This window comes from Meridianimarinicoccus zhengii (assembly GCF_003254465.1).
Classification (GTDB): Bacteria; Pseudomonadota; Alphaproteobacteria; order Rhodobacterales; family Rhodobacteraceae; genus Meridianimarinicoccus; species Meridianimarinicoccus zhengii.
The window spans coordinates 1-57,671 of the sequence record NZ_QDFI01000020.1; the positions used below are offsets into that span (position 1 = coordinate 1).

Genomic DNA, 57,671 nt, shown 5'->3' on the forward strand with positions numbered 1-57,671 from the left:
CTCGCCCCGGCATGGCGTGCCCGCGCGATCCTGTCCCGCGCCGCCGCGCAACCGGCGCGCGTCGCCGCCGGCACCCTGCCGGAATCCGAGGCGCGCAAGCGCTGGGGCCTCCTGCTGACCGGGCTCGCGGGCCGGATCTAGCCCGCCGTCAGTCCTGCGGCCGCAGCGCCAGCCAGATCAGCGCGCCGCCCGCCAGTGTCAGGAACGGCACCATGGCGATGTTCACCGCCGACCAGCCCGCCACCGGATCGCCCCCGGTGCAGTTCATCAACCCGCCCGACGCCAGCGACGCAACGGTCACGCAGCCGAACACCAGCATGTCGTTCAATCCCTGCACGCGGCCCCGTTCCTCGGGCGCATGGGCCTGCGACAGCATCGTCGTCGCCCCGATGAAGCCGAAATTCCAGCCCAGCCCCAGCAGGATCAGCGCCACGAAGAAATTCTCCACCGCCACGCCCTGCAACGCCACCACGCCGGCGGCGCCCAGAATGGCCAGCCCCAGCGCCACGATCCGCCGCGCCCCGAACCGCGCGATCAGGTGGCCGGTGAAGAAGGACGGCGCGAACATCGCCAGCACATGGGCGGTCACGATATCCGCCGCCAGCCCCTCGGAAAAGCCGCAGCCCACCACCGCCAGCGGGGTGGAGGTCATGACAAGGTTCATCAGGGCATAGCTCACCATCCCGCAGATGATGGCGACCGCGATCACCGGCTCGCGCAGCAACTGCAACCGGCTCCGCGCGGGCAGGGCGCCCGCATCGGGCGGCGGCGGCTTCGGCACGTCCAGCAGGAAGAACAGCGCCATGCCCAGAATGTTGATCGCGATAACCGTAGCATAGGTGCCCAGGAACGGCACCCCTGTCAGATCCACGGTCACCTTCACAAGCTGCGGGCCGACGATGGCCGACACCAGCCCCCCCGCCATGACATAGGAAATCGCCTTGGGCCGGAACCCGGCGCTCGCCGTGTCGGCGGCAGCGAACCGATAGAACCCCTGCGCCGACATGTAGACGCCGGTCAGGTAGGATCCGCCAAGAAACATCAGGAACGACCCCTGCGACAGCGCCAGCACGCAGACCGCCGACCCGATGGCCCCCCCTGCCGCGCCGATCTGGAACCCCGCGCGCCGCCCATGCATCTGCATGAACCCGCTCAACCACTGCGCGCTGGTCATGGCCCCGAAGACGATCATCGCGATGGGCAGCGTTGCAAGGCAGGCATTGGGCGCCAGCATTTGCCCCGCCAGCCCGCCGATCACGAAGATCATCGGCATCTGCGCGCCCAGAAGCGCCTGCGCTGCCACCAGCACGGCGACATTGCGCTTCGCGCGCCGGTCGTCGGGGGCGGCAGAAGCAGGTTCGTCGGTCTCGTCGGGCGCGGGGATATCTGTGCTCATGCAGGCGACTTACATCGCGCCGCCCGAATACGAAAGGCGGCAGCACCGCACAGACGGACCGCCGTGACCCCACACGGACGCGCAGACCCGGCCCCACGATCTTCCGTCCCGAAATATCCCCGCCGGAGGCCCCGCGCGTCGCAGGCGCGCATGACAACGCGTGCGCCCCAGGCGTGCGGGGCTCAACCGGCCGCCCCGTCGATCACATGGGCGAATGACCCGGCCACGCGGCCCGCGCGCAGCCCCATCGGGGCGCGCGCCACGCCCGCTGCATCCTGCGCGCTGAACAGCGGGTCGCCGGTCTCCAGCAGCGTAGTGGCATAATGGAACTCGTGCGCCCACCAGTCCCCTGCCATCGGGCCATCCACGGCACGCACCCGGCGATAGCCCAGATGCAAGCGCCGCGCGGCAAAGCTCGTCTCCAGCCGCAGCAGCCCCGCCATGGCGTGCCGGGTGCCATCCGCATCGACCAGCCCGTCGCCCAGAACCATGTAGCCGCCGCATTCGCCGTAAACCGGCACGCCCGCCGCCGCCGCCGCGCGCAGGCTGCCCATGAATCGCCCCGCGGCGGCCAGCCGCCCCGCATGCAACTCGGGATAGCCGCCGGGCAGGAACACGAAGCCCGCATCGGCGGGCACCGGGTCATCGGCCAGCGGCGAGAACGGCAGCACCTCGGCCCCCTGCGCGCGCCAGTCGGCCATCATGTGCGGATAGGCGAACCCGAAGGCCACGTCGGACGCCACCGCGATCCGCTGAGCGGGCGGCGCGATGCGCGGGGCCGCTTGCGCCCATGGCAGGGGGGCGGCCGCCAGCGCGACCAGCGCGTCCAGGTCCACCGCCGCCGCCATCGCCGCCGCGGCCCGGTCGAGAAATTCCTCAAGGTCGCCGCATTCCGCAGCCTGCACCAGCCCGAGGTGCCGGGAGGGAGTCGAAAGCCCCACGTCGCGCGGCACGGCCCCCAGAACCGGCAGCCCCAGCGGGTCCAGCGCCGCGCGCAACATCGCCGCATGCCGGTCGCTGCCGACCCGGTTCAGGATCACCCCTGCAATCCGGACGCTTGGATCATGCCGCGCGAATCCCGCCACCAGCGGAGCCACCGATTGCGCCATCTTCGCGGCATCCACCACCAGCACCACGGGCAGCCCCAGCGCACGGGCGAGATCGGCACTCGATCCGCGCCCGTCGGGCGGTGCGCCGTCGAACAGACCCATCGCGCCCTCAACGATCAGCAGCCCTGGCCCGCCCGCCAGCGCCTGCAGCCGTGCCCCGGTCATCGCCAGAGCATCAAGGTTGACGCACTCCGCCCCGCTCGCCGCCGCGTGAAAGCGCGGGTCGATATAGTCGGGCCCGGACTTGGCCCCGCGCACCGCGTGCCCCGCCCGCCGCATGGCCCGCAGAAGGCCCAACGTCACGGTCGTCTTGCCGCTGCCCGAGGCGGGTGCGGCGATCAGCAAACCGCCCCCGGCCGTGCTGGGCTGCTCTGGTGTGGGACCGGTCGATGCCATGTCAGGCGGCCGTGCGGGTCATTGCGGAGTCATACGGGAGTCATATGAAAGTCATACGCGAGTCATACGTCGGCGACCGGCCCACTGGCAGGTCAAGACGCCTCCGCCGGGCGGCCCCGTCCCAGCGGATCGGTATCGCGCGGGACGGCCCCGGCAGCCAATGCCTGCCAGTCCAGAACCTGCCGCATCAGCGCCGCGCGGCCTACGCAGATGATCGCGGGCGGCTCAAGACCCGCCGCCACAACGTCAGCCGAAACCCGGTCCAGCCGCGTCTCCAGCACCCGTTGCGTGGGCAGGCTCGCATCGGTCACCACTGCCACAGGATCGGCCGGATCGCGCCCGCCCGCCATCAGGTCGGCGGCGATTTTTCCTATATGTTTCAGGCCCATGTAGATCACGATGACCTGTGCGGCCTGCGCCAGCGCGGACCAGTTCACCGCCCCCGGCGCCTGCCCGCTCTGGTCGTGCCCGGTGACGAAGGCCACGGTCTGGTTCACGTCCCGGTGCGTGACCGGCACCCCCGCATAGGCCAGCCCGCCAATCCCCGCCGTGATGCCGGGCACGATGCGGATGGGGACACCGTGCTGCACCAGCGTCTGCGCCTCTTCGCCGCCGCGCCCGAAGACGAACGGATCGCCCCCCTTCAGCCGCAGCACGCGCCGCCCCGCGCGGGCCAGCTCCACCAGCCGCAACGAGATATCCCGTTGCAAAGGCGACGGTTTTCCGCCGCGCTTGCCCGCGTGGATGATCTCCACCCCCGGTTGCGCCCAGTCGAGGATCGCCGGGTTGCACAGCGCGTCATGCACGATCACGTCGGCCTGCCGCAGCGCGTTCAGCGCGTGCAGTGTCAGCAGGCCAGGGTCGCCCGGACCCGCGCCGCACAGCCAGACCCAACCGGGTTCGAGCGTCGGCATCGCGTCCGTCGCGGGCAGGTGGGGCAATGGGGTGTTTCCTGTCATCGCTCCCTTATGCCGCGTCGCGGCAGCGGGGAAAAGCGCCCAAGCGTCGCGCTTCGCGCAGTTCGCGACACGACGGGGCCATCTGCGCGCATTGCGGCGCGTCCCGCCCTGCGGCATGGTCGCGTCATGAGCGCCGATACCCCCAAACTGCGCCGTGGCTGGACCACGGGCGCCTGCGCGACCGCGGCCACATGGGGCGCGTTGGAACGGCTCTGGGGCGGGGCGTTTCCCGACACCGTGCAGTTGACCCTGCCGCGCGGCGAGACCCCGGTTTTCACATTGCAGGACAAGGAGATAGGGTCGGACTGGGCCGAATGCGGCGTGCAGAAGGACGCGGGCGACGACCCTGACGTGACCCATGGCGCGGTTATCGTGGCACGCGTGCGCGCAGCGGGGCAGGGAGTGACCTTCCGGGCCGGAGACGGCGTCGGCGTCGTCACCAAGCCCGGCCTGCCGATCCCCGTGGGCGACCCCGCGATCAACCCGGTTCCGCGGCAGATGATGTCCGAGATCGTGGCGGGCCTCGCCCAACGTCACCGCCAGCCCCCGAACGTGGAGATAACGATCAGCGTGCCGGGCGGGGCGGCTTTGGCCCTGAGGACATGGAACCCTCGGCTGGGGATCGAAGGGGGCCTGTCGATCCTCGGCACGACCGGCGTGGTGCGGCCCTATTCCTGCGCGGCCTGGATCGCGTCCATCCACCGGGGCATCGACGTGGCGGTGGCGGCGGGCCTGCCGCATGTGGCGGGCTGTACCGGCGCCACGAGCGAGCGGGTCGTGCAGGCGCTGCACGGACTGCCCGATCACGCGATGCTCGACATGGGCGATTTCGCGGGCGGGCTGCTGAAATACCTTGCCGCGCACCCGGTGCCGCGCATCACCATCGGCGGCGGCATCGGCAAGATCGCCAAGCTGGCGCAGGGCGCGCGCGATCTTCATTCGCGTCGGAGCCAGGTGGATTTCGCGGCCCTCGGCGCGATGGCGCGGGCGGCAGGGCTTGCAGATGTTGCGCAGGCGAATACCGCGCTGGAGGCGGTCGGTATCGCCGGACCGAAGCTTGCGGACCTCGTGGCATGGCGCGCCCGGGACACGGCGCTGGACATCCTGCGCGGCGCACCCGTTGCGGTGGATGTCGTGGTCATCGACCGGGCGGGGACCGTGCTGGCGCGCACGGACAGGCCATGACCGGCCCGGTCCTGCTGCTCGCGGGCACCGCCGAGGCCCGTGCGCTGGCACATGCGCTTGCCGCGATGCCCGGTCTGCCGGTCATCGCTTCGCTCGCCGGGGCCGTGCGCGCGCCTGCTCCGCTGCCCGTGTCCACGCGGGTCGGGGGCTTCGGCGGCGTTGCGGGCTTCGTGACTTGGCTCGCGACGCACCGCCCGCGCATGGTGGTGGACGCGACGCACCCCTTCGCGGCCCGGATCGGCCCCCGCAGCGCTGCCGCCTGCGCAGCGCGGGGTGTGCCCTACCTCCGTCTCCTGCGCCCGCCATGGGTGCCGGGGCCTTGCGACGACTGGACCGAAGTGGCACACGAAGAAGAGGTGGCCAGCATCATCCCGACCGACGCACGGGTATTCCTCGCCACGGGCGGCCAACGGTTGGATCGCTTCGCCGGACTGGCAGGGCGCTATGTGATCTGGCGCGGGATCGACCCGCGGGAGGGCTGCCCGATCCCCGGCGCGGTCTTCGTGCGGGGCCGACCACCTTTCCCTGAACCAGCAGAAAGCGCGCTGATGACCGACCACCGCATCGACTGGCTGGTGACTCGCAACGCGGGCGGAGATATGGGCCGCGCCAAGCTGGACGCGGCGCGGGCGCTTGGGGTGAAGGTGGCGATGATCGCCCGTCCGCCCGCGCCCGATGCGCCGACGGTCGGAACGGTCGATGCCGCATTGGACAGGATCCGCGAGGTCGCATGGACGAACGCATCATAGAAACCGAAGCCTGCATCGCCGAAGGGATGGCGCATCTGGCACGAACCGAGCCGCGTTTCGCCGCCGCCGTCGCGCGCACCGGACCGCCGCCCCTGCGCCGCCGCGACGACGGGTTCGCGGCGCTGCTGTCGGCGATCGTCAGCCAGCAGGTCTCCACCGCCGCCGCGTCCGCCATCTGGGGCCGGATGGAGGGAGCCGGCATGACTACGCCCGACGCGATCCTTGCCGCCGATGACGAGGCCCTGCGCACCTGCGGTCTGTCGCGGCAGAAGGTCCGCTATGCCCGCGCGCTCGCCGCCGCTGGCATCGACTTCGACGCCCTGCGCGCCGCGCCCACGCCCCAAGTCTGCGATACGCTCGTGGCCGTCCCCGGCATCGGCATCTGGACCGCCGAGATCTACGCGATGTTCTCGCTCGGCCGGGCGGATGTGTTCGCGCCCGGCGATCTGGCCTTGCAGGAAGGCGCGCGCATGGTGTTCGACCTGCCCGACCGCCCGCGCCCCGCCGCTTTGCGCGCCATGGCCGAGGCTTGGTCGCCGTGGCGCGCGGTTGCGGCGCGGCTTCTGTGGGCCTACTACGGGCTTGAAAAGCAGCGAGAGGGCATTCGATGACACGCGCACTCGACGCCGGGCGGCGCGCCCCGGCCAGCGGCCGGACGGGGCAGGTGGTGGTGTTCCTGCATGGCTATGGCGCCGACGGCAACGACCTGCTGGGACTGGCCGAGCCTCTCGCGCCGCACATGCCGGACACGGTGTTCCTCGCCCCCAACGCGCCGGAACGCTGCACGGTCAACCCGATGGGCTACCAGTGGTTCCCGATCCCGTGGATCGACGGATCGTCCGAGGAAGAGGCCGCGACGGGAATGCAGGCTGCAGGAGCGGACCTTGATGCATATCTCGACGGTGTGCTGGCGGACGAAGGCATCACCCCGGACCGGCTTACCCTTGTCGGGTTCTCGCAGGGCACGATGATGGCGCTGCATGTGGCGCCGCGCAGGGTGGCGCCCGTGGCGGGGATCGTCGGGTTCTCGGGCCGGCTGATGCAGCCCGACCTGCTGGCGGACGAGGTCGTGAGCCGCCCGCCGGTGCTGTTGCTGCACGGCGATCAGGACGACGTGGTGCCGCCGCAGTCGCTGCCGGAGGCGGCGAATGCGCTGACGGGGGCGGGGTTCGAGGTTTTCGCCCATGTCATGAAGGGCACCGCGCACGGGATCGCACCCGACGGGCTGAGCGTGGCGCTGGCCTTCATGCGCGACCGGCTGGGGCTGGAGGCCGGTTGATCCGTCTCGTGCGCCCGGTCGTCACGCGGGCGTTACACCGGCGGTGTAATCGGAGACTGCACCGCATCTTGCGGGGCTTGCCAGATGGCCGACGCCATATATAGTTACACACAGGATTGGGGCGGGTGTCCCGCCCCTGGGCCCGCAAGGGGCAGACAGGGCAGGGACGTGACACCGATGATCGCCGAGTTTCGAACCAGTTTCGTGAGAGAACCCAACAGCCTGCGGCACCACCCGGCGCTGGTGCTGAACGCGGACTACCGGCCGCTGTCATATTACCCGCTATCGCTGTGGCCATGGCAGGAAGCGGTGAAGGCGGCCTTCCTCGACCGTGTTGATATCATTGCGGAATACGACAAGGTCGTGCGCAGCCCGTCGACCGAGATCCGAATACCGTCGGTGGTTGTTCTTCGGGAGTATGTGAAACCTCAGAAGCGCGTGGCATTCACGCGCTTCAATTTGTTTTTGCGGGACGAATTCTCGTGCCAGTATTGCGGAGCGACGGGGGATCTGACGTTCGACCACGTGGTGCCGCGGGCCCGCGGGGGGATCACCAGCTGGGAGAACGTGGTGGCCGCCTGCGGCAAGTGCAACCTGAGCAAAGGGTCCAAGACCTTGAAACAGGTGGGCTTTTCCCTGCGCAAACCGCCGCGCCAGCCGGGGGCGGAGGAGCTGCGGAACCTTGGCCGCAAGTTCCCGCCGAACCACCTGCACCACACCTGGCTCGATTTCCTGTACTGGGACGCCGAGCTGGATCACTGACCCTTGGGGCCGTGACGGGGCATATGAATCGCATATGACTCCCATATGACTTTCGTATGACTCCTGTCGGAGTGTTGTAAGAGTTCCGTAGGAGTCGGCCGGGCACGCCCGGACCTGCTCCCCGCGCCGTGGCGCCGCTGCGCACCGATCGGCTCAAGATTGGAGTGCCACCACGATTAGCTGATCTGGATAGGAGACAGTGGGGCAGTGCGATGTCCCTCAGTTTCGTGGGCGCTGAGTGCCATGACCATGGAAGTCGAGTAGACTTGATCGTCAGTGATGCTGCCCTCCACCATGTGATCAAACAGCGTTTTGCAATAACGTGTGATTTCGACTACCTATAAGCGAGCAACGATAGCATTGGCGGTCATGAAAATGAAGATAGACAATAACAACTATAGCATTTTGGAGATAATCCAAATGCTCGATCGGCGAGAGCTAATAGTTAATAAGGACTATCAGAGGGGCTCGGGATTATGGCCTGTAGCGGCTAGAGCATTCTTCATTGATACAATAATGGAGAGTTTTCCATTTCCTAAAATTTACATGTATGAATATCTTGATAAACCCTCTCGTGGAATACAGAGAGAGATTGTAGACGGCCAGCAACGAATTAACGCGATTGTTGGATTCTTCCGCGGCGAGTTTCCCTTGCAGGCTGAGGGTCCGAATAAGGGCTTAAAATATAACGATCTGGACGATGAACACCAAGAAAAGTTTCTTTCGTACGCCGTGTCTGTTGACGTAATTAGAAATGCTGGGCGCGCTGATATTCTACAGATGTTCCGAAGAATGAATGCCTATACTATGCCGCTCAATGATGCTGAAAAGCGTCATGCTGGTTTTCACGGCGCCTTTAAATGGTTTGTTAACGAGCTGGCAGATGAGCTAAGCGAGTTCTTTGTTGAGTTTGGGGTTTTTACAACAAAACAAATCACTCGAATGGGTGATGCTAGTTTAATAGCTGACTGGATACTTGCGCTCGAGCGAGGTGTGATTTCCACGAGCGCATCCGATCTTAATGCATTATATAAAAAGTATGACGAGGATTTTGAGAATGCAGCACTATATCGCGAAATTATACTCAGCACAATTGATTATATAACGGAAAATCTTGGCGAGTTGAGGAGGTCACATATGATGAAGCCATATGCTTTACATTCTCTGTTTACGGCACTTGTGCATAATCGATATGGTATCGCTGCAATCGAGAGAGAATGGAAAGTTTGGCCAATTGGAGACTTCGCCGATAGCAACGTTCCTGTTGCATCTGTTCTCGGCGAAATGGCTGCTGCTCATGAAGGCAAAGATACTGAGGGACCCCACAAAAAGTATGTTTGGGGATGCTTGAGTACTACAGACCGCCGCCCTCGACGTACTGCTCGAGTCGCGGCTATCTTAAGGGAGTTAGGCGCAACTGTACCGGAAATTGTGGATGCCGAGCTCGCTTAACAGCATTCGCAATCGATTCCTCAGACGACTTAAGGTGGTCGACAGTGCCTTCGAGCGGCACCTTGTTTCGCCAGTTGTGAAATTTCGCTCGGATCGTTACGCACTGCAAGACGGTTTAGTCTCCCATCTTTGGCAGTACTGGAGTGCTTTTTGCAGGGAAGTTGTAATAGCTTCGGCCCAAGGCGCTATTACTAAATCTGGCGTAATGACAACATCGCCGTTTGCGGAGCTAACGCAAGCTGAGATAGCCTACGTCGCGATGAGGCTTGCCAAGGGTAATTCGATTGGGCGGATACGGGCATTAACTGGTTCGCACCTTGAGCCAACTTGGGGTGACATATCAAAACTAAGTTTGATTGCCGGGGGTATTGATAGTTCAAATCGATCTGCGTTACTTACAGCCTTTGGAGTCGCATCAAGTATTCAAGACTTACAGCTGTGCCGAAATGCTTGTGCGCATGTCAATCTCGAGAGTTACCGAAGGTTCCGTGGTGCAAGAGTTAGGTATATTCCACAAGGGTTTGCACACCCTTCAGAGTTGATGTATTGGGTCGTGCCCTCCACAGGAGACTTTGCTTGGCGCTCGTGGATGGACGAATTGGAGATTATTTCAGATTTTGCGATAGTATAAAAGCAAGCTGTAACCACTTCGTTTTCTGCGGTTCAAGTGAACGATTGCGGAGGATTAAGGAGCGGCCTCGGTCAGAGCACCACGCTCGTTTTGCATCTGTTTTCCTATCTCGTTTATCGATCACCCTGGGTGGGGCGACGTCTTCACCCCTCACCCAAACTCCACCAGTAAATCCTTCGCGTCGATCTGGGCGCCGGGCGTAACGAACACCGCCTTCACCGACCCGTCGCGGTCGGCGTTCAGGGCGGTTTCCATCTTCATCGCCTCGATGGTCATCAGCAGATCGCCCTTGCGGACCGTCGCCCCCGCTTGCACGGCCACGGACGCCACCACGCCGGGCATGGGGGCGCCGAGATGCGCCGGGTTGGCCGGGTCGGCCTTGGGGGTCGCGTCCTTGGCGGCCTTGGCGCTGCGGTCGGGCACGCGGATCACGCGGGGCTGGCCGTTGAGCTCGAAGAACACCCGCACCTCGCCGTCATCATGGGTCTCCCCCATAGTCTGGAGGCGGATTTCCAGCGTCTTGCCCGGGTCGATCTCGGCCGAGATCTCGTCGCCCGGTTCCATCCCGTAGAAGAAGACGCGGGTGGGCAGGGTGCGCACGGGGCCGTAGATCGCGTGGCGTTCGACATAGTCGTCGAAGACCTTGGGATACATGAGCGCGCTGTTGAGATCCTCGTTGTCGATCTCGACCTCGTGGCGGGTTTCGAGATCGGCGCGGATGGATTCGAGATCGGCGGGGGGCAGGAAGGCGCCGGCGCGTTCGGTCAGGGGTTCGGCGCCGCGCAGGACCTTGCGCTGGATCGCCTCGGGGAAGCCTTCGGGCGGCAGGCCGAGATTGCCCTTCATCATGTCCACGACCGAATCGGGGAAGGAGACATCGGTATCGGGGTCCTCCACCTGTGCGCGGGTGAGGCCCTGGGAGACCATCATCAGCGCCATGTCGCCCACGACCTTGGACGACGGCGTGACCTTGACGATGTCGCCGAACATGCGGTTCACGTCGGCATAGGTGCGGGCGACCTCGGGCCAGCGGTCCTCAAGCCCGAGGGAGCGGGCCTGCGCCTTGAGGTTGGTGAACTGGCCGCCCGGCATCTCGTGCAGGTAGACCTCGGAGGTGGGGGCCTGCTGGCCGGTCTCGAAGGCGACGTACTGGGCGCGGACCTCCTCCCAGTAATCCGAGATGGCGCGGATGGCGTCCATCGAGAGGCCCGTGTCGCGGTCGGTGTGGTGGAGCGCCTCGACGATGGAGCCGAGCGTGGGCTGGGAGGTGTTGCCCGAGAGCGCGTCCATGGCGGCGTCGGCGGCGTCCACGCCCGCCTCGGCGGCGGCGAGGATGGTGGCGCCGCCGAGGCCGCTGGTGTCGTGTGTGTGGAAGTGGATGGGCAGGCCGACCTCGTCCTTCAGCGCGCGGATGAGGATGCGGGCGGCGGCGGGTTTCAGGAGGCCCGCCATGTCCTTGAGCCCGAGGATGTGGGCGCCGGCGTCGCGGAGTTCGCGGCCCATGGTGGTGTAATACTTCAGGTCGTACTTGGCGCGGTCGGGGTTCAGGATGTCGCCGGTGTAGCAGATGGTGCCTTCGCAGAGCTTGCCGGATGCGAGGACGGCATCCATGGAGACGCGCATGTTCTCCACCCAGTTGAGGCTGTCGAAGACGCGGAACACGTCGATGCCGGTGTCGGCGGCTTGCGCCACGAAGGCTTGCACGACGTTGTCGGGGTAGGTGGTGTAGCCGACGCCGTTTGCCCCGCGCAGGAGCATCTGGGTCATCAGGTTCGGCATGGCGGCGCGCAGGTCGCGCAGGCGCTGCCAGGGGCATTCCTGCAGGAAGCGGTAGGCGACGTCGAAGGTGGCCCCGCCCCAGCATTCGACGGAGAAGAGACCCGGCAGGTGGGCGGCATAGGCGGGGGCCACGCGGATCATGTCGATGGAGCGCATGCGGGTGGCCAGGAGCGACTGGTGGCCGTCGCGCATGGTGGTGTCGGTGAGCAGGAGGTGCTTCTGCGCGGCCATCCAGTCGGCGACGGCCTGCGGCCCCTCGGCTTCGAGAAGCGTGCGGGTGCCGGGGGTGGGTTCCTGCGTGATCCTGGGCGGGCGCGGCGGGGCGACCTTGGCGGGTACGGCACGGCCCTTGGTTTCCGGGTGCCCGTTCACGGTGATGTCCGCGATGTAGGTGAGGATCTTGGTGGCCCGGTCACGGCGCGCGGCGAAGTCGAAGAGATCCGGCGTCGTGTCGATGAACTTGGTGGTGTATTCGTTGTTCAGGAACGTGGGGTGCTTGAGCAGGTTTTCCACGAAGGCGATGTTGGTGCTGACACCGCGGATGCGGAATTCGCGCAAGGCGCGGTCCATGCGGGCGATGGCCGCTTCGGGCGTCGGCGCCCAGGCGGTGACCTTTTCCAGCAGGCTATCGTAATAGCGGGTGATGACCGCGCCCGAATAGGCGGTGCCGCCATCGAGCCGGATGCCCATGCCCGTGGCCCCGCGATAGGCGGTGATGCGGCCGTAGTCGGGGATGAAGTTGTTCTGCGGGTCTTCGGTCGTGATCCGGCACTGCAGGGCGTGGCCGGACAGGGTGATGTCTTCCTGCCGGTCCATGCCGGTGGCTTCGGCCAGCGTTCTGCCCTCGGTGATGAGGATCTGCGCGCGCACGATGTCGATGCCGGTGACTTCCTCGGTCACGGTATGTTCGACCTGCACGCGGGGATTCACCTCGATGAAATAGAACTGGTCGGTGTCCATATCCATCAGGAACTCGACCGTGCCCGCGCACTGGTAGTTCACATGGGCGCAAATCTTGCGGCCCAGCTCGCACAGTTCCGCGCGCTGTTCGGGGGTGAGGTAGGGCGCGGGGGCGCGCTCCACGACCTTCTGGTTGCGCCGCTGGACGGAGCAGTCCCGTTCGAACAGGTGATAGATCGCGCCGTGCTGGTCGCCGAGGATCTGCACCTCGACGTGCCGGGCGCGCAGGATCATCTTTTCAAGATAGCCTTCGCCGTTGCCGAAGGCCGCTTCGGCCTCGCGCCGGCCGGCCTTGACCTTTTCCTCCAACTCGTCGGCATTCTCGACGGGTCGCATCCCGCGCCCGCCGCCGCCCCAAGACGCCTTAAGCATCAGGGGATAGCCGATCTCGTCAGCCTCGGCGCGGATCGCGTCCCAGTCGTCGGCCAGCACCTCGGTCGCGGGGATGACGGGCACGCCCGCTTCGATCGCCACGCGCCGCGCCGACGCCTTGTCGCCAAGCGCGCGCATGGTTTCCGCCTTCGGCCCGATGAATGCGATGCCGTTGGATTCGCAGGCTTCCACGAAATCGGGGTTTTCGGACAGCAGACCGTATCCGGGGTGGATCGCGTCCGCGCCGCAGGCCTTGGCCACACGGATGATCTCGTCGATGGACAGGTAGGCGGCCACGGGACCCAGCCCTTCGCCGATCTTGTAGGCCTCGTCGGCCTTGAACCGGTGCAGGCAGAGCTTGTCTTCTTCGGCATAGACCGCAACCGTGCGCTTGCCCAGTTCGTTCGCGGCCCGCATCACCCGGATGGCGATTTCCCCGCGATTGGCGATCAGCAGCTTCTTGAAGTTGCGCATGTGTGGCCGGTCCTTCCTGTCATCGTTACGGATTCTGTAAACCGTTCCGAAATCCACCACAACGCGGTCGCGTCCTGCGTGGCACCCCGCGCCGGGTGTTCCGCCTGCGGCCATTGTCCGGTTTGGAAGATCGCCCGGGCCTGCTATGATCACGTCATGTCGGTTGCGGGGCGCACGAAAATGTCGGTGAAAACAGCGATCATGGCCGTGGCGGCATCGGCCCCCGTGGGGGAGGCCGCGGCGTCCGCATGGGCCGCCAGCGCGGAAACCCTGCGGCGGCTCGGGGCCACCAATGACGAAAGGCTGGCTGCCATCTTCGGGCAATGTGCCCATGAATCGGGCGGTTTCCTGCACCGGTTCGAGAACCTGAACTATTCGGCGGCGGCCTTGCGGCGGGTGTTTCGCAAGTATTTCCCCGCGGGCGATTACGATGCCTTCGCCCGCCAGCCCGAGAAGATCGCCAACCGGGTCTATGCCAGCCGGATGGGCAACGGCCCGCCCGCGTCGGGCGATGGCTGGCGGTATCGCGGGCGTGGCTACATCCAGTTGACCGGGAAGGACAATTACACGCGCTTTGGTGCGGCTATCGGGGTGGACCTGGTCCGCGACCCCGACCGGGCGGCGGATCCGGCCGTCGCGTGGCAGATCGCGGTGCGCTACATGGCGACCCGGCGGCGCGCGGGCCGGACGCTGCTGGCTTGGGCCGACCTGCGCGACGACGAGATGGTGACGGAGGGGATCAACGGCGGCCAGCACGGGTTGCTGGACCGCCAGATCCGCACGGCGCGGGCGTTGCGGGCGCTGACCGGCGAGATCCCGGTGATCGAATGGCAGCGGCTGTTGCTGGGCGCGGGGTTCGAGCCGGGGCCGATCGACGGGCTGATGGGGCCGAAGACGCGCGCGGCGCAGGCCGAGGCGGCGGCACGGTTCGGGGCCGAGGGCGCGGCGCTGCTGGAGCATCTGCGCGCGGTGGGGTGATCCGCGCGGAATTTGCGCGGAATCGTCGGGAACATCTCGGGAACAAGACTTTGCAAGCGCGGCGGCTTGGCCTATGGTCCTGCCCATGACCCTGCCCCATGACGATCCCGGATTTTCCGAAGCCCCCATGCCCCTGTCGCGCCGCGCCATGATGGGGGCGCGGCCTGCGCCCTATCTGGACGGGCTGAACCCCGAACAGCGCCGCGCGGTGGAAACGCTGGATGGCCCGGTGCTGATGCTGGCGGGCGCGGGCACCGGCAAGACCCGCGCGCTGACGGCGCGGATCGCGCATCTGCTGAACACCGGCACCGCGCGCCCGAACGAGGTGCTGGCCGTGACCTTCACCAACAAGGCCGCGCGCGAGATGAAGGATCGCGTGGCGGGGCTGCTGGGGCAGGGCGCGGACGGGTTGCCGTGGCTGGGCACGTTTCACGCCATCAACGCGAAACTGTTGCGGCGGCACGCGGAACTGGCCGGGCTGAAGTCCAACTTCACGATCCTCGACACCGATGACGTGGTGCGGCTGCTGAAGCAGGTGATCGCCGCGCGCAACATCGACGAGAAGCGCTGGCCGGCGCGGGCGCTGGCGTCGATCCTCGATGGCTGGAAGAACCGGGCGTGGACGCCCGAGAGTGTTCCGGTGGCGGAGGCGTCGGCCTTCGACGGGCGCGCCGTGCAGCTTTATGCCGATTACCAGGAGCGGCTGCGCACCCTGAACGCCGTGGATTTCGGCGATCTACTGCTGCACATGGTGCGTGTGTTCAAGGCCCATCCGGACCTGCTGGAGCGATACCAGCGATGGTTCCGCTACATCCTCGTGGACGAGTATCAGGACACGAACGTCGCGCAATACCTGTGGCTGCGGCTGCTGGCGGGCGGGCATCGCAACATCTGCTGCGTGGGCGACGACGACCAGTCGATCTATGGCTGGCGCGGGGCCGAAGTGGGCAACATCCTGCGCTTCGAGAAGGATTTTCCCGGCGCGGCGGTGATCCGGCTGGAACAGAACTACCGCTCCACCGGCCATATCCTTGGCGCGGCGTCAGGCGTGATCGCCGGCAATCGCGGGCGGCTGGGCAAGACCCTGTGGACGGAGGCCGCGCAGGGCGACAAGGTCCGGTTGATCGGCCATTGGGACGGCGACGAGGAAGCCCGCTGGATCGGCGAGGAACTGGAAGCGATGCAGGGCGGGTCGCGCGGGCATGCGCCGCGGTCGCTGGACGGTTGCGCGATCCTCGTGCGGGCGTCGCACCAGATGCGCGCCTTCGAGGACCGGTTTTTGACCATCGGGCTGCCCTACCGGGTCATTGGCGGGCCGCGCTTCTATGAGCGGCTCGAGATCCGGGATGCCATGGCCTATTTCCGGCTGGTGGTCAGCCCGGCGGATGACCTCGCGTTCGAGCGGGTGGTGAACACGCCCAAGCGCGGCTTGGGCGACAAGGCGGTGCAGAAGATCCAGGTGGCCGCACGGGCCAATGGCGTGCCGCTTGTGGAGGGCGCGAAGCTGTTGCTGCGGGCGGGGGAGTTGATCGGGAAGGGGAAGACGGAACTGACCCGGTTCCTTGAGAATCTCGGGCGATGGCACGCCGAGGTGCTGGGGGACCACGACCATATCGCGCTGGCGGAGCGGGTGCTGGACGAGTCCGGTTATACGCCGATGTGGCAGAACGACAAGACGCCCGAGGCGCCGGGGCGGCTGGAGAACCTCAAGGAACTGGTGAAGGCGCTGGAAGGGTTCGAGAACCTGCAAGGTTTTCTGGAACACGTCGCGCTGATCATGGACAACGAGGCCGAGGCGGGCGGCGAAAAGGTGTCGATCATGACCCTGCACGCCGCGAAGGGGCTGGAATTTCCCGCCGTTTTCCTGCCGGGCTGGGAGGACGGGCTGTTCCCGTCCCAGCGGTCCATGGACGAAAGCGGTGAGCGGGGGCTCGAGGAGGAACGCCGCCTCGCCTATGTCGGCATCACGCGGGCGGAAGAGCTGTGCACGATCTCGTTCGCGGCGAACCGGCGAGTATACGGCCAATGGCAGTCGCAGATGCCGTCGCGTTTCGTGGACGAACTGCCCGAGGCGCATGTGGACGTGCTGACGCCGCCGGGGCTCTATGGCGGTGGCTACGGGGCCGCAGCGGGATCGACACTGGAATCCGCGGCGGCGTCGGCCAATGTCTACAACTCGCCGGGCTGGCGGCGGTTGCAAGCGGGTGTCGGCGCGCGCAGCATGTCCCAGCCACGCGAAGCGCGGAGCCTGACCATCGATGCGCAGGCGGTCAGCGCGTATTCCAGCGGCGACCGGGTATTCCACCAGAAGTTCGGCTATGGCACCGTGACGGGCTGCGAAGGCGACAAGCTGGCCATCGATTTCGACAAGGCCGGGGCGAAGCATGTGGTGGCGCGCTTCGTCACCGACGCGGACGAGGTGGACAACATACCGTTCTAGATACATGTTTTCGTGATCGCTGCCGGGGCTGGTCACGGCTTGGCGGTTCGGCTATGCGTGTTTTCAGCCCGCAACGTTTTGCCGCATCGGAGCCATGTCTTGAAATATCTGATCGTCGAGGATGACCCGAATCTGCGGCTTTTGTGGCGCTCCGTGCTGGCGGACCTGGGTCATGACGTGCACGAGGCGGCGACGATCGACGATGCCCGAGCCGCGCTGGCGGCGGGCGACGTGGATGTGATGGTACTGGATCTCTATCTCGGGCGGGACAACGGGCTGACGCTGGCATCCGTGGCGCGCGACAGCAATCCGCGATGCCATGTCATCATCGTGACCGGTGCCGCGGATGTGCGTGCGTCCGACCTGCATGCGCAGATCCCGGCGATCGCATCGGTGCACCGCAAGCCCGTGGATATCGAGGATCTGATCGCCACCTGCGCGCGGCTCGATTGCGACGGCGACCGGGCCGCCAGTCTCTGACACGATCTTGCATGCGGCATGGCGCGCGCTGGCCCCAGGGGCAAGCGCGCCACGCCCTGCCTTTTCGTGGCATTTTCGCGTTGGGCAGAAAAAAAGGCGGTGACACCAGGGAGGAGGAGGGTGCCACCGCCAAACACAGAAGACCCAGGGAGGAGGAGGGGCCTTCTGATCTCGGGCTTCCGAAACCACCCTTCGGTGTAATTTCCATCAGCCGTTGAAATAAAGATAGCACGATGCTGCAGATGCACAATCGGCTTATCGCGCAATGCTGCCATGCAGAAATTGCATATGTTGCGGATGCGTTCCCCGCACGGCGCCGGGGTCTTCACCGATCCGCCCTGTCCCGCGGCATGGAACCGCGTGGTTCCGTCGGTCTCCGCCTCTCACGGCGGTGTGATTCGCCCGCTTCGGCGTCCCGCTGGCCGTGAATATCCATGAATGTCCTGATCCTGCGTGCCGTGACCGCTGACCGCCGTGACGGCGCCTTGCGGCTATGTCGCGTATGGAGGCGCGTCGCTAACAATATCTTGTGTTGGGTTGGTCGCCATCACAGCGGGTGGTGCCAAGTTCCGTCAAAATCCATAAATTCCCCTTGATTGGCATGAAGCACCATGGCATCAAGATGTCACGAAGGAACGATCTGGGCCCGCAAGGGCTTCAAAAGAAAAATAGGCAGGTTTCTACAGGCAGATCGCATCCTCCGGACGACGACAGAACGAGCCCCGCGCGCCCGAGCAGTCCCCAAGACATGCGCAGCGGAGGCCACCCCGAAGAGGGACAAGGCAAACGGCGGGATAAGCGGTGGCAGCGGCTTTTCCCGCCGTTTCCACGTTTCACGTCTTGGGGCGCGCAGGGACCGGGGCAGTGAAGCGGGCATTTCGGGGCGAAATCACCCAGAAGGTGGACGGCAAGGGGCGCGTGTCGATCCCGGCCAAGTTCTGCCGGGTGCTGGAGACCTGCGATCCCGACTGGTCCGAGGGCAAGCCCGCGCAACTGTTCCTTGTCTATGGCGACAAGCGGCGCAGCTTCGCCGAGGGCTATACCGCCGAAAGCATGGCCGAGATCGCGGACATGATCGCCAACGTCCCGCGCGGCACGCCGCGGCGCAAGGCGCTGGAGCGTGCGTTTTTCACGGATACAGAGGATCTGGCTGTCGATGCGTCGGGCCGGATCGTGTTGCCGCGCGCGGTGCGCGACAAGCTGGGCCTGACCGGCGATGGCGAGGCCGTCTTTTGCGGGACGGGCGACCGGTTCCAGCTCTGGAACGCGTCGGCCTATGGGGCGGCGGATCGCAGCGCCGAGGATGCGGTACTGGACGAACTGGGCGATGCCGATATCACCGAATTGCTGAACGGCGACTGGGGCGGGGGCGCATGACGGGCGCCGCGCCGCACATGCCGGTTCTGCTGGCCCCGATCCTGCGGCTGGCCGCCCCGGTGCAGGGCGTGTGGATCGACGGGACCTTCGGCGCGGGCGGCTATGCTGTGGGTCTGCTGGGGGCCGGGGCCGCGCGGGTGATCGGCATCGACCGCGACCCCTTGGCGCGCGAACTGGCGGCGCCCCTGCTGGACCGCTACGGCGACCGGCTGGCGCTGGTGACGGGTGTGTTTTCCGACCTCGATAGCGTGGCGGACGAACCGGTGGACGGGGTCGTTCTGGATCTCGGCGTGTCGTCGATGCAGCTTGACCGCGCGGAGCGGGGCTTTTCCTTCCTGCGTGACGGGCCGCTCGACATGCGCATGTCGCAGGACGGGCCGTCGGCGGCGGATATCGTGAACACAGCCCCCGAGGCGCTGCTGGCCGATATCCTGTATCAATACGGCGAGGAACGCGCGTCGCGCCGCATCGCCCGGCGCATCGTGTCCGCGCGCAGCGAGGCGCCGATCACAACAACGGCGGCGCTGGCGGGGCTGGTCGAGTCGTGCCTGCCGCGCCCCAAGCCGGGCCAGAGCCACCCGGCGACCCGCAGTTTCCAGGCGCTGCGCATCGCGGTGAACGACGAATTCGGCGAACTGGCCGCGGGGCTGGAAGCGGCGGAGCGCGCGCTGGCCCCCGGCGGGGTGCTGGCCGTGGTCAGCTTTCATTCGTCGGAAGACCGGGTGGTGAAACGGTTCCTCGCGCTGCGGTCGGGCCGGGCGGGGCGGGGCAGCCGCCACGCGCCTGCGACGGACGAAACCGCACCGCGCTTCGTGCCGGTCCGGACCGGGGCCGTTGCGCCCGACGCCGACGAGCTGGCCGCGAACCCGCGCGCACGGTCGGCCAAGCTGCGGATCGCGCGGCGGACGGCGGCACCGGCGGGTGCGGTGGACCGCGCGGCACTGGGGCTGCCGCCGCTGGTTCTGGAGGGAACGTGACATGCGCGTGCTGATCGGGATGTTTCTGGGGGCGATGGTGCTGGGGCTCGCGTTCTGGGCCTATCGCGAGAACTACACCACGCGGGCGGCGCAGGCGGAATTGCGCGCGATGCAGCGCGAGATCGGCGCTTTGCAGGAAGAGTTGCGGATGCTGCGGGCGGAATGGGCGTTTCTCAACCGGCCCGAACGGCTGCGCGCGCTGGTGGCGCTGAATTTCGACCGGCTGGGGCTGCTGCCCATGACGCCCGATCATTTCGGCGCGATCGACCAGGTGGCGTATCCTGCGCCGGAGCCGATCCTGTCGGCGCTGGAGGCCGCCCGCGACCGCGATGCCGCCGACGAGGGGGAGGCCCGCCCGTGACCGGCCCCGGATCCGACCTGCACGACGCCCCCGCGCCGCGCCGCCCGCTGCGCCCGCTGGCGCGCATCCTGCGGGCCCGCGACCGGGGCGAGAACCCCGACCTGATCGAACGCGCCAACCGCGCCGAGCGGCATGACCATATCCGCGACCGTGCCCGCCGCCGGGCCGAGGGGCGGCTGCTGGTGCTGGGCCTGTTCTTCGTGGCGGCCTTCGGCACGGTTGCGGTGCGCATGGGCACGCTGGCCAGCTCGGACCCGGCCGAACCCGTGCTGTCCGCGGGCGGGGCATCGATCACCAGCGCGCGCGCCGATATCGTGGATCGCAACGGGCGGCTTCTGGCGACGAATGTCGTGACGAGCGCGCTTTATGCCCATCCGCACGAGATGGTGGACATTCCCCACGCGGTCCGCGAACTGGCGCGCGTCTTTCCGGGCCGGAGCGAGGCCGACCTGACCGCGCTGCTGACCAGCGGGCGGAAATTCGTCTGGATCGAACGAACCCTGTCGCCCGAACAGGTGCAGGCGGTGCACGATATCGGCGATCCGGGCCTGCTGTTCGCCGCGCGCGAGATGCGGGTCTATCCCAACGGTCCCCTGGCCGCGCATATCCTGGGCGGCGTGCGCTACGGGCGCGAAGGCGTGCAGGCGGCCGAAATCCTCGGGGTCGCGGGGATCGAAAAGGCCTTCGATGACCGGCTGAGCGACCCGGCCATGCTGGCCGACCCACTGCGCCTGTCCATCGACCTGACCGTGCAGACCACCATGCGCGAGGTGCTCGAAGGCGGCATGAAGCTGTTTGCCGCCAAGGGCGCGAGCGGCGTGATGATGGATGCCCACACGGGTGAGATCGTCGCGATGGTGTCGCTGCCGGATTTCGATCCGAACCACCGCCCCGCTCCGCTGACCAGCGGCGATCAGGCCGACAGCCCGCTGTTCAACCGCGCGGTGCAGGGGGTCTATGAACTCGGGTCCGTGTTCAAGATCTTCCCCGTGGCGCAGGCGCTGGACGAAGGGCTCATCACCCCCGACACGATTATCGACACGCAAAGTCCGATGCGCGTGGGCCGCCACCGGATCAGCGACTACCGCAACTACGGGCCGGAACTGACCGCGACGCGGGTCATCGTGAAGTCGTCGAACGTGGGCACCGCACGGCTGGCCCGCGAACTGGGCAGCGAGAAGCAGCGCGAATTTCTCGGGCGGCTCGGGTTTCTCGAACCGACCTCGGTCGAACTGGTGGAGGCGCCGGGCGCCAAACCGCTGCTGCCGCGCAACTGGGGCGAGATCGAATCGATGACGATCTCCTATGGCCATGGGCTGTCGTCATCCCCGCTGCATCTGGCGGCCGGGTACGCGTCGCTGCTGAACGGTGGCACGAAGGTCGCGCCGACCCTGCAACGCCGGGACGGGCGCAGCCTCGGGCCGCGCGTGGTGTCGGAGCGGACCTCGGCGCAGGCGCGCGCGATGCTGCGCAGCGTCGTGACCGAGGGCACGGCCAGCTTCGGCGATGTGGCGGGCTATGAGGTGGGCGGCAAGACCGGCACTGCCGACAAGCCTGCCCCCAACGGGCGCTATTACGATGACCGGGTGCTGGCGACCTTCGCGGGCGTTTTCCCCGCGAGCGACCCCGAATACGTCTTCGTCGTGACCTTCGACGAGGGGCACGAGATCGTGAATGGCGAGCCGCGCCGCACCGCGGGCTGGACCACCGTTCCCGTGACCGCCGAACTGATCCGCCGCACGGCGCCGCTCCTCGGGGTGCGCCCGGCGATTGAACCCGTCGTGCAATCCGGGCTACGGGAAGCGCGCAACGGCAGATGAAGGGGACATGACCATGCGGGCAGATCACGCGATACGCACACTGGCGGCGCTGGGTCTGCATGCGCAGGGCGGGCAGGAGGCGCGGGTCACCGGACTGTCGGTGGACAGCCGCGCCGTCGCCCCCGGTCACCTCTTCGCGGCCCTGCCCGGCGCGCGGGTCCATGGCGCGGCCTTCGTTCCGGCGGCGCTCACGGCGGGGGCGGTAGCCGTACTGACCGATCGCGCCGGGCTTGCGCTGGCCGAGGATGCGCTGGCCAGCAGCGGCGCGGCCGTCGTGCTGGCCGAGGATCCGCGGCAGGCACTGGCCTATGCCGCGGCCCTGTGGTTCGGCGCGCAGCCCGAAACCGCCGTCGCTGTCACCGGCACCAACGGCAAGACCTCCGTCGCCAGCTTCGCGCGCCAGATCTGGGCCGTGCTGGGGCGGGAGGCGGCGAATCTCGGCACCACGGGGGTCGAAGGCGCCTATGCCGCGCCCCTGGGCCACACGACACCCGACCCGATCACGCTGCACCGCCACCTGGCCGCCATGGCAGGCGCGGGCGTCACCCATCTGGCGATGGAGGCATCGTCCCACGGGCTGGACCAGCGCAGGCTCGACGGCGTGCGGCTGGCGGCGGCGGGGTTCACGAACCTCACGCAGGATCACCTCGATTATCACGGCGACATGGAAAGCTATTTCGCCGCCAAGGCGGGGCTGTTCGACCGGGTGCTGGCGCAGGACGGGATCGTGGTCGCCAATGTCGACGATCCCTACGGCGCACGGCTGGCCGATGCCGCGACGCGGCGCGGGCAGGAGGTCATCGGCGTCGGCCGCGATCCGGGCGCGCGGCTGCGCATCGATGGCGCACGCTTCGACGCAACGGGGCAGGATCTGCGATTCGGCTGGCAGGGGCAGGCGTACCAGACCCGCATGGGGCTGATCGGCGGGTTCCAGGCCGCGAACGTGCTGGTGGCCGCGGGGCTGGTCATCGCGGGCGGCGAGGACCCGGAGGAGGTCTTCGCCACCCTGCCGCGCCTGACCACCGTGCGCGGGCGGATGCAGCTTGTCGCCACCCGCGCCAACGGGGCGGCGGTTTTCGTCGATTACGCCCACACGCCCGATGCCATCGCCACGGCCCTGACCGCCCTGCGCCCGCACGTGATGGGCCGCATCGTGATCGTCTTCGGGGCGGGCGGCGACCGGGACCGCGGCAAGCGCGTGCTGATGGGGCAGGCGGCGGCGGATCATGCCGACACGGTGATCCTGACCGACGACAACCCGCGGCGCGAAGACCCCGCCGACATCCGCGCCATGGTCCGCGATGGCTGTCCCGGCGCGTGGGAGGTCGGCGACCGGGCCGAGGCGATCCTGCGCGGCGTCGATGCCGTGGGGCCGGGCGATGCGCTGCTGATCGCGGGAAAGGGGCACGAGACGGGGCAGGTGATCGGTGACGACGTGTTTCCGTTCGACGATGCCGAACATGCCTCCGTCGCGGTGGCGGCGCTGGATGGGCGGCCCGCATGACCGCGCTCTGGACAGCCGCCGACGCGGCGGCGGCGACCGGCGGACAGGCGCGTGGCGACTGGGCGGTGACGGGCCTCTCCATCGACAGCCGGAGCATCGCGCCGGGGGAGATGTTCGTCGCCCTGAAGGACGCGCGCGACGGGCATGATTTCGTGGCCGACGCGCTGGCAAAGGGGGCGGCCTGCGCGATCGTGTCCCGCGTGCCAGACGATGTGCCCGCGGACGCGCCGTTGCTTGTCGTGGACGATGTGCAGGCGGGGCTGGAGGCGCTCGCCCGTGCCGCCCGCGCCCGGACCCGTGCCCGCGTCATCGGCGTGACCGGATCGGTCGGCAAGACCTCCACCAAGGAGATGCTGCGCTGCGCGCTGGCGCCCTTCGGGCGGGTCCATGCGGCCGAACGCAGCTTCAACAATCACTGGGGCGTGCCGCTGACGCTGGCGCGCTGCCCGGCGGATGCCGATTTCGCCGCGGTCGAGATCGGCATGAACCATCCCGGCGAGATCGCGCCGCTGGCACGCCTCGCGCGCCCCGACGTGGCGCTGGTGACCATCGTGGCCGCGGCGCATCTGGAGGCGTTCGCCGACGGGCTGGACGGCATCGCACGGGAAAAGGCGTCGATCTTCTCCGGGCTTGGCGCGGACGGCGTCGCGGTGCTGAACGGCGATCTGCCCACCACGCCGATCCTGATCGACGGCGCGGGGGGCCGCACTGTCCTGCGCTTCGGCGCCGGCACCCATGATCTGGAGGCGCGGCTCTACGACCTGACCGTGACCGCCGACGCGACCAGGTTCAACGCGCGTATCGCGGGCGGTGTCGCCCTGCCGGTGCACCTGTCCACGCCGGGGGGCCATTTCGCCATGAACGCGCTTGGGGCGCTGGTCGTGGCCGAGGCGCTGGGCCTCGACCTTCCGGCCGCCGCTGCGGGGCTGGCCGCGTGGCAGCCGCCGGGCGGGCGCGGCACCCGCGAACGGGTCGTGCTCGACGCGGGCACAGGCGCGGGGTTCGACCTGATCGACGATGCCTACAACGCCAATCCGACCTCGATGGGGGCCGCGCTGGCGGTGCTGGCTGCGGCCCGCCCCAGCCCCAATCTCGGGCCCGGCGGGCGGCGCGTGGCGATCCTCGGCGACATGCTGGAACTGGGCGAGACCGAGGCTGCGCTGCATGCGGGGCTGGCCGGCCACCCGGCGATGGCGGCGGTGGACACGGTGCATTGCGCCGGGCCCCGCATGGCGCATCTGTGGGCCGCATTGCCGCCCGCGCGGCGGGGCCTGCGGGCCGACACGGCGGCGGCGTTGGGTGCGGACCCGGAGGCACTGGTGCGCGCGGGCGACGTGGTGCTGGTGAAGGGATCGCTCGGTGCGCGGCTCGGGCCGCTTGTGACTGCGCTCAGGAACATGGGGGCCGCGGCCCCGGAACAAGACGGGACCCCGGACTGATGCTTTACTGGCTTGCCGCACTTTCGGACGGGGGGGATGTCTTCAACCTCTTTCGCTACATCACCTTCCGGGCGGGGGGCGCGTTCTTCACGGCGCTGATCTTCGGGTTCCTGTTCGGGCGTCCGCTGATCGACCTGCTGCGCAGCCGGCAGCGCCACGGCCAGCCGATCCGCGACGATGGGCCCGAAGGGCATCTGCTGACCAAGGCGGGCACGCCCACCATGGGGGGGGTGCTGATCCTCGGCGCGCTGGTGGTGTCCACGCTCCTGTGGGCGCGGCTCGACACGCCGTATATCTGGATGGTGCTCGCGGTCACCATGGGCTTCGGCGCGATCGGCTTCGCCGACGACTATGCCAAGGTGACGAAGAACAATCACAAGGGCGTGTCGGGGCGCACCCGCATGGCGCTGGGGCTGGTGATCGCCGCCGCGGCCGGGGGATGGGCGATGTGGTTCCACCCAGCCGATCTGACGGGGCAGCTGGCCTTTCCGCTGTTCAAGACGGCGCTGTTGAACATGGGGCTGATCTTCGTGCCCTTCGCCATGATCGTGATCGTGGGGGCGGCGAATGCCGTGAACCTCACGGACGGGCTCGACGGGCTCGCGATCATGCCGGTGATGATCGCGGCCTCCGCCCTTGGCGTGATCGCCTATGCGGTGGGGCGGGTGGACTTTTCCACCTATCTCGATGTGCATTACGTGCCCGACACGGGCGAATTGCTGATCTTCGTGGCGGGGCTCGTGGGCGGGGGCTTGGGCTTTCTGTGGTACAACGCGCCGCCTGCCGCAGTCTTCATGGGCGATACCGGCTCGCTGGCGCTGGGCGGCGCGCTCGGGGCCATCGCGGTCGCCACGAAGCACGAGATCGTGCTGGCCATCGTCGGCGGGCTCTTCGTGGTGGAGGCGCTGTCGGTCATCATCCAGGTCGCGTATTTCAAGCGCACCGGCAAGCGGGTGTTCCTGATGGCGCCGATCCACCACCATTTCGAGAAGAAGGGCTGGAAGGAAAGCCAGATCGTGATCCGGTTCTGGATCGTGTCGCTGATCCTCGCGCTGATCGGGCTCGCCACGCTGAAGATCCGCTGAAGGTGATCTTGCGGACCTGCGCTACGCGCAGGATTCGACATCCCCATGTCCGTGCTTGCGCACGGCCACGGGACCCGCCGCCCGGCTTGACCCTTTGTTCGTTGCGGGCGACAGGTGCGCGTGCATCAAGGAGGCGCCAATGATCCCCGTTCCCGGTTTCGAAGATCAGGTCGTGGCGGTGCTCGGCCTCGGGCGGTCCGGCCTCACGGCGTTGCGCGCGCTGGCGGCGGGCGGCGCGCGCGCGGTGGGCTGGGACGACGGTGCCGAGGGCCGCGCGCGGGCGGAGGCCGAGGGGCTGTCGCTGCGGGACCTCACGCGGCCCGGCGCGCTCGACGACGTGGCCTGCATCGTGACCTCGCCGGGCATCCCGCATCTCTATCCGCACCCGCACCCGGTGCTGCGCGCGGCCTACGACCTCGGCGTGCCGGTGGACAACGACATCGGGCTCTTCTTCCGCGCGGCCGCGCTGTCGGACTGGCTTGACCATGACCAGCCGCCGCGGGTGATCGCGGTCACGGGCAGCAACGGCAAGTCCACCACCGCCGCACTCATCCACCACTGCCTGACCGTGTCGGGACGCCCGGCGCAACTGGCGGGGAATATCGGACGCGGGGTTCTCGACATCGACCCGCCCGGGGACGGGTCCGTGGTGGTGCTGGAACTGTCGTCCTACCAGACCGACCTCGCACGCGCGCTGACCCCGGACGTGGCCGTCTTCACGAACCTCACGCCCGATCACCTGGACCGCCACGGCGGCATGGGCGGCTATTTCGCGGCCAAGCGGCGGCTTTTCGCCGAGGGCGGGCCCGACCGCGCGGTCATCGGCGTGGACGAGGACGAGGGTCTGTTCCTCGCCGGGCAGATGGCCGAGGCGGTGAGCGACCCGCGCGTGATCCGCGTGTCCGTGACCCGCAAGCTGGCGGGCACGGGTTGGGCAGTGCATGCCCACAAGGGCTGGCTGGCGGAAACGCGCAAGGGACGGCAGATGGCCAGCATCGACCTGCGCAGCATTCCCGGCCTGCCGGGCGTGCACAACCACCAGAACGCCTGCGCGGCCTACGGGGCGCTCCGGGCGCTGAACATGGCGCCCCGCGCGATCGAGGCGGGCTTGCGCAGCTTCGCGGGCCTCGCCCATCGCAGCCAGACGGTCGCGACGCGGGGCGGGGTCACCTTCGTCAACGACAGCAAGGCCACCAACACCGACAGCGCGGCGCAGGCGCTGCGGGCGTTCAGCCGTATCCGCTGGATCGCGGGGGGGCTGGGCAAGGACGGCGGCATCGCGGCACTGTCCGGCGATCTGGACAATGTGGTGAAGGCCTATCTCATCGGCCATTCGGCACGGGATTTCGCGCTGCAACTGGGCGACGTGCCCCACGCCCTGTGCGACACGCTGGAGCGCGCCGTGGCACTGGCCTCCGCCGAGGCCGAACCGGGCGACACCGTGCTGCTGGCCCCCGCCGCCGCCAGTTTCGACCAGTTCCCCGATTTCGAGAAGCGGGGGGAGGCGTTCATCGCGGCGGTCGCCGCGCTCGATGCGGCGCAATCATAGCTCCTGCGCGACGCGGCGCAGGCCCGTCCGCCACAGGGCAATGAACCGGGCGCACCGCCGCGCCGCACAGGCTGCGGCGCCTTCTGCCGCCCCACGTGCCCTTTCTCTGGCGTGGCGCGCCGCTTTGCGGTAGCCTTTCAGTGGGATGCCAGGATTACACGGGCACCGCATGAGACGACGAGCACAGGACACCCCGCGCCCGCGAACGCGCGGGCCAGATAAACAGGCACACGCGCATGACGGAAATGGTCCATGGCGCCGCCCCGGTTTCCGTGGGCGAACCGCTTCTTCCCAAATGGTGGCGCACCATCGACCGCTGGACGCTTCTGTGCGTCTGCGCGCTGTTCGGGATCGGGCTGCTCCTGGGCTTTGCCGCCTCGCCTCCGCTGGCCGACCGCAACGGGCTGCCGCCCTTCTTCTATGTCCAGAAACAGGCGATCTTCGGCGCGATGGCCTTCGTCGTGCTGCTGGGCTGTTCCATGCTCACGCCGCGGCAGGTGCGGCGCTTCGGCGTGCTGGCCTTCGTGCTGGTCTTCATCGCCCTCTGCCTGCTGCCCGTCTTCGGCACCAATTTCGGCAAGGGCGCGGTGCGCTGGTATTCGCTCGGCTTCGGGTCCTTTCAGCCGTCCGAGTTCCTGAAACCCGCCTTCGTGATCCTCGCCGCCTGGCTGATGGCGGCATCGCAGGATCTGGATGGCCCGCCGGGGCGGCTGATATCCTTCTGCGTGACGCTCGGGCTGGTCGCGATCCTCGTGCTGCAACCCGATTACGGACAGGCGAGCCTGATCCTCTTCGGCTGGGGGGTGATGTATTTCATCGCCGGGGCCCCGTGGCTCTTGCTGATCGGCATCGCGGGGGCGGTCGTGGCCGGGGGGGTCTTCGCCTATAACGCGTCGGAACACGTGCAGCGCCGGATCGACGGTTACCTGGCCACTGACATCGACCCCAACACCCAGATCGGCTATGCCGCCAACGCCATCCGCGAGGGCGGCATCTTCGGCGTCGGCGTGGGCGAGGGGGAGGTGAAATCCTACCTCCCCGACGCCCATACCGATTTCATCATCGCCGTCGCGGCCGAGGAATACGGGCTCGTGCTCGTGCTGCTGGTTGTCGTGCTCTACGCCATCGTCGTGCTCCGGGCGCTTGCGCGGCTGTTGCGCGAACGCGATCCCTTCGTGCGCTACGCGGGCGCGGGGCTTGCCTCGGTGCTGGGGATGCAGGCGATGATCAACGTGGGCGTGGCCGCGCGCCTGCTGCCGACGAAGGGGATGACGCTGCCCTTCGTGTCCTATGGCGGCAGTTCCGTGATCGCGGCGGGGATCACCGTGGGGATGCTGCTGGCGCTGACCCGGACCCGCCCGCAGGGCCGGATCGAGGATCTGCTGCGCCGGCGGGGCGGCTGACCGGCGTGGCGCGGCTTCTGGTCATGGCGGCGGGCGGCACGGGCGGGCACATGTTCCCCGCGCAGGCGCTGGCCGAGGTCATGCTGGCCCGCGGCTGGCGGGTGAAATTGTCCACCGACGATCGCGGCGCGCGCTACGCGGGCGGCTTTCCGGACGCGGTGGACATCGATCGGGTCGCATCGGCCACCTTCGCGCGGGGCGGGGCGCTTGCCCGCGCCGCCGTGCCGCTGCGGATCGGTGCCGGGGTGCTGTCGGCCATGGCCGCCATGCTGCGCGACCGGCCCGCCATGGTGGTGGGTTTCGGCGGCTACCCGTCCATCCCGGCCCTGTCGGCGGCCTGGGCGCTGCGCCTGCCGCGCATGATCCACGAACAGAACGGTGTGCTGGGCCGGGTCAACACTGCCTTCGCCCGGCGCGTCCATACCGTCGCCTGCGGGACATGGCCCACCGCGTTGCCCCCCGGCACGGCGCACGAGGTCACGGGCAACCCGGTGCGCGCCGCCGTGCTGGCACGCGTCGCGGCGCCCTATATTCCGCCGGGCGACTATCCCCTGAGCCTGCTGGTGATCGGCGGCAGCCAGGGCGCGCGCATCCTGTCGGACATGGTGCCCGACGCAGTCGCGGCGCTACCCGAAGCCGTGCGCACCCGCCTGCGCGTGTCGCACCAGGCCCGCGGCGAGGACGAGGCCCGCGTGCGCGCCACCTATGCCGACCACGGCATCGACGCCGACGTTCAGCCCTTCTTCACCGACCTGCCCGCCCGCATGGCCGAGGCGCAGCTGGTGATCTCACGCGCAGGCGCATCCTCGGTCGCGGACATCTCGGTCATCGGGCGCCCGTCGATCCTGATCCCCTTCGCCGCGGCCACAGGCGATCACCAGACGGCCAACGCGCGCGGGCTGGCCGAGGCCGACGCGGCCATCGTCATCCCCGAAAGCCGGCTGAATCCCGCCGATCTGGCAGGGCACATCGCGTCGGTTCTGCAACACCCCGACGCAGGCTCGCGCATGGCGGCTGGCGCGCGCGACGCGGGTCGTCCAGACGCGGCCGAACGGCTGGCCGCACTGGTGGAACGGCTCGCAAATCCATAACAACGGCAGGCACGGACAGGCAGATGAAACACTGGGAAGCACGGATGAACGCGGCAACGAAACTGCCCCTCGAACTGGGCGCCATCCATTTCGTCGGCATCGGCGGCATCGGCATGTCCGGCATCGCCGAGGTGCTGCTCAACCACGGCTACCAGGTGCAAGGCTCCGACCTGAAGGCGTCCAAGATCACCGACCGGCTCGCCGGGCTGGGCGCGAAGATCTTCACCGGCCAGGCCGCCGAGAACCTCGCGGAGGCCGAGGTCGTCGTGATCTCGTCGGCCATCAAGCCCGGCAACCCGGAACTGGACGAGGCCCGCCGCCGCGGCCTGCCCGTCGTGCGCCGCGCGGAAATGCTCGCCGAGCTCATGCGCCTCAAATCCAACGTCGCCATCGCGGGCACCCACGGCAAGACCACGACCACCACCATGGTCGCCACGCTGCTGGATGCGGGCGGGATCGACCCCACCGTCATCAATGGCGGCGTCATCCACGCCTACGGCTCCAACGCGCGCATGGGGCAGGGCGAATGGATGGTGGTCGAGGCGGACGAAAGCGACGGATCCTTCAACCGTCTCCCCGCCACCATCGCCATCGTCACGAACATCGACCCCGAACACATGGAACACTGGGGCGATTTCGACCGCCTGCGCGACGGCTTCTACGACTTCGTCTCCCGCATCCCCTTCTACGGCCTCGCCGTCCTGTGCACCGACCATGCCGAGGTGCAGGCGCTCATGGGCCGCGTCACCGACCGCCGCGTGCGCACCTACGGCTTCAACGCGCAGGCCGACGTGCGCGCCATCAACCTGCGCTACGACCGCGGCGTGGCCCATTTCGACATCCGCCTCGCCTACGAGGACACGGTCATCGAAGGCTGCACCCTGCCCATGCCCGGCGATCACAACGTCTCCAACGCGCTCGCCGCCGTGGCAGTCGCCCGCCATCTCGGCATGAAACGCGACCAGATCCGCGACGCGCTCGCCGGCTTCAAGGGCGTCAACCGCCGCTTCACCAAGGTGGGCGAGGTGAACGGCGTCACCGTCATCGACGACTACGGCCACCACCCCGTGGAAATCGCCGCCGTCCTGCGCGCCGCCCGGCAGGCCAGCACCGGCCGCGTCATCGCCGTGCACCAGCCGCACCGCTACTCCCGCCTGCACAGCCTCTTCGACGACTTCTGCACCTGCTTCAACGACGCCGACGTGGTGGGCATCGCCGAGGTCTTCGGCGCGGGCGAGGACCCGATCGACGGCGCCACCCGCGAAGGTCTCGTCGCCGGCCTCATCGCCCACGGCCACCGCCACGCCCGCGCCGTCGTGTCCGAGGACGATCTCGAACGGCTCGTGCGCGAACAGGCCCGCCCCGGCGACATCGTCGTCTGCCTCGGCGCGGGCACCATCAGCGCCTGGGCCAATGCCCTGCCCGCGCGGCTCGAACGCGCCTGACCCGCGCAGCGGTTGCATCCCGCCGGATCGTTCTTACGTGCTATGTTCGACGCAGCCGGGACGCACCGGCCCCGCGCCGCCGCAAGGCGTGCGCCCAACGACACGACAGGAGGACACCGCATGTCCGACCGCGACATCTATATCGAAAAGGCGAAAGCCCAGCTCGACAAGTGGAACGCCGAGATCGACAAGCTGCAGGCGAAGGCGCGCGAAGCCAATGCCGACGCGCAGAAGCAATACGAGGACCAGATCGCCGAGATGAAGTCCAACCGCGACAAGGCCGAGGAAAAGCTGCGCGAGATGCGCACCGCCTCCGAGGAATCGTGGAAGGACATGCAATCGGGGTTCGAGGCCGCGTGGAAAAGCATGCAGGACTCGGTCGAAAAGGCCATGTCCCGCTTCCGCTGACCCCACCCGACATGACAGAAAACAGGGCCGGTCCACCGGCCCTTTTTCCTGTCCGCCATTCGGCCCAGCCGCTCTCCACCCTGTCCGACGACGACCCGGCCCCGCGCCGGGGCCCCGTAGTGCCATGTAGCCTAACCCCAGTCATCCATCCGCCCGGGAGGCCAAAGCCTCCCGGGCAGCGCCCGACCCGCCCCCAGGGCGGGCGCTACTGCGCCCGGGGCTGCCGCCCGCTCCGGCCTCAAACCGTCCACTGGACGGTTTGCAAGACGGCCTGCGCCCCCGGGGTCGGGCGCTGCCCTCCTGCTGCGCGCAGGGGTGGGGGTGATCAGACCTCCTCCGGGGCTGCCGCCCGTCCTGCGCTGAAATCGCTCCACCGGAGCGATGTCCGGGCGCTCCTCACCGGCGCTCTGCGCGCACGCCGTTTGAACCGTCCCTCGAACAAGCCTCCGCAGGCGCCTGACCCCGCGCCACCTGTGCGCCGTGGGGGTGGTGAAGGTCCGACGAGAGTCATATGAGAGTCATATGCAATTCATATGGGATTCATATGCTGCCATGACGCCCTCCCGGCCCCTGTCCGACCTCACTTGGCTGCGCGTCGGCGGGCCTGCGGACCGGCTGGAACAGCCCCGCAGCCTGCCCGACTTGCAGGCCCTCATGGCCGCCACGCCGCCCGATATTCCGCTGTTCCCGCTGGGTGTCGGGTCGAACCTGATCGTGCGCGACGGGGGCATCCGTGGGCTGGTGATCCGGCTCGGGCGCGGCTTCAATACCGTTGAAATCCAAGGGGATAGGGTGATCGCCGGAGCCGCCGCGCTCGATGCGCAGGTGGCGAAACGCGCGGCCGAAGCGGGGCGCGACCTGACCTTCCTGCGCACCATTCCCGGCGCCATCGGCGGGGCCGTGCGGATGAACGCGGGCTGCTACGGGCGCTACGTCGCCGATCATCTTGTCGAAGTGCAAGCCGTTGATCGCGAAGGGAAAATCCACATCCTGACCGCCGCCGACCTGCACCTCGGCTACCGCCACAGCGACCTGCCCGACGGCTGGATCATCACGCAAGCCACGTTCACGGCCCCGCACGGTGACAGCCAAGCCCTTGAAAACGCGATGCAAGACCAGATCGCCCGGCGCGACGCGACCCAGCCGACCCGCGACCGCTCCGCCGGATCGACCTTCCGCAACCCCTCCGGCGCGTCCTCCACCGGTCGCGCCGACGATGCCCACGACCTGAAGGCCTGGAAACTGATCGAAGACGCCGGCATGAAAGGTGCCCGCCTCGGCGGCGCCCAGATGTCTGAAAAACATGCCAATTTCCTGATCAACACCGGCAACGCCACCGCCGCCGATCTCGAAGGACTGGGCGAGCAGGTGCGAAAAAGGGTTTTGGAGTCCAGCGGGATAGGTCTAGAATGGGAAATCATGCGCGTCGGTGATCCGACCCCGTAATCGGGACTCGACGTAGCACAAGATCGCCACCCGGAAAACCGGGGGCACAAGAGCAGTCACCGGGCCATTGGCCCCACGAATACAGGCGGACCAACGTGTCCCAGTCAACGGCCCAGCGGGTTGCCGTCCTCATGGGCGGCCCCTCCGCGGAACGCGAGGTGTCGCTGTCGTCCGGGCGCGAATGCGCCGCGGCGCTGCGCGCGGCTGGATTCGACGTGGCAGAAATCGACGCGAAGGCCGACCTGCCCGCGCGACTGGCCGACGCGAAACCGGATGCGGTGTTCAACGCGCTCCATGGCCGCTGGGGCGAGGACGGGATCGTGCAGGGTCTGCTGGAATGGCTGGGCCTGCCTTACACACATTCCGGGGTGCTGGCCTCGGCGCTCGCCATGGACAAGCAGCGCACCAAGCAGGTCTATCGCGATGCGGGACTGCCGGTGGTGGACAGCCGGATCGTGGCCGCCGCGACGATTGCCGAAGCGCACCCTATGGACCCGCCCTACGTGGTCAAGCCCAACAACGAAGGCTCGTCGGTCGGCGTCTACATCGTGCACCACGCCAGCAACGCGCCGCCCGCGCTTGGTCCCGAGATGCCGGACATTGTGATGGTCGAACGCTTTGCGCCGGGGCGCGAACTGACGGTGACGGTGCTTGGCGCGGGCGTGGGCGGCGCGGCGGCCCGGGCGCTGACCGTCACCGATATCGTGACCGAGGGCTGGTACGACTATGCCGCGAAATACACCCCCGGGGGATCGCGCCACGTGGTGCCCGCCGACATCCCTGCGCCGGTGTTCGACGCCTGCATGGATATGGCGATCCGCGCGCATGACGCGCTGGGATGCCGGGGTATGAGCCGCACCGATTACCGCTGGGACGAAGGGCGCGGCGTGGACGGGCTGGTGCTGCTGGAAACGAATACCCAGCCGGGCATGACACCCACCTCGCTGAGCCCCGAACAGGCACGGGCCTGCGGCATCGACTTCCCGACCCTGTGCCGTTGGCTGGTGGAGGATGCGTCATGCGGGCGCTGATCCGGACCCGCCACAGGGCGGAAACGCCCCGGCCCGACCCGGCGCCGAGCCGGCTGGCCTACAGGCTCAACCGGCTCTGGCTGTCGCCGTTGGTGCGTCGGCTCGTCAAGCAGGTGCTGCCGGTCGGGCTGACCGTGGCTGCGCTGGCGGTGTGGGGGACGCACCCCGCGCAGGTCGAGCGGTTGACCGGCTGGGCCGAAGGCCTGCGTGCGTCGATCGAGGCACGACCCGAATTTCAAGTAAAGCAGATGGCGGTGACCGGGGCTTCGCCCGTGCTGGCCGATGCGATCCGCGACCGGCTCGACCTCGATTTCCCGGTGAGCTGGTTCGATCTCGATCCCGAGGCGATCCGGGCCGATCTCGTGCGGCTGGACGCGGTGGCTGACGTGGCCGTGGCGCTGGAACTGGGCGGCGCGCTGCGGGTGGACGTGACCCAGCGCGAACCCGCGGTGGTCTGGCGACGGGTTTCGGGGCTGGAGTTGCTAGACGGAACCGGCCACCGCGTTGCCTTCATCGACCGGCGCGACGGGCGCGCGGACCTGCCGCTCGTCACCGGGACCGGGGCAGACCGGGCCGTACCCGAGGCACTGGCCCTGATGGATGCCGCCGCGCCGCTGGGTGATCGCGTCGTCGGCCTGACCCGGCAGGGGGCGCGGCGCTGGGACGTGGTGCTGCGCGACGGGCCCGTGATCCAGTTGCCGGAAACGGGCGCGCGCGCGGCGCTGGAGCGGGTGCTGGGCATGGATGCCGCGATGGACCTGCTGGCGCGGGATATCCGCATGGTGGACCTGCGCAATCCCGCGCGACCGACCCTGCGGCTGGGGCCGGACGCGGTGGAATATCTCGTAACGACACGGGCGTTTACCGAAGGATTGAGGCAGCGATGATCGAGCTTTTCGAAACCCAGCGGGCGATGCGCCAGATGCGGCGGGCGGCCATGCAGCGCGGGCTGGTGGGGATCGTGGACCTGGGGACATCCAAGGTCACCTGCCTTGTGCTGCGGTTCGACGGCGACGCGATGCCCGCGGCCGAAGGCGTGGGGTCGATGGCGGGGCAGGCGCAGTTCCGGGTGATCGGGGCCGCGACCACCCGCGCGCGCGGAATGCGCCACGGCGAGATCGAGGTGATGCAGGAAACCGAGCGCGCAGTGCGCACGGTGGTTCAGGCCGCCCAGAAGATGGCGCAGGAACGCATCGACCACGCCATCGTCAGCTTTTCCGGGGCGGCGCCGCGATCCTATGGCCTGACGGGCGAAATCGACCTTGGCGGGCGCGAGGTGACGGAGGCCGACGTGGCCGCGGTGCTGGCCAGTTGCGACACGCCCGATATCGGGCCGGGGCGCACGGTGCTGCACGCCCAGCCGGTGAACTTCGCGCTGGATTACCGCAGCGGGTTATCGGATCCGCGCGGGCAGGTGGGCAACGCGCTGACCGCCGACATGCACATGGTGTCGGTGGATCAGTCCGTGGTGCAGAACATCCTGCACTGCATCCGGCGTTCCGACCTTGAACTCGCGGGGCTGGCATCGTCGGCCTATGCGGCGGGCGTGTCGGCCATGGTCGAAGACGAGCAGAAGATCGGCGCGGCCTGCATCGACATGGGCGCGGGCACCACGGGGCTGTCCATCTTTTTGCGCGGGCACATGATCTATGCCGACACGGTGCGGATCGGCGGCGTGCATGTGACGCAGGATATTTCCAAGGGGCTGGGCATTCCGCTGACGCTGGCGGAACGGATCAAGACGCTCCATGGCGGGCTGATGGCGACCGGGCGCGATGACCGGGACATGATCGCGCTGACGGCCGAAACCGGCGACTGGGAACACGACCGGCGCGAGATCTCGCGCAGCGAGTTGATCGGCATCATGCGCCCGCGGGTGGAGGAGATCCTCGAAGAGGTCCGTGCGCGGCTGGAGGCCGCCGGATTCGACGACCTGCCCAGCCAGAAGATCGTGCTGACCGGCGGAGGTAGCCAGGTGCCGGGGCTTGCGGGACTTGCCGCGCGTATCCTCGGGCAGCAGGTGCGGCTGGGCCGTCCGCTGCGGGTGCAGGGCCTGCCGCAAGCCGCGACCGGGCCCGCGTTTTCGGCCGCCGTGGGCTTGGCGCTGTTCGCCGCCCATCCGCAGGACGAGTGCTGGGATTTCGACCTCGGGCGGCACCGTTATCCGGCCCGGTCCCTGCGTCGTGCGTTCAAGTGGTTCCGCGAGAACTGGTAGCCTGACGCGCGGACAGCCCCGGATCTGCCGCTTTTTGTACTGAAGGCCGCGATTTTGACGTGACCGGCGCGGCAGGCTTGCGTAGAGTAACGGTAATGAGCAGCGCGAGCGCAAAGTTCGCATCCAGATGACAGGCGGATCAGACATGGCATTGAACCTTACCGTTCCCGAGCAGGATGACCTGCGCCCGAAGATCACCGTGTTCGGTGTCGGCGGCGCTGGCGGCAACGCCGTCAACAACATGATCGAGAAGCAGCTCGATGGCGTCGATTTCGTTGTGGCGAACACCGACGCGCAGGCCCTGACGCAGAACCGCTCGCCCGCCAAGGTGCAGATGGGCCTGAAGGTGACCGAGGGACTCGGGGCCGGGGCGCGGCCGCAGGTGGGCGCGGCGGCGGCAGAGGAATCGATCGAGCAGATCGTTGATCACCTTGTCGGCAGCCACATGTGCTTCATCACCGCGGGCATGGGCGGCGGCACGGGCACGGGTGCGGCGCCGATCATCGCGCAGGCTGCGCGCGAACTGGGCGTGCTGACCGTGGGGGTCGTCACCAAGCCGTTCCAGTTCGAAGGCGCCAAGCGGATGCGCAAGGCCGAGGAGGGCGTCGAGGCGCTCCAGAAGGTCGTCGATACGCTCATCATCATCCCCAACCAGAACCTGTTCCGGCTCGCCAACGAGAAGACGACCTTTACCGAGGCGTTCTCGATGGCCGACGACGTGCTCTACCAAGGCGTGAAGGGGGTGACCGACCTTATGGTGCGCCCCGGTCTCATCAACCTCGACTTCGCCGACGTGCGCGCGGTGATGGACGAGATGGGCAAGGCCATGATGGGCACCGGCGAGGCCGAGGGCGAACATCGCGCCATCCAGGCCGCCGAAAAGGCCATCGCGAACCCGCTACTGGACGAGATCAGCCTGAAGGGCGCGCGCGGCGTTCTCATCAACATCACGGGTGGCTACGATCTGACGCTGTTCGAGCTGGACGAGGCTGCCAACCGCATCCGCGAGGAAGTGGACGCGGACGCGAACATCATCGTCGGCTCGACGCTGGATCCGGACATGAACGGCGTTATGCGGGTATCGGTGGTCGCCACGGGCATCGACGCGGCGCAGAAGACCGAGGATCAACCGGTGCCGCGCCGCCGGATCGCAGAGCCGTTGACTAGCACCGTATCGGTCGAGGCGGAAAAGGCCGCGCAGGCTGGGGAGCCCGCGGCGCCGGCTGCGCCCCAAACCGCCCCGGTGGCCGAGCCGCTCGCTGCCCGCGTGACCGTGTCGGACCCGGCGCAGGATCCCGCAGCCGAGCCGACGCTGTTCCGCGATCTTGACGCGCAGCCCGCCGTCACGCCGCAAAAGATCGCGCAGGATGACGGACTGCCGCCGCCCGCCTATGTTCCGCAGGCGCCCGGCACGCCGTCGCCCGGTACGCCGTCGCCCGAGACCATCCGGCGGCTCGAGGCCGCTGTGCGCAAGGTGCCCGAAGGGCAGGCCGCGCGGCCCGCAGCCCCGGCATCCGGTGCGGCTGGTGGCGACAAGGCCCGGTTCGGCATCAACTCCCTCATCAACCGGATGACCGGCGGGCAGGACCCGCGCGCCCAGTCGGGCCGGACGCCGCCCCCGATGCAGAGCCTGCCGCAGGACAACCCCGAGGATGAAGCGGATCTCGACCGGATCGAGATCCCTGCCTTCCTGCGACGCCAGGTCAACTGAACGATCACGTCATGCCATGCGAAAGGCCGGGATAACCCCGGCCTTTTTCGTTTTCCGACAGGCACTTGCCCCCCGTCCATGCTGCATGAGCGAAATCCCGCCGAACGTGGAAGTTAACTGTTTCAGCCCGTCATATTGATTGAATTGCGTTGTCGCGGGGCGCTCCTTAACTGAACGCTGAGCAACAACGCGCTGAAAATGGCGCATGGTATGTGGGGCTTCGGGACATGGAAACGACCATCGCCAAGACGGTGCAGTTCACGGGTGCAGGTCTGCACACCGGTCGGCTTGTGCGAATGAGCGTCGTGCCGGCCCCGGTCGGACATGGTATCGTCTTTCACCGCACCGACCTGGCCGGTGAGGCCGCCGTCCTGCCGGCGCGCTGGGATCTCGTGGATGGCACGCCGCTGTGCACACGGCTGGTCAATGACGCGGGAACGATGGTGTCCACCATCGAACACCTGATGGCGGCGCTTGCGGGTCTTGGGATCACGAATGCCCGGATCGAGCTTGACGGTCCGGAAGTGCCGATCCTTGACGGCAGTGCCGCACCCTTCGTGCGCAAGCTGGTCATGGCCGGGGTCATGCCGCAATCCGCCGATTGCCGCATGCTCAAGATCAAGAAGACCGTTGAAGTCCGCCACGGCGACGCCGTCGCGCGGCTGGAACCCGCGGACGGGTTCTTCATCGATTTTCATATCGATTTCGCGGAAGCCGCGATCGGCCACCAGTCGCTGTCGCTGAACATGCGCAACGGCACCTTCGTGCGCGAACTGTGCGACAGCCGTACCTTCTGCCGCCAGTCCGACGTGGATGCGATGCGCGCGAAGGGCCTGGCGCTCGGCGGGACATATCACAATGCCGTGGTTTTCGACGCCGATACGGTGCTCAGCCCCGGCGGTTTGCGCCACACGGACGAACCGGTGCGGCACAAGATGCTCGACGCGCTTGGCGATCTGGCGCTGGCGGGCGGGCCGATCCTGGGCCGCTACACGGGTATCCGGGCCGGTCACGCGCTGACCAACCGTCTGCTGCGGGCCGTATTCGCCGATCCTGCGAATTTCGAATGGGTGACCTGCGACACGGCCATGGCACGGGCGTTACCCGGCATGGGCGTGCGTCCGATGGACCTCGCGCTGTCCGCCTGAGGGCGCTGAGCGGGCCATCGCAGTTTTCCCCGGCCAAGCGCCGCTCGGGGCTTTTTCCCGCTTCTTCTTTCGTGGTAACTCCGTCGCGTCTGCCGAAGGAGCCTCAGCTTGGTCACGTCCCATCCGTCTGCCACCCGCCGCAGGGCGCGTCTGCTTCTGCCGCTGGCATTCGGTCTGTTTCTGGCAGGCTGCGCGCAAGATGACGGCCCGCCGCTTGAGAATTTCACCCCCAAGGAAATCTTCGACCGGGCCGAGTTCGAGTTGGAGTCGGGCAACCTTGACGAGTCCGCCCGATATTTTTCCGAAGTCGAACGGCTTTACCCCTATTCCGAATGGGCCAAGCGCGCGCTCATCATGCAGGCTTTCGCGCTGCACCGTGACCGGCAATACGAAGATGCCCGCGCCGCTGCGCAGCGATTCATCGACTTCTACCCGGCGGACGAGGACGCGGCTTATGCCCAGTACCTGCTGGCGCTGACCTATTATGACCAGATCGGAGAGGTCGGGCGCGACCAGGGCGTGACCTTCCAGGCCCTGCAAGCGCTGCGCGGCGTGATCGAGCGCTATCCCGACAGCGAGTACGCGCGCGCGGCGATCCTGAAATTCGATCTGGCCTTCGATCACCTTGCTGGCAAGGAGATGGAAATCGGGCGCTTCTACCTCAAGCGGGGGCATTACGCGGCGGCCGTGAACCGTTTCCGCGTCGTGGTCGAGGATTTCCAGACGACGTCCCATACGCCCGAAGCGCTGCACCGGCTGGTGGAGGCGTATCTGGCGATGGGGCTGACGGACGAGGCACAGACGGCCGGCGCGGTTCTCGGCTACAACTACCAGGGAACCGAATGGTATCAGGACAGCTTCACCCTTCTGACAGGCGAAGGGCTGTTGCTGGAACCGGCCGGGCAGGGCTGGCTGCGCGGCATCTGGCGCCAGTCGGTGCAGGGCCGGTGGTTGTGAACCCCACCGGCACGGCCTGAGTCACGCCCATGCTGCGCGGTCTCGACATTCGTGACGTGCTTATCATCGACCGGCTGGAGATCGAATTCCAGCCGGGCCTCAATGTGCTGACCGGTGAAACCGGTGCGGGCAAGTCGATCCTGCTCGACAGTCTGGGCTTCGTGCTGGGCTGGCGCGGGCGCGCGGACCTTGTGCGCGCTGGCGCGGCACGGGGGGAGGTGGCGGCATGGTTCGACCTGCCCGCTGGTCATCCCGCGCGGTCTGTTCTGGCCGAGGCCGACCTGCCCGAGAGCGACGAGTTGGTGATCCGGCGGGTGAACACGCCCGACGGGCGCAAGACCGCCCATGTCAATGACCGGCGCGTGTCGGGTGATGTACTGCGGCGGCTGTCGGACTGCCTTGTCGAATTGCACGGGCAACATGACGACCGTGGGCTTCTCGACCCCAAGGGCCATGGCACGCTGCTGGATGCATTCGCGGGGCACGATGCCCTTCTGGCGGAGCTGCGCGGGGCATGGCGCGCGCTGGCAGCCGCGCGGCGGGCGGAGACGGTTGCGCGGGACCAGTTGGCGGCGGCGCAGGCGGAGGAGGATTTCCTGCGGCATGCCGTGGCCGAGCTGGACGATCTGGCCCCGGAACCGGGGGAGGATGCTGCGCTGGATGCGCGCCGCCGCGCGATGCAGGCCGCGGATCGCGTGCGACAGGACGTGGCGCAGGCCGCGCAGGCCATGGGCGGCGACGGGGCGGAGGCGATGCTCGGCACGGCGCTGCGCTGGCTCGACGGGGCCGCGGGGCCTCTTGACGGAATGCTCGATCCGGCATTGGCCGCACTCGACCGCGCCATGACCGAATTGTCCGAGGCGCAGTCGGGCGTGGCCCAGGTGCTTGAGAACCTCGATTTCGACCCGCTGGAGCTGGAACGGACCGAGGAACGTCTTTTTGCCCTGCGGGCACTGGCGCGGAAGCATGACGTGCTTCCCGACGACCTGTCCGGTCTGGCGGACCGGCTGCGCGCGCGCCTGTCAAGCCTTGAGCGCGGCGAGGCGGAACTGGCCCGGCTTGCCGCCGAGGTCGTGCGGGCCGAAGCGGAATACGATACCGCCGCAAGCGCCCTGACCGCGTCGCGGCGCGACGCGGGCCTGCGATTGGATGCGGCGATGGCGGCGGAACTGGGGCCGCTGAAGATGGAGCGTGCGGTCTTCACCACCGTTATCGCCGACGGACCGCCTGGCCCGCTGGGGCGCGACGCGGTCAGCTTCCGCGTGGCCACCAATCCCGGCGCGCCTGCCGGGGCGCTTGACCGGATCGCATCGGGGGGCGAGTTGTCGCGCTTCCTGCTGGCGCTGAAGGTCTGTCTGACGGCGGATACGGCCGGGCTGACCCTTATCTTCGACGAGATCGACCGCGGCGTGGGCGGGGCCACGGCGGACGCGGTGGGGCGGCGGCTGGCGGCCCTCGGGCAGGCGCCGGGCGGGCAGGTGCTGGTCGTCACCCATTCGCCGCAGGTCGCAGCCCTTGGCGCCCATCACTGGCGCGTCGAAAAGGCGGTGACGGACGGGATGACCCTGTCGCGCGTCGTGCCCCTGTCGCGTGCCGACCGGGTGGACGAGATCGCACGGATGCTCGCGGGCGATCAGATCACGGATGCGGCGCGGGATGCGGCGCGGGCGCTGTTGGCGGGATAGCCCGGTCAGGACCGGTTCAAGGGGCCGGCGCGGTTCCGCCGGCCTGCCCCGCGGGCTGCGCCGGGTCGGGGCCGAAGACCTCGGCCGCGCGGCCGACAAGCATGAAGGCGCGTCCGCTGCGGGTTTCCGACAATGCCTCTATTCCCGCGTCGTCGAGATCGGGCACGAGCGCGCCCAGCATCTGGTCGAAACGGCGCAGGAAATGGTGTGCCGTGTCGCGCCACACCGTGTTGTCGCGCAGCCGCGCGCGGCAACGCGCAAGCGCCTGTGGATCGCGGATGCCGCCGACCGCCATCACCTCGGCCTTCCGGTCCCCCGCCGCGAAGCGCCGCCACAACGCGGGCGGCGCCCGGTCATGGTCAAGGTCGTCCATGTAGAGCCCATCCTGCGACAGGAGCGTGAGCATATCCTGCGCCGCCTGCACCACCAGCCGCGCCTTGTGATCGCGCAGCGCACGCTGCATGGCGCGCAGCCCGGCACGGTCGTCCGGCGTCTCGGGGAAGTGCAGCGCTCGGATCAGGTCCGGCAGGGTCAGCGGCGCGGGGGGCTCCGCGCCAAGCGGCAGGGCACCCTGGAGGGATCGTGCCGTCGCCCCTGCGGGTGCGGGTTCGGGTGTGGGCTGCGCCGCCGGGGCAATCGTGCCTTCAGGCCGGGCCGTCGCGGGCGTGCCCTTGTGCGCGGCTGCGCCGTGTTCCGGGCTGCCGGACGAGGCGTCCAGCGCGTTGCGCAAGCGGTCGCGTTCAAGACGCAGTGCGGCGGCCTCCACCCGGAGATCTTGCAGGGACAGTGCGACGACAGTCGCCACGCCGATCATTGCAATCGGCACAACCCCCGCGACAAGACCGGCCACGCCCGCACCCGCAGGCCAAAGTGCCAGCGTATAGAGCACAGCCCACGCGATAGCGACTCCGGCACCGGTGGAGATCACGCGCCTGCGCGATCCGCTCTGTGGTGCGGGAAAACGGTCGGGTGGGGCTTGTCGTGCCACGGATCGCGCCGCAGACCGGTCAGCGATAGGCGATGCGCAGGATCTCGTAGCTGCGCTGCCCGCCGGGTGTCCGCACCTCGACGCTGTCGCCCTCGTCCTTGCCGATCAGCGCGCGGGCCAGGGGCGATTTGACGTTCAGCTTGCCCTTCTCGATGTCGGCCTCGGGCTCCCCCACGATCTGGTAGGTCTTCTCCTCGTCCGTGTCTTCGTCCACCAGCGTCACGGTCGCGCCGAACTTGACGCTGCCGGTGAATTTCGACGGATCGATGACCTCGGACCGGCCGAGGATCGATTCGACCTCCTTGATCCGGCCCTCGATGAAGCTCTGCTTTTCGCGGGCGGCGTGGTATTCGGCATTCTCGGACAGGTCGCCATGCTCGCGCGCCTCGGCGATGGCGCGGATGACGGCGGGGCGTTCCACGGACTTGAGCTTCTTGAGTTCTTCGTCCAGCGCAGCGAAGCCCGCGCGGGTCAGGGGGATCTTTTCCATACGTCTCGTTGTCCTGGCTGCGTGGCTGCGGTGCAGCGACGTGATTGCCACACCCGGTGTCTTGCGACATCACCAAAAGCAAGGCCCGATTGCAAGGGGCTACGCCGGACCGCGGGCAACGGCCCGCCGGATGGTCCGGTTGACGAGGCATCGCAGCGGAACGCCGCCACGTTTGAATTGACCTGTGGGGATTTCACCCGATAACCACACGTGACCCAGTTGACGGGCCGGGCCCACGGGCTGCGGTCCCCCGGAACAAGGACAGGTAATGACCGAGATCGCGCGCGAAGAGATGGCCTATGATGTCGTGATCGTGGGGGCGGGGCCTGCGGGCCTGTCCGCCGCGATCCGTCTGAAGCAGCTTGATGCCGATCTGTCGGTCGTCGTTCTTGAAAAAGGGTCAGAGGTCGGCGCGCATATCCTGTCGGGTGCGGTGCTCGACCCTTGCGGGCTGGATGCGCTGATGCCGGACTGGCGCGACCGTGGCGCGCCCGTCGACGTGCCCGTGACCGAGGACAATTTCTACCTGATCGGCGAAGCGGGCAGGCTGCGCATCCCCAACTGGCCAATGCCGCCCTTCATGCGCAACCATGGCAATTACATTGTGTCCATGGGCAATGTCTGCCGCTGGATGGCCGAGCAGGCCGAGGAACTCGGCGTCGAGATCTTTCCCGGTATGTCCTGTTCCGAACTGGTCTACGGGGGTGACGGCGCAGTGTCGGGCGTCGTCGCTGGCGAATTCGGACGGCAGCCGGATGGCACGCCGGGACCGGGCTACGAGCCGGGGATGATCCTGCGCGGCAAGTACGTGTTCCTGGGCGAAGGCGTGCGCGGGTCGCTGTCCAAGGAGGCGATTGCCAAATATGACCTGTCTGCGGGCCGCTCGCCGCAGAAATACGGTCTCGGCATGAAGGAGATCTGGGAGATCGACCCGGCCAAGCACAAGCCCGGCAGCGTCACCCACACGATGGGCTGGCCGCTGGGCGGAAACGCGGGCGGCGGGTCGTTCATCTATCACCTCGACAACAACCAGGTCTATGTCGGCTTCGTGGTCCATCTGAACTACGAGAACCCGTATCTCTACCCCTACATGGAATTCCAGCGGTTCAAGCATCACCCGATGGTTGCCGAACTGCTCAAGGGCGGCAAGCGTGTGGCCTATGGCGCGCGGGCGATCTCCGAAGGCGGCTGGCAATCCATCCCCAAGGTCGTGTTCCCCGGCGGCGCGCTTCTGGGCTGTTCGGCGGGGCTGGTGAACGTGCCGCGCATCAAGGGCAACCATAACGCGATGTTGTCGGGCAAGATGGCGGCCGAGGCCGCCCATGCCGCCATCGCCGAAGGTCGGTCGGGCGACGAACTCGCGGCCTATGAAAAGAAACTGCGCCGTGGCCCCATCGCGGACGACCTGAAGCCTGTACGCAACGTCAAGCCGCTGTGGTCGAAATATGGGCTGACCGCATCGCTGACGCTGGGCGGGTTCGACATGTGGACGAACCGCTTCGGTTTTTCGCTGCTGGGCACGCTGGATCACGGCAAGACGGACGCCGAGGCGACCCAGCGCACCAGCCGTCACAGTCCGATCGACTATCCCAAGCCCGACGGGGTGCTCAGCTTCGACCGGCTGACAAATGTCAGCTTCGCCATGACGAACCACGAGGAATCCCAGCCCGCGCATCTGAAACTGCGTGATCCCGACGAGCCGGTGAAATCCAACTACCCGAAATACGGGGGTCTTGCGGCGCGGTATTGCCCGGCGGGAGTCTATGAATTCGTGGGCGAACGGGGCGTCGATCAGCGCTTCGTCATCAATTTCCAGAACTGCGTGCACTGCAAGACCTGCGATATCAAGGATCCGGCGCAGAACATCGTCTGGACCACGCCGCAGGGCGGCGACGGGCCGAACTACCCGAACATGTGATCCGCCTGCGTCCGCGCCATCGCGGGGGCGCGCATTGCCAAGGGGGGGATGCGGGGCTACGATTCCATCGAACTCTGACGGAGGTCCCTTCGCGTGCGCCTGAACCGCTCCATCGCTCTCGTTTCCCTATGCGCCGTGCTGGCCACGCCTGCGCTGTCCTTCGGCACGGCGGGGTCATACCTTGCCGCGCGCCATGCCAGCTTCGAAAGCGATTATGTGCAGGCGGCCGAATACTACACGCGGGCGCTTGCGCTTGATCCCGGCAATGCCGCGCTGATGGAGGCCGTGATCTCGTCCAACATCAACTCCGGCATGGTCGAGCGCGCATGGCCCGTCGCACGCCGGATGGTCGAAGGCGGGCTGACCAGCCAGATCGCGAACATGGCGATCCTCGTCGAACTGGCGTCCGAAGAACGCTTTGAAGACCTCCGCGCGATGCTGGATGATGGCGAAAGCGTCGGGGCGCTGGTCGATGGCCTTGCCCATGCATGGTCCACTTTCGGCAGCGGCGATGCGACGGCGGCGCTTGACGGCTTCGACGCGGCCGCGGCCCGTCCCGGTCTCGAATCCTTCGCGCGGGTGCACAAGGCACTGGCACTGGCCGCCGTGGGCGATTTCGAAGGGGCAGACGACCTCCTGTCCGGGCGCGCGGCGGGTCCGTTGCAGGCGTCCCCGCGGTCGATCCTCGCCCACGCGCAGATCCTTGCGGAACTGGACCGGCGCGACGATGCGGTGGCGCTGATCGACGACGTGTTCGGACCGAACCCTGATCCGGTCTTCGCGGCGCTTCGGGCGGATCTCGAGTCCGGTGCGCCGGTCAGCTACGATGTGGCGCGCACCGGGGCCGAAGGGATAGGCGAGGTCCTTCACGCCGTGGGTGCGGCCCTGACCGGGGAGGCGGCCCCGGGCTTCGCGCTGCTCTATGCCCGGCTGGCCGCGTTCCTGAACCCGGCGAATTCCGATGCCGTGCTGCTTTCGGCGGCGCTGCTTGAAGACATGGACCAGTTCGACCTTGCGACCGATGTCTACGATACGATCGCGCCGGATCATCCCGCCTATATCCAGGCGGAAATCGGGCGGTCGCAGGCCCTGCGCGATGCCGGACGCGACGACGCGGCGGTTGAGGCGTTGAACCAGCTGGCCCGCCGTTATCCCGATGCACGGATCGTGCATTACCGGCTTGGCGATCTCCTGCGCGGACTTGACCGGCACGACGAAGCGACCCCGGCCTATGACCGCGCCATCGAACTGACACCTCAGCCCGGGCAACAGGACTGGCCCTTGTTCTTCTCGCGCGGGATCACGCTCGAACGCACCGACCGCTGGTCCGAGGCCGAGGCCGATTTCCGCCGCGCGCTGGAACTTGAGCCGGGGCAGCCGCAGGTGTTGAACTATCTCGGCTATTCGCTGGTGGAGATGGGCGAAAAGCTCGACGAGGCGTTGGACATGATCGAACGTGCCGTCGCGGCGCGACCCGACGATGGCTACATCACCGACAGTCTCGGCTGGGTGCTCTACAGACTTGGCCGCTATGACGAGGCGATCGTGCACATGGAACGGGCCGTCGAACTGGAGCCCGTGGACCCGATCATCAACGACCATCTTGGCGACGTTCTCTGGGCCGTGGGGCGCAAGATCGAAGCGCGTTTCCAATGGCATCGGGCGTTGTCCTTCGATCCGGAACCGGAGGAAGCGGAGCGCATCCGCCGCAAGCTGGACATCGGGCTCGACGCCGTGCTGGAAGAAGAGGGGGCCGAGCCTCTTGCTGTCGCCCGGGACGGTTGAGGCGCTCGCGCCGGCGAAGATCAACCTTGCATTGCATGTCGTCGGGCAGCGGGCGGACGGCTATCACCTCATCGACAGCCTCGTTGTCTTCGTCGGCCATGGAGACATTCTTGTGGCGCGCGCGGCCCCGGTCACGACGCTTCGGATCGACGGACCGCTGGCCGCGGGCGTGCCGACCGGGCCTGAGAATCTTGTGCTGCGGGCGGCAGCACTGTTCGATCCCCCTGTGACCTCGGCGCTTCGGCTGACCAAGCGGCTGCCCGCGGCAGCGGGGATCGGTGGCGGTTCGTCCGACGCAGCGGCCTGCCTGCGGCTGCTGGCGGAAATTGGCGGGCGTGCGCTGCCGGATGCGGAGTCGGTCCTGAGCCTTGGCGCGGACCTGCCCGCGTGCCTTGCAGGTTATCCGCTGCGGATGACGGGGATCGGCGAGCAGCTTGCGCCGCTGGAGCCGTTGCCGCCGTTCTGGGCGGTGCTGGTCAATCCGGGCGTGGCCGTGGATACGGGCGCGGTCTATCGCGGGCTCGAACGCCGCGATGGGGGCGGCATCGCACCGCAGCCTGCGGTGGACGGGACGCTCGACTGGCTCCGGGAACAGCGCAACGACCTGCAACCGCCCGCGCTGGCGTTGGCTCCGGTGATCGGTGATGTGCTGGACCTGATCGGCATGTCCGATGGCTGCGCGCTGTCGCGGATGTCGGGATCGGGGGCGACTTGCTTCGGACTTTTCGCCGATGCGGACGCCGCAGTTACCGCCGCGGAGTGGATCGGCAAGGCGCGGTCCGACTGGTGGTGCGTGGCCGCGCCGGTGCTGACCGCGCCTCAGGCGATCCGCGCAACCACGTAATCGGCCAGATCCGAAAGCATCTCCCGCAGGTCAGAAGGGGGCAGGGCGGTCAACGCATCCCGCGCCGTTGCGGCCCATGCCAGCGCGTCGGCACGCGCAGCATCCATCGCGCCGTGCCGCGCCATGATCCCCAGCGCGCGGTCCAGATCGCCGTCGTCCTGGCGCCCCTTTTCGATCACCCGCACCCAGAAGGCCCGTTCATCGGCATCCGCCTTCGCCACTGCCTTGATCACCGGCAGGGTCAGTTTGCGTTCGCGGAAATCGTCGCCAACGTTCTTGCCCGTCGCGTCGCTGGCACCGCCGTAATCCAGCAGGTCGTCGGCAATCTGGAACGCGATTCCCAAACCGTCACCGTAAACATGCAGTGCGCGCACCTGCTCCTCGGGCGCACCGGCGATCACGCCGCCCACCTCGGTCGCGGCGGAAAACAGGGCCGCCGTCTTGCCGCGCACCACCTGAAGGTAGATTTCTTCGGTCGTCGACAGGTTGGATGCGGCGGACAGTTGTAAAACCTCACCCTCGGCAATCGTGGCCGCCGCGTCTGCAAGAATATCCAGCACCCGCAGCGAGCCGGTTTCTACCATCAGTTGAAAAGACCGCGCGAACAGGTAGTCGCCCACCAGCACCGACGACTTGTTGTCCCACAGCAGGTTCGCCGTGGGCCGACCCCGCCGTCGGTCGCTTTCATCCACCACGTCGTCATGCAGCAGCGTCGCCGTGTGAATGAATTCCACCGTCGCCGCGAGCCGCAGGTGGTGGTCCCCGTCATAGCCGCACATCCGTGCCGTGGCGAGCGTGAGCATCGGGCGAAGCCGCTTGCCACCCGCTTCGATCAGATGCGCCGAGATTTCGGGGATGCGCGGGGCATGCCGGGACGCCATCCGTTCCCGGATCATCGCGTTCACACGCGCCATGTCGCCCGCCAGGGCGGCGGAAAGGCGTTCCATCGGTTTCACTGCGGCGGTATCGAGGCCCATCACGCTTCCGTTTGCTGTCTCGACAAGCCGCAGGGCGTGCCGTAACGGTTTGAACATGAAAGAGCTTCTGCGCACGAACGACCCGACGGTTGTCGCCTTTGCGACGGCGCTCCTCCAAGGCGAGGATATAGACTGCTTTGCGATGGACGTCCATATGAGCGTGCTGGAAGGGTCCATCGGCGTGCTGCCACGCCGCATGATGGTGCATGATCGTGACCTGTTCCGTGCGCGCGCCGTGCTGCGCGACAATGGCATCCCGACGACGGAATGAACGACGCTGCATTGACCTGCGACGCATTCCTCGGCGGGCGCTTGCAGATCTGGCAGCCTGCGCGTGGCTACCGTGCCGGTGTCGATCCGGTCCTGCTGGGTGCCGCCGTTCCCGCGACAGGCGGGGCGCGCGTGCTCGATCTCGGCTGTGGTGTGGGCACGGCTGCCTTGTGCCTGGGCGCACGCGTTTCTGGTCTGGACCTGACCGGTGTGGAGCTTCAACAGGACTATGCCGACCTTGCCCGGCAGAACGCTGCCGAGAACGACATTGCCCTTCAGGTTGTCAAGGCGGATGTGCGGGCGTTGCCCGCCACGGTGGCTGGCATGGTCTACGATCACGTCCTGACCAATCCGCCCTATTTCGACCGAACCCATGGAACCGCGGCCGCGGATCAGGGGCGGGAAACGGCACTCGGCGAGGCGATGTCTCTGTCTCGCTGGCTCGACATCGCACTGCGCCGTGTCAAGCCCGGTGGCACGCTGACGATGGTACAGCGGATGGAACGGCTGCCCGAGGCGCTGACCGCCGTGTCGGGCCGGATCGGCGCCTGCCAGGTCCTGCCTGTCGCGGCCCGGGCCGGTCAACCCGCCGGGCTTTTCCTGCTGCACGGGATCAAGGGACGGCGCACGCCTTTCCGGTTGTGCGCGCCGATGGTGCTGCACGAAGGACCAGCCCATCCCGGTGACCGGGAACACTACACGCCAGAGGCGAACGGGGTGCTCCGAAATGTCGCACCCTTGCCGCATTTCCCGATTTCCTAGGGATTGGGCCACTTGGCATGCCGCGGATATGACAGCGCGGCAACGGCGGCGTCTGTTTTCCGTGACAGGCCGCGGATTTTGTGGTGCGCTGAAGGGGCTCAACCGATCAGGAGGTATCGATGTCAGTCAACGCGCATCTTCAGGAACTCCGCCGCAAGCACCAGATGCTGTCCGAAAAGGTGGAACAGGCCCAGCGAAGCCCGGGCATCGATGCATTGCACATCGCACATCTGAAGAAGCAGAAACTGCAGCTGAAGCAGGAAATCACCCGCCTGTCCGACAGCCAGTAACGCGCGTCATCCGTGACCGGAAAAAGGAACCGGCCCCGAAAGGGCCGGTTTTGTCATGTCCGCAACTGCACGCGCGGTCAGGAGAAGAACTGCCCGCCATTGGCCGAGATGGTCGAGCCGTTGATGAAGCCCGCGTCGTCCGATGTCAGGAACGCAACGCAGCGTGCGATCTCCTCGGGTTCGCCCAGCCGGGCGGCCGGGATCATGCTGATGATCTTCTCGCGCACCTTTTCGGGAACGGCCATCACCATCTCGGTGGCGATGTAGCCGGGGCAGACCGCGTTGGCGGTGATCCCCTTGGCGGCACCTTCCTGCGCAAGGCTGCGCACGATGCCAAGATCACCCGCCTTGGTCGCGGCATAGTTCACCTGGGCGAACTGGCCCTTCTGCCCGTTGATCGAACTGATCACGACGACGCGGCCGAAGCCACGGTCGCGCATGCCCGGCCAGATCGGGTGGATGGTGTTGAACACGCCGGTCAGGTTCGTGTCGATCACCTCGGACCACTGTTCCGGCGTCATCTTGTGGAAGGGCGCGTCGCGGGTGATGCCGGCATTGGCCACGACGATCTCGATCGGGCCGAGGTCGGCTTCGACCTGTGCGATACCGGCCTTGCTGGCCTCGTAATCGGCGACGTTCCACTTGTAGGTCTTGATACCGGTGGCCTCGGTGAAGGCCGCGGCCTTCTCGTCATTGCCGGCATAGGTGGCGGCCACTGTGTGGCCTTCGGCCTGCAGCGCCTTCGAGATGGCTTCACCGATCCCGCGCGAGCCGCCGGTGACAAGGGCAACACGTCCCATAATTCGTTCCTCCAGTTCAGTTATCGTATCGGGTTGTTCGGGCGCCGACCGCGATCGGCGCCCGTTGGGGCCGGCGGTTTCCCCGGCCCGGTCGTGTCGGGATCAGCCCCGTTCGACGCAGAGCGCGACGCCCATTCCGCCGCCGATGCACAGCGTGGCCAGGCCCTTCTTGGCGCCGCGGCGCTTCATTTCGAACAGCAGCGTGTTCAGCACCCGGCAGCCCGACGCGCCGATCGGGTGGCCGATGGCGATGGCGCCGCCGTTCACGTTCACGATCTCCGGGTCCCAGCCCATGTCCTTGTTCACGGCGCAGGCCTGCGCGGCGAAGGCTTCGTTCGCTTCGATCAGGTCCAGATCGCCCACGGACCAGCCCGCCTTTTCCAGCGCCTTGCGCGACGCATAGATCGGGCCAGCGCCCATGATCGACGGGTCCAGGCCCGCGGTGGCATAGGAGGCGATCCGCGCCAGCGGTTCGATCCCGCGATTGGCGGCGTCGTCGGCATGCATCAGCAGCGTCGCCGCGGCCCCGTCGTTCAGTCCCGACGCGTTGCCCGCGGTCACGCTGCCGTCCTTGGTGAAGGCCGGGCGTAGTTTCGCCATGCCGTCCAGCGTCGCGCCGTGGCGGATGTACTCGTCCTGATCCACCACCGTGTCGCCCTTGCGGCCCTTTACGGTGAAGGGCACGATCTCGTCGGCGAACTTGCCCGCCTTCTGCGCGGCCTCCGCCCGGTTCTGCGATGTGACGGCGAATTCATCCTGCGCCTCGCGGCTGATCTGCCACTTCTCGGCGACATTCTCGGCCGTCTGGCCCATGTGATAGCCGTTGAAGGCATCCCACAGCCCGTCGCGGATCATCGTGTCGATGTATTTCAGGTCGCCCATCTTCTGACCGGCGCGCAGCGGTGCGGCATGGGGGCTGAGCGACATGTTTTCCTGCCCGCCTGCGCAGACGATCGTGGCGTCGCCCAGCATGATGTGCTGCGCACCCAGCGCGACGGCCCGCAGCCCCGACCCGCAGACCTGGTTGATGCCCCAGGCGGCGCTTTCCTGCGGCAGTCCCGCGTTGATATGGGCCTGGCGCGCGGGGTTCTGACCCTGTGCCGCGGTCAGAACCTGGCCAAGAATGGTTTCGGACACCTCGGACTTGTCGATCCCGGCACGGGCGACGACGGCTTCAAGCACCGCCGCGCCCAGGTCGTGGGCAGGGGTGGTGGCGAATGAGCCCAGAAAGCTGCCGACGGCCGTCCGGCCTGCGGATGCGATTACGACGTCTGTCATGGTGGATCCTTCCCGTTGAGTCCCTCTCGGGGGCGGATCGATGGCCTTTTCCCCCGTCGTGCACAGGCTTAGGCGGTGGCGCGGCCCGGGGCAACAGTCAGGGTGCCTTACGTCGCATGGCGGACATGGTGACGCAGGGACAACGCGCAAACGCGCGCGGGGCGGCGGCATGGCGGTGGGTCCGAAGCGGCCAACCCGGTCATATGCAAAGACATGCAAGGCCGTGCAGGCGCGGCCGCGGCGCTGGTCAAGCGGCCCAGCCCCGATCCGGGAATGCAAGTGCCGGAGGTGAAGGACGGCACGGGGCAACACACCCTGCCGGGCGGTGCGCTGTCTGCGGCGCGTCCGGACAAAGGCCGACGGCGACCGCCCGACGGCGACCTGCGTGCCGCCGTGATCGATGCGGAAAGCGCCGACGGGTTTCGCGGCTTCCTGCAAGGGCGTGCCCAGACCGCTATCGCCGGGGAATACACCACATGCCTGCCGCCAAGGTGGCACGGGCTGTGCGACGGCGGGCCATGGTCGTTTCCGGCAGGCCGGTTCGGCGCTGTCGCCGACCGGGACTGGGCGTTACCATTCGTAGACCTCGATCCTTTTTGCCGCGATCTGATAGCCGATCTCGGCGATCTCGGTCGATTGCAGGCTCGCGCTCAGGCGACCATAGACCCAGATCGCGTCCCACAGCTTGTCCGAAGGCCAGGGCGTTTCGGTCGTCACGAAGACCAACTGGTTCGGTGGCGGTGGGGGCACATGAATGCAGGCGCCCACGTAAGGGACCAGCACGAAGCGTGTCACGCCCTTCGCGCCTGTGTCGAGCGGGATGATGAAACCTGGCAGCTTCACCGACACGCCGTCCAGCGCCGTGTTCAGCTTGGTTGCGTTCTCGTCGAAGATCGGCGCCCACGTATCGTTCAGCTCATCGATCTCGCCTTCGCCGATGATTTCGGCATAGGGCACACCGGGCGGGATCAGGTCGTCCCACGTGATTTCCCGGAACGGCGACGCCATCGCCTTTAACGGCATCAAGGCGCTTGCCCCGGCGGAGAGCACGAACCGGCGGCGCGTGAATCGAAGGGCTGTGTTCATGTTCTAACCATCATGCCATCTGCGAGCGATAGGCGGTAGGCCCGGAGAGCAGGCAGCAGGCTCGCAAGTGCCCCGGCCCCGATCACACCTGCGAGAGCCCAAAGCTCCCGCACGGCCGGCAGTTCGATCGGTAGCCAGATGCCGAACGCCGAATCCACCCATGGCTGCGCCACGACAAGGCCCAGATAGACGACCGCGAGGCCAAGAACGGCACCCGCTGCCGCCATGAGCATGGCCTCCAGCACCAGAAGTCCGAGGATCGTGGCCGGGCGCGCGCCCATCGCCCGCCAGATCGCCATTTCGCGCCGCCGCTCGTTCAGGCTCGAGAAGATCATTGCAACCATCCCGAGAAGCGCCGTGACCACGACCATGGCCGACACGCCCAGCAGCGCCGTTTCCGCCACACCGACGATCTGCCACAATTCGCCAAGTGCCACGCCGGGCAGGATCGCGAGCAGCGGCTCCTCCGGATACTGGTTGATCCATCGTTGTAATCCGAAGATCTGCAACCGCGACTCGACCCCAACCAGTGCCGCCGTGATGGCCGATGGCGTGAGGTCCATCGTCCGGATGACCTCGACCGGCGTGGACTGTCCCGGCATCTGCGCGCCGCCCTGCCAGTCGACATGGATCGCCTCGAGGGCCTCAAGGCTGACGATCACCGTCCGGTCCACCGGCGTGCCGGTCTTGGCGATGATCCCGGCGACCCGGAATGGCTGGTCGTCATGCGCGGCGAAGGACGCAAGCCCGTGCGACACGACGATCGGATCGCCCACCGCATAGCCGAGGGTCGCCGCCACATCGGCGCCGATCACCGCGTCGTAGAGATCCTCCAGCCCGTGGCCATCCGGAATGTCCAACGACCTGCCACTGCGATACCTGTAATGCGCGAAGAAGCCCTGCGTCGTGCCCATCACCCGGAACTGGCGATGGCTGTCGCCAAGCGAGATCGGAACGATCCAGTCCACCTCGGGCCGTGCGGCGATGTCCTGGTAGGTTTCCCAGGTCACGTTGTTGGTCGCGTTGCCGATCCGGAAGACGGAATAGAGCAAGAGTTGCACCGACCCGGAACGGGCGCCAACGATCAGGTCCGTTCCGGAAATCGTGTCGGCAAAGCTTGCGCGCGCCCCGCTGCGCAGCTTCTCGACCCCAAGGAACAGGGCGACCGACAGCGCGATGGCCAGCACCGTCATGCCGACGGTGAGCGCCCGCGCAAGAAGCGACCCGATGGCGAGACGGAGGATCATGCGGCCCGGCTTTCGGTTGTCACGATATCTTCGATCCGGACCACTCGGTCGAAGCGCGCGCCGAGCCGTTCGTCATGGCTGACCATGAGAAGGGACGAACCTGCCGCCTCCGTCTGGCGGAAGAGCAGATCGAGGAACGTGTCCTGTGTCGCGGCGTCCAGTGCCGATGTCGGCTCGTCCGCGACGATCAGCGGCGGCGCGCCGATCAGGGCGCGCGCCACGGCGACGCGTTGCTGCTGCCCGACGCTCAGCCGCCCCGCCTGCGTCGTCAGGATATCGCGCGGCAAACCGAGTTCGGCGCACAGGCGCGCGGCAGCTTGACCCGCGTCACCGGCGCGCGCCCTGCGTTCGGGCGCGAAGTGCAGCGGCAGAAGGATGTTGTCGGAGACATGCGCGTAGGGCAGCAGGTTGAACTGCTGGAAGATCACGCCGATCCGTTCGGCGCGGAACCGGTCGCGGGCGCCCGCGCGCAAGGCCCCGATGTCGGTCCCGTCGACGGCGACGCTGCCCCCGTCGGCCACGACGATGCCGCAGACCAGCGACAGAAGCGTGGACTTTCCCGACCCGCTCGCGCCGATCAGCAGGACGCTTTCGCCCCGCGCCATCCCGAAGGTCGGACAGGCAAGCGAGAGCCCGGCCCGGCCCGGCCAGGAAAAGACAATGTCGGTCAGGGCAACGGCGGGTTCAGGCATGGTCAGTCCAGGGTCAGTTCCGGGGCATCGCGGCCTATGTCGGCGGCTCCGGCACCCGCGTGCGTGACAAACTGCGCCGCGATCTCCTGCGCGTTCTCGAAGCGGTCGAAGAACGGGAAGCCGACAGTCGTCAACTCTTCGGGATGGGCGCAGTCGAAGGTGTAGCTGGCGTGGAACTCGCTGTGCGCCGCGCCCTCGCCATGGCCGTGATGCGTGTCTTCAGCGTGCTCCCCGTGCGTATGGTCCTGTTCCTCGGCGTGCGTCGCCTCCTCGCCATGGTCGTGGTCTTCGCTCTCTCCATGGTCACGATCGCCGGAATGCAGCCGGGCAAGGGCCTCGGTCAGGCGGCACTCCGCCGCATCCGGCAGCGTGACGACATTCTCGGGCAGAAGCATCACGCGGATCGCCGCCGCGACGGCGTCTTTGTCCGCGTCGGTGCGCGCCGCGTACTCGAATCCGACGATATCCATGCCGGGCGCGCGCAGGTGCATCTCGACGACGCTCCCCTCCACCGCAAGTTCGAGCGTGCTGACGCCGTGGACATGGGCGTCCACTTCGCGCGTGTCCTGCGCCAGGAGCGGCGTGGCAACGACCGACGCCAAGAGTGCCAGTTGGATGTGTTTCATGAGCGGACCTCTCCTTCTAGTGGACGACAGTCTTGCGCATCAATGCAACGCCCAAGCGACGGCGCGACGGTGTTGGCAGGGCGCGCGCTTCCATGCGGCGCCGGAGCCGGGACCGCTTCGGCCCTTTTTCATATCAGGGCCGCGCCATGGAACGCCAGCAGGCGCTGTCGAGCCCCACGCCGCGGGCCCAGCCAGACAAACGATCACACGGGCTTGCGAAGCAAGAACCGCGTGCGACGGCACGCTGTTCATCAACGCCGTCAGCCAGATTGGCGCACAGGTACAGGCACGTCCTCTGGCGCGGCCGGATCGCGGCGTCGACGGACGGTTGATCGCGGATCGCGGCCACGATCTGGACACGCTGGTCGCAGCTGGGTTGTTCAACGGGGAGCTGTCTTATCGGCTGGCGGGGACGGAAATCCCCATCCCGCCGCAGGCCGGGCGGCCCGACGATGCGGCCTGGCTCATGGGGGAAGTTGTTCGGGAAACGGGCTCGCCGCCCGACGACCCGGCACTGGCCCGTGCCGCGATCTGCGACGCCCCCCGGACCCATGCTGCCGTCATCTCGTCAAGCGGCGCGTCGACGGGGGACGAGGAGCATGTCCTTGATGCCCCGTGTGTGCCATGGCGGCGGAACTCGACGTGCTGAAGGTCGCGATCCGCGTCGGCAGGCCGCTGACCGCGGGGCGTCTCGGGTGGGCGCTCATTTCCGGTTTGCCCGGAAATTCCCATGCCATGGCGATCAGGGTTTCCCGGATCGCGCGTCCTGCCCTGGCCCTGTGGCCGGGCCGAACGAGGAACCGGACACCTCGCTGCCGGCGGTCGCCGGGCTGAGCTACGCCCGTGCGACGGAGCGGTGGCAATGTGTTCCCGTGACGTGGCACCAGCGAGATCCGATGCGGCGGCCTGTGCTGCAGCGGCTGGGACAATGGGACAAGGCACCTCCGCTGCGCGGTCGCCCCTCGTGCAGGCCAAGGGCATCTCCGTCATCCCACCTGAAATGGTCGTGGTCAGACCGGGCCAGCCCTGGTCGGTTGACCCCTTGGAGGTATGGTCCAGTACGATGGCGGGCTGCCCACGACCAAGGGCGCGGACACGGTTCCACAGCACCGGCACGCCGCGCCCGCGGGATCCATCGATCCGCCGGATCAAGGGCAGATCCCGCCGGACGCAGGTCGATGACCATGGGGAACCGGGGCTTTGACTTTCACAAGACTGTCATGGAACGTGGGTAGGCCGCGCCATGGGAAAGACACGTTAGGGGACATCATGAAAACGCTCTCGACTCTCACCGCAATCGCCGCTCTTGCCATCGCACTGCCGGCGCAGGCCTTCACGCTGGACGACCGCTTCACCGACGCGGATGGGGACCTGATCGCAGACATCCCGTCCGATCCGTCGCAGCTTGTCGATCCGTCCACGCTGATCTTCGCCTACACGCCCGTCGAGGACCCGGCAGTCTATGCCGAGGTCTGGCAGGGCTTTCTCGACCACATGGCCGAAGTGACCGGCAAGGATGTGCAGTTCTTCCCGGTTCAGTCCAACGCGGCCCAGATCGAGGCGAT

The 57,671-nt window shown here is 67.7% G+C and carries 50 protein-coding genes (1 of these 50 running past the window's edge); 37 read left to right on the forward strand and 13 right to left on the reverse strand.

What is annotated here, in order from left to right:
* Positions 1 to 148: 148 nt before the first annotated feature.
* The 3 genes from DDE13_RS08525 to cobA all read right to left on the reverse strand — a co-directional run bounded on the left by DDE13_RS08525 (position 149) and on the right by cobA (position 3,860).
* The gene (locus DDE13_RS08525) at positions 149 to 1,396 is read right to left on the reverse strand and encodes an MFS transporter (protein WP_111403427.1); all 1,248 of its coding nucleotides are present in this window, start codon (positions 1,394 to 1,396) and stop codon (positions 149 to 151) included.
* Between the two features lie 182 nt (positions 1,397 to 1,578).
* Positions 1,579 to 2,901 carry a cobyrinate a,c-diamide synthase gene (locus tag DDE13_RS08530; protein ID WP_111403429.1) on the reverse strand — a complete coding sequence of 441 codons (1,323 nt, stop codon included), beginning with the start codon at positions 2,899 to 2,901 and terminating at the stop codon, positions 1,579 to 1,581.
* A gap of 92 nt (positions 2,902 to 2,993) precedes the next feature.
* On the reverse strand, positions 2,994 to 3,860 hold the full coding sequence (gene cobA / locus DDE13_RS08535) for a uroporphyrinogen-III C-methyltransferase (RefSeq protein ID WP_111403521.1): 867 nt from the start codon (positions 3,858 to 3,860) through the stop codon (positions 2,994 to 2,996).
* Between the two features lie 126 nt (positions 3,861 to 3,986).
* Between cobA and DDE13_RS08540 the strand changes: the two genes are divergently transcribed.
* The 6 genes from DDE13_RS08540 (at position 3,987) to DDE13_RS08565 (ending at position 9,287) form a co-directional block, all read left to right on the forward strand.
* Positions 3,987 to 5,045, forward strand: coding sequence for a cobalt-precorrin-5B (C(1))-methyltransferase (locus DDE13_RS08540; protein ID WP_111403431.1), 1,059 nt, complete (start codon positions 3,987 to 3,989; stop codon positions 5,043 to 5,045).
* Positions 5,042 to 5,794, forward strand: coding sequence for a cobalt-precorrin-6A reductase (locus DDE13_RS08545; protein ID WP_111403433.1), 753 nt, complete (start codon positions 5,042 to 5,044; stop codon positions 5,792 to 5,794). The genes DDE13_RS08540 and DDE13_RS08545 overlap by 4 nt, the downstream gene beginning before the upstream one ends.
* Complete coding sequence (locus DDE13_RS08550) at positions 5,776 to 6,405, forward strand: DNA-3-methyladenine glycosylase family protein (RefSeq protein ID WP_111403435.1); 630 nt, start codon at positions 5,776 to 5,778, stop codon at positions 6,403 to 6,405. Before DDE13_RS08545 ends, DDE13_RS08550 begins: the two co-directional genes overlap by 19 nt.
* Complete coding sequence (locus tag DDE13_RS08555) at positions 6,402 to 7,073, forward strand: alpha/beta hydrolase (protein WP_111403437.1); 672 nt, start codon at positions 6,402 to 6,404, stop codon at positions 7,071 to 7,073. The genes DDE13_RS08550 and DDE13_RS08555 overlap by 4 nt, the downstream gene beginning before the upstream one ends.
* 177 nt (positions 7,074 to 7,250) lie before the next feature.
* Entirely contained in the window at positions 7,251 to 7,835 is a 585-nt protein-coding gene (locus tag DDE13_RS08560; RefSeq protein ID WP_111403439.1) for an HNH endonuclease, read from the forward strand.
* Positions 7,836 to 8,204: 369 nt separating this feature from the next.
* On the forward strand, positions 8,205 to 9,287 hold the full coding sequence (locus DDE13_RS08565) for a DUF262 domain-containing protein (RefSeq protein ID WP_111403441.1): 1,083 nt from the start codon (positions 8,205 to 8,207) through the stop codon (positions 9,285 to 9,287).
* Positions 9,288 to 10,068: 781 nt separating this feature from the next.
* Here the strand turns inward: DDE13_RS08565 and DDE13_RS08570 are convergent.
* Entirely contained in the window at positions 10,069 to 13,503 is a 3,435-nt protein-coding gene (locus DDE13_RS08570; RefSeq protein ID WP_111403443.1) for a pyruvate carboxylase, read from the reverse strand.
* Positions 13,504 to 13,683: 180 nt separating this feature from the next.
* On the opposite strand from DDE13_RS08570, the gene DDE13_RS08575 reads away from it, so the two are divergent.
* From DDE13_RS08575 to recN, 23 genes are all read left to right on the forward strand, one after another.
* Complete coding sequence (locus tag DDE13_RS08575) at positions 13,684 to 14,481, forward strand: glycoside hydrolase family 19 protein (protein WP_222626059.1); 798 nt, start codon at positions 13,684 to 13,686, stop codon at positions 14,479 to 14,481.
* Between the two features lie 85 nt (positions 14,482 to 14,566).
* Complete coding sequence (locus DDE13_RS08580; RefSeq protein ID WP_111403523.1) at positions 14,567 to 16,921, forward strand: ATP-dependent helicase; 2,355 nt, start codon at positions 14,567 to 14,569, stop codon at positions 16,919 to 16,921.
* A gap of 99 nt (positions 16,922 to 17,020) precedes the next feature.
* Positions 17,021 to 17,401 carry a response regulator gene (locus DDE13_RS08585; protein ID WP_162630919.1) on the forward strand — a complete coding sequence of 127 codons (381 nt, stop codon included), beginning with the start codon at positions 17,021 to 17,023 and terminating at the stop codon, positions 17,399 to 17,401.
* A gap of 864 nt (positions 17,402 to 18,265) precedes the next feature.
* Positions 18,266 to 18,778: a division/cell wall cluster transcriptional repressor MraZ gene (locus DDE13_RS08590; protein ID WP_111403447.1), complete on the forward strand. Its 513-nt coding sequence runs from the start codon at positions 18,266 to 18,268 to the stop codon at positions 18,776 to 18,778.
* On the forward strand, positions 18,775 to 19,755 hold the full coding sequence (gene rsmH, locus DDE13_RS08595) for a 16S rRNA (cytosine(1402)-N(4))-methyltransferase RsmH (protein ID WP_111403449.1): 981 nt from the start codon (positions 18,775 to 18,777) through the stop codon (positions 19,753 to 19,755). Before DDE13_RS08590 ends, rsmH begins: the two co-directional genes overlap by 4 nt.
* 1 nt (position 19,756) lies before the next feature.
* Positions 19,757 to 20,116 carry a cell division protein FtsL gene (gene ftsL, locus DDE13_RS08600; protein ID WP_111403451.1) on the forward strand — a complete coding sequence of 120 codons (360 nt, stop codon included), beginning with the start codon at positions 19,757 to 19,759 and terminating at the stop codon, positions 20,114 to 20,116.
* Positions 20,113 to 21,936: a peptidoglycan D,D-transpeptidase FtsI family protein gene (locus DDE13_RS08605; RefSeq protein ID WP_235868643.1), complete on the forward strand. Its 1,824-nt coding sequence runs from the start codon at positions 20,113 to 20,115 to the stop codon at positions 21,934 to 21,936. The genes ftsL and DDE13_RS08605 overlap by 4 nt, the downstream gene beginning before the upstream one ends.
* Before the next feature lie 7 nt (positions 21,937 to 21,943).
* Entirely contained in the window at positions 21,944 to 23,440 is a 1,497-nt protein-coding gene (locus DDE13_RS08610) for a UDP-N-acetylmuramoyl-L-alanyl-D-glutamate--2,6-diaminopimelate ligase (protein WP_394340292.1), read from the forward strand.
* Entirely contained in the window at positions 23,437 to 24,879 is a 1,443-nt protein-coding gene (locus DDE13_RS08615) for a UDP-N-acetylmuramoyl-tripeptide--D-alanyl-D-alanine ligase (RefSeq protein ID WP_111403453.1), read from the forward strand. The genes DDE13_RS08610 and DDE13_RS08615 overlap by 4 nt, the downstream gene beginning before the upstream one ends.
* Positions 24,879 to 25,964: a phospho-N-acetylmuramoyl-pentapeptide-transferase gene (gene mraY, locus DDE13_RS08620; protein WP_111403455.1), complete on the forward strand. Its 1,086-nt coding sequence runs from the start codon at positions 24,879 to 24,881 to the stop codon at positions 25,962 to 25,964. The genes DDE13_RS08615 and mraY overlap by 1 nt, the downstream gene beginning before the upstream one ends.
* Before the next feature lie 139 nt (positions 25,965 to 26,103).
* A complete protein-coding gene (gene murD, locus DDE13_RS08625) occupies positions 26,104 to 27,513 on the forward strand; it encodes a UDP-N-acetylmuramoyl-L-alanine--D-glutamate ligase (protein ID WP_111403457.1) in 1,410 nt (469 codons plus the stop codon).
* A gap of 236 nt (positions 27,514 to 27,749) precedes the next feature.
* The gene (locus DDE13_RS08630) at positions 27,750 to 28,916 is read left to right on the forward strand and encodes a peptidoglycan glycosyltransferase FtsW (RefSeq protein ID WP_111403459.1); all 1,167 of its coding nucleotides are present in this window, start codon (positions 27,750 to 27,752) and stop codon (positions 28,914 to 28,916) included.
* 23 nt (positions 28,917 to 28,939) lie between these two features.
* Positions 28,940 to 30,007, forward strand: coding sequence for a UDP-N-acetylglucosamine--N-acetylmuramyl-(pentapeptide) pyrophosphoryl-undecaprenol N-acetylglucosamine transferase (locus DDE13_RS08635; RefSeq protein ID WP_111403529.1), 1,068 nt, complete (start codon positions 28,940 to 28,942; stop codon positions 30,005 to 30,007).
* Between the two features lie 44 nt (positions 30,008 to 30,051).
* Entirely contained in the window at positions 30,052 to 31,452 is a 1,401-nt protein-coding gene (murC, locus tag DDE13_RS08640) for a UDP-N-acetylmuramate--L-alanine ligase (protein WP_111403461.1), read from the forward strand.
* Positions 31,453 to 31,572: 120 nt separating this feature from the next.
* Positions 31,573 to 31,860 (forward strand): hypothetical protein, encoded by a 288-nt coding sequence (locus DDE13_RS08645; protein WP_111403463.1) that lies wholly within the window; start codon positions 31,573 to 31,575, stop codon positions 31,858 to 31,860.
* A gap of 552 nt (positions 31,861 to 32,412) precedes the next feature.
* Positions 32,413 to 33,306, forward strand: a complete 894-nt coding sequence (murB, locus tag DDE13_RS08650; protein ID WP_235868645.1) for a UDP-N-acetylmuramate dehydrogenase — start codon at positions 32,413 to 32,415, stop codon at positions 33,304 to 33,306.
* Positions 33,307 to 33,437: 131 nt separating this feature from the next.
* On the forward strand, positions 33,438 to 34,337 hold the full coding sequence (locus DDE13_RS08655; protein WP_111403467.1) for a D-alanine--D-alanine ligase: 900 nt from the start codon (positions 33,438 to 33,440) through the stop codon (positions 34,335 to 34,337).
* Positions 34,325 to 35,224: a cell division protein FtsQ/DivIB gene (locus DDE13_RS08660; protein ID WP_111403469.1), complete on the forward strand. Its 900-nt coding sequence runs from the start codon at positions 34,325 to 34,327 to the stop codon at positions 35,222 to 35,224. The genes DDE13_RS08655 and DDE13_RS08660 overlap by 13 nt, the downstream gene beginning before the upstream one ends.
* Positions 35,221 to 36,552, forward strand: a complete 1,332-nt coding sequence (gene ftsA, locus DDE13_RS08665; protein WP_111403471.1) for a cell division protein FtsA — start codon at positions 35,221 to 35,223, stop codon at positions 36,550 to 36,552. Before DDE13_RS08660 ends, ftsA begins: the two co-directional genes overlap by 4 nt.
* 145 nt (positions 36,553 to 36,697) lie before the next feature.
* Entirely contained in the window at positions 36,698 to 38,263 is a 1,566-nt protein-coding gene (gene ftsZ, locus DDE13_RS08670; RefSeq protein WP_111403473.1) for a cell division protein FtsZ, read from the forward strand.
* A gap of 227 nt (positions 38,264 to 38,490) precedes the next feature.
* Complete coding sequence (gene lpxC / locus DDE13_RS08675) at positions 38,491 to 39,411, forward strand: UDP-3-O-acyl-N-acetylglucosamine deacetylase (RefSeq protein ID WP_111403475.1); 921 nt, start codon at positions 38,491 to 38,493, stop codon at positions 39,409 to 39,411.
* 150 nt (positions 39,412 to 39,561) lie between these two features.
* Positions 39,562 to 40,368 (forward strand): outer membrane protein assembly factor BamD, encoded by an 807-nt coding sequence (locus tag DDE13_RS08680; RefSeq protein ID WP_394340293.1) that lies wholly within the window; start codon positions 39,562 to 39,564, stop codon positions 40,366 to 40,368.
* Between the two features lie 29 nt (positions 40,369 to 40,397).
* On the forward strand, positions 40,398 to 42,053 hold the full coding sequence (recN, locus tag DDE13_RS08685; protein ID WP_111403479.1) for a DNA repair protein RecN: 1,656 nt from the start codon (positions 40,398 to 40,400) through the stop codon (positions 42,051 to 42,053).
* 16 nt (positions 42,054 to 42,069) lie between these two features.
* Here the strand turns inward: recN and DDE13_RS08690 are convergent, their stop codons facing one another.
* On the reverse strand, positions 42,070 to 43,041 hold the full coding sequence (locus DDE13_RS08690) for a hypothetical protein (RefSeq protein ID WP_162630920.1): 972 nt from the start codon (positions 43,039 to 43,041) through the stop codon (positions 42,070 to 42,072).
* A gap of 19 nt (positions 43,042 to 43,060) precedes the next feature.
* Complete coding sequence (gene greA / locus DDE13_RS08695) at positions 43,061 to 43,531, reverse strand: transcription elongation factor GreA (protein ID WP_111403483.1); 471 nt, start codon at positions 43,529 to 43,531, stop codon at positions 43,061 to 43,063.
* Positions 43,532 to 43,799: 268 nt separating this feature from the next.
* On the opposite strand from greA, the gene DDE13_RS08700 reads away from it, so the two are divergent.
* The 3 genes from DDE13_RS08700 to DDE13_RS08710 all read left to right on the forward strand — a co-directional run bounded on the left by DDE13_RS08700 (position 43,800) and on the right by DDE13_RS08710 (position 48,078).
* Entirely contained in the window at positions 43,800 to 45,449 is a 1,650-nt protein-coding gene (locus DDE13_RS08700; RefSeq protein ID WP_111403485.1) for an electron transfer flavoprotein-ubiquinone oxidoreductase, read from the forward strand.
* Between the two features lie 93 nt (positions 45,450 to 45,542).
* The gene (locus DDE13_RS08705; RefSeq protein ID WP_111403487.1) at positions 45,543 to 47,234 is read left to right on the forward strand and encodes a tetratricopeptide repeat protein; all 1,692 of its coding nucleotides are present in this window, start codon (positions 45,543 to 45,545) and stop codon (positions 47,232 to 47,234) included.
* The gene (locus tag DDE13_RS08710; RefSeq protein ID WP_235868646.1) at positions 47,212 to 48,078 is read left to right on the forward strand and encodes a 4-(cytidine 5'-diphospho)-2-C-methyl-D-erythritol kinase; all 867 of its coding nucleotides are present in this window, start codon (positions 47,212 to 47,214) and stop codon (positions 48,076 to 48,078) included. Before DDE13_RS08705 ends, DDE13_RS08710 begins: the two co-directional genes overlap by 23 nt.
* Here DDE13_RS08710 and DDE13_RS08715 read toward each other — a convergent pair.
* On the reverse strand, positions 48,054 to 49,055 hold the full coding sequence (locus DDE13_RS08715) for a polyprenyl synthetase family protein (protein WP_111403489.1): 1,002 nt from the start codon (positions 49,053 to 49,055) through the stop codon (positions 48,054 to 48,056). The genes DDE13_RS08710 and DDE13_RS08715 overlap by 25 nt on opposite strands.
* Positions 49,056 to 49,110: 55 nt before the next feature.
* Between DDE13_RS08715 and DDE13_RS08720 the strand changes: the two genes are divergently transcribed.
* The 3 genes from DDE13_RS08720 to DDE13_RS08730 all read left to right on the forward strand — a co-directional run bounded on the left by DDE13_RS08720 (position 49,111) and on the right by DDE13_RS08730 (position 50,377).
* Positions 49,111 to 49,326 carry a putative signal transducing protein gene (locus DDE13_RS08720; protein WP_111403491.1) on the forward strand — a complete coding sequence of 72 codons (216 nt, stop codon included), beginning with the start codon at positions 49,111 to 49,113 and terminating at the stop codon, positions 49,324 to 49,326.
* Complete coding sequence (locus DDE13_RS08725) at positions 49,323 to 50,087, forward strand: tRNA1(Val) (adenine(37)-N6)-methyltransferase (protein ID WP_111403493.1); 765 nt, start codon at positions 49,323 to 49,325, stop codon at positions 50,085 to 50,087. Before DDE13_RS08720 ends, DDE13_RS08725 begins: the two co-directional genes overlap by 4 nt.
* A gap of 119 nt (positions 50,088 to 50,206) precedes the next feature.
* Positions 50,207 to 50,377 (forward strand): YdcH family protein, encoded by a 171-nt coding sequence (locus DDE13_RS08730; protein ID WP_111403495.1) that lies wholly within the window; start codon positions 50,207 to 50,209, stop codon positions 50,375 to 50,377.
* A 77-nt stretch (positions 50,378 to 50,454) separates the two neighbouring features.
* Here DDE13_RS08730 and phbB read toward each other — a convergent pair whose 3' ends face one another.
* From phbB to zrgA, 6 genes are all read right to left on the reverse strand, one after another.
* Positions 50,455 to 51,177 (reverse strand): acetoacetyl-CoA reductase, encoded by a 723-nt coding sequence (gene phbB / locus DDE13_RS08735; protein WP_111403497.1) that lies wholly within the window; start codon positions 51,175 to 51,177, stop codon positions 50,455 to 50,457.
* A 102-nt stretch (positions 51,178 to 51,279) separates the two neighbouring features.
* Complete coding sequence (locus DDE13_RS08740; RefSeq protein ID WP_111403499.1) at positions 51,280 to 52,455, reverse strand: acetyl-CoA C-acetyltransferase; 1,176 nt, start codon at positions 52,453 to 52,455, stop codon at positions 51,280 to 51,282.
* A 570-nt stretch (positions 52,456 to 53,025) separates the two neighbouring features.
* Positions 53,026 to 53,541, reverse strand: a complete 516-nt coding sequence (locus DDE13_RS08745; protein ID WP_111403501.1) for a DUF3299 domain-containing protein — start codon at positions 53,539 to 53,541, stop codon at positions 53,026 to 53,028.
* Positions 53,538 to 54,788, reverse strand: a complete 1,251-nt coding sequence (locus DDE13_RS08750; RefSeq protein ID WP_111403503.1) for an ABC transporter permease — start codon at positions 54,786 to 54,788, stop codon at positions 53,538 to 53,540. Before DDE13_RS08750 ends, DDE13_RS08745 begins: the two co-directional genes overlap by 4 nt.
* A complete protein-coding gene (locus tag DDE13_RS08755) occupies positions 54,785 to 55,480 on the reverse strand; it encodes an ABC transporter ATP-binding protein (RefSeq protein ID WP_111403505.1) in 696 nt (231 codons plus the stop codon). The genes DDE13_RS08750 and DDE13_RS08755 overlap by 4 nt, the downstream gene beginning before the upstream one ends.
* 2 nt (positions 55,481 to 55,482) lie before the next feature.
* Complete coding sequence (zrgA, locus tag DDE13_RS08760) at positions 55,483 to 56,106, reverse strand: zinc uptake protein ZrgA (RefSeq protein ID WP_111403507.1); 624 nt, start codon at positions 56,104 to 56,106, stop codon at positions 55,483 to 55,485.
* Between the two features lie 328 nt (positions 56,107 to 56,434).
* On the opposite strand from zrgA, the gene DDE13_RS08765 reads away from it, so the two are divergent.
* Positions 56,435 to 56,755 (forward strand): hypothetical protein, encoded by a 321-nt coding sequence (locus DDE13_RS08765; RefSeq protein WP_111403509.1) that lies wholly within the window; start codon positions 56,435 to 56,437, stop codon positions 56,753 to 56,755.
* 620 nt (positions 56,756 to 57,375) lie between these two features.
* Positions 57,376 to 57,671: the 5' end (the start) of a phosphate/phosphite/phosphonate ABC transporter substrate-binding protein gene (gene phnD, locus DDE13_RS08770; RefSeq protein ID WP_111403511.1), read on the forward strand. The gene runs 652 nt beyond the window's last position; 296 of the gene's 948 nt are visible here — the first part of the coding sequence; it begins with the start codon at positions 57,376 to 57,378; the stop codon falls past the right edge of the window.

Bases quoted from the DNA above. Each gene is read 5' to 3' on its own strand.
- DDE13_RS08525 (WP_111403427.1), bottom strand. From the start codon at position 1,396: ATGAGCACAGATATCCCCGCGCCCGACGAGACCGACGAACCTGCTTCT.
- DDE13_RS08530 (WP_111403429.1), bottom strand. From the start codon at position 2,901: ATGGCATCGACCGGTCCCACACCAGAGCAGCCCAGCACGGCCGGGGGC.
- cobA (WP_111403521.1), bottom strand. From the start codon at position 3,860: ATGACAGGAAACACCCCATTGCCCCACCTGCCCGCGACGGACGCGATG.
- DDE13_RS08540 (WP_111403431.1), top strand. From the start codon at position 3,987: ATGAGCGCCGATACCCCCAAACTGCGCCGTGGCTGGACCACGGGCGCC.
- DDE13_RS08545 (WP_111403433.1), top strand. From the start codon at position 5,042: ATGACCGGCCCGGTCCTGCTGCTCGCGGGCACCGCCGAGGCCCGTGCG.
- DDE13_RS08550 (WP_111403435.1), top strand. From the start codon at position 5,776: ATGGACGAACGCATCATAGAAACCGAAGCCTGCATCGCCGAAGGGATG.
- DDE13_RS08555 (WP_111403437.1), top strand. From the start codon at position 6,402: ATGACACGCGCACTCGACGCCGGGCGGCGCGCCCCGGCCAGCGGCCGG.
- DDE13_RS08560 (WP_111403439.1), top strand. From the start codon at position 7,251: ATGATCGCCGAGTTTCGAACCAGTTTCGTGAGAGAACCCAACAGCCTG.
- DDE13_RS08565 (WP_111403441.1), top strand. From the start codon at position 8,205: ATGAAAATGAAGATAGACAATAACAACTATAGCATTTTGGAGATAATC.
- DDE13_RS08570 (WP_111403443.1), bottom strand. From the start codon at position 13,503: ATGCGCAACTTCAAGAAGCTGCTGATCGCCAATCGCGGGGAAATCGCC.
- DDE13_RS08575 (WP_222626059.1), top strand. From the start codon at position 13,684: ATGTCGGTGAAAACAGCGATCATGGCCGTGGCGGCATCGGCCCCCGTG.
- DDE13_RS08580 (WP_111403523.1), top strand. From the start codon at position 14,567: ATGACCCTGCCCCATGACGATCCCGGATTTTCCGAAGCCCCCATGCCC.
- rsmH (WP_111403449.1), top strand. From the start codon at position 18,775: ATGACGGGCGCCGCGCCGCACATGCCGGTTCTGCTGGCCCCGATCCTG.
- ftsL (WP_111403451.1), top strand. From the start codon at position 19,757: ATGCGCGTGCTGATCGGGATGTTTCTGGGGGCGATGGTGCTGGGGCTC.
- DDE13_RS08610 (WP_394340292.1), top strand. From the start codon at position 21,944: ATGACCATGCGGGCAGATCACGCGATACGCACACTGGCGGCGCTGGGT.
- DDE13_RS08615 (WP_111403453.1), top strand. From the start codon at position 23,437: ATGACCGCGCTCTGGACAGCCGCCGACGCGGCGGCGGCGACCGGCGGA.
- mraY (WP_111403455.1), top strand. From the start codon at position 24,879: ATGCTTTACTGGCTTGCCGCACTTTCGGACGGGGGGGATGTCTTCAAC.
- murD (WP_111403457.1), top strand. From the start codon at position 26,104: ATGATCCCCGTTCCCGGTTTCGAAGATCAGGTCGTGGCGGTGCTCGGC.
- DDE13_RS08630 (WP_111403459.1), top strand. From the start codon at position 27,750: ATGACGGAAATGGTCCATGGCGCCGCCCCGGTTTCCGTGGGCGAACCG.
- DDE13_RS08635 (WP_111403529.1), top strand. From the start codon at position 28,940: ATGGCGGCGGGCGGCACGGGCGGGCACATGTTCCCCGCGCAGGCGCTG.
- murC (WP_111403461.1), top strand. From the start codon at position 30,052: ATGAACGCGGCAACGAAACTGCCCCTCGAACTGGGCGCCATCCATTTC.
- DDE13_RS08645 (WP_111403463.1), top strand. From the start codon at position 31,573: ATGTCCGACCGCGACATCTATATCGAAAAGGCGAAAGCCCAGCTCGAC.
- murB (WP_235868645.1), top strand. From the start codon at position 32,413: ATGACGCCCTCCCGGCCCCTGTCCGACCTCACTTGGCTGCGCGTCGGC.
- DDE13_RS08655 (WP_111403467.1), top strand. From the start codon at position 33,438: ATGGGCGGCCCCTCCGCGGAACGCGAGGTGTCGCTGTCGTCCGGGCGC.
- DDE13_RS08660 (WP_111403469.1), top strand. From the start codon at position 34,325: ATGCGGGCGCTGATCCGGACCCGCCACAGGGCGGAAACGCCCCGGCCC.
- ftsA (WP_111403471.1), top strand. From the start codon at position 35,221: ATGATCGAGCTTTTCGAAACCCAGCGGGCGATGCGCCAGATGCGGCGG.
- ftsZ (WP_111403473.1), top strand. From the start codon at position 36,698: ATGGCATTGAACCTTACCGTTCCCGAGCAGGATGACCTGCGCCCGAAG.
- lpxC (WP_111403475.1), top strand. From the start codon at position 38,491: ATGGAAACGACCATCGCCAAGACGGTGCAGTTCACGGGTGCAGGTCTG.
- recN (WP_111403479.1), top strand. From the start codon at position 40,398: ATGCTGCGCGGTCTCGACATTCGTGACGTGCTTATCATCGACCGGCTG.
- greA (WP_111403483.1), bottom strand. From the start codon at position 43,531: ATGGAAAAGATCCCCCTGACCCGCGCGGGCTTCGCTGCGCTGGACGAA.
- DDE13_RS08700 (WP_111403485.1), top strand. From the start codon at position 43,800: ATGACCGAGATCGCGCGCGAAGAGATGGCCTATGATGTCGTGATCGTG.
- DDE13_RS08715 (WP_111403489.1), bottom strand. From the start codon at position 49,055: ATGGGCCTCGATACCGCCGCAGTGAAACCGATGGAACGCCTTTCCGCC.
- DDE13_RS08720 (WP_111403491.1), top strand. From the start codon at position 49,111: ATGAAAGAGCTTCTGCGCACGAACGACCCGACGGTTGTCGCCTTTGCG.
- DDE13_RS08725 (WP_111403493.1), top strand. From the start codon at position 49,323: ATGAACGACGCTGCATTGACCTGCGACGCATTCCTCGGCGGGCGCTTG.
- DDE13_RS08730 (WP_111403495.1), top strand. From the start codon at position 50,207: ATGTCAGTCAACGCGCATCTTCAGGAACTCCGCCGCAAGCACCAGATG.
- phbB (WP_111403497.1), bottom strand. From the start codon at position 51,177: ATGGGACGTGTTGCCCTTGTCACCGGCGGCTCGCGCGGGATCGGTGAA.
- DDE13_RS08740 (WP_111403499.1), bottom strand. From the start codon at position 52,455: ATGACAGACGTCGTAATCGCATCCGCAGGCCGGACGGCCGTCGGCAGC.
- DDE13_RS08745 (WP_111403501.1), bottom strand. From the start codon at position 53,541: ATGAACACAGCCCTTCGATTCACGCGCCGCCGGTTCGTGCTCTCCGCC.
- DDE13_RS08750 (WP_111403503.1), bottom strand. From the start codon at position 54,788: ATGATCCTCCGTCTCGCCATCGGGTCGCTTCTTGCGCGGGCGCTCACC.
- DDE13_RS08755 (WP_111403505.1), bottom strand. From the start codon at position 55,480: ATGCCTGAACCCGCCGTTGCCCTGACCGACATTGTCTTTTCCTGGCCG.
- zrgA (WP_111403507.1), bottom strand. From the start codon at position 56,106: ATGAAACACATCCAACTGGCACTCTTGGCGTCGGTCGTTGCCACGCCG.